At 70.3% G+C, this 55,398-nt stretch carries 57 protein-coding genes (2 of these 57 cut by a window edge); 29 read left to right on the top strand and 28 right to left on the bottom strand.

What is annotated here, in order from left to right; genetic code table 11:
• On the top strand, nt 1–146 hold the final stretch of the coding sequence (locus DFJ67_RS21670) for a glycoside hydrolase family 44 protein (RefSeq protein WP_116069657.1). The gene continues 2,248 nt to the left of window position 1, outside the view; only the last 146 of its 2,394 coding nucleotides appear in the window; its start codon lies off the left edge, out of view; the stop codon is at nt 144–146.
• A gap of 4 nt (nt 147–150) precedes the next feature.
• Here the strand turns inward: DFJ67_RS21670 and DFJ67_RS21665 are convergent, their stop codons facing one another.
• Nucleotides 151–804, bottom strand: a complete 654-nt coding sequence (locus DFJ67_RS21665; RefSeq protein ID WP_170215927.1) for a TetR/AcrR family transcriptional regulator — start codon at nt 802–804, stop codon at nt 151–153.
• Nucleotides 805–897: 93 nt separating this feature from the next.
• Between DFJ67_RS21665 and DFJ67_RS21660 the strand changes: the two genes are divergently transcribed.
• A complete protein-coding gene (locus DFJ67_RS21660; protein ID WP_116069655.1) occupies nt 898–2,004 on the top strand; it encodes an NAD(P)/FAD-dependent oxidoreductase in 1,107 nt (368 codons plus the stop codon).
• A gap of 43 nt (nt 2,005–2,047) precedes the next feature.
• Here the strand turns inward: DFJ67_RS21660 and DFJ67_RS21655 are convergent, their stop codons facing one another.
• Nucleotides 2,048–2,998, bottom strand: a complete 951-nt coding sequence (locus DFJ67_RS21655) for a YihY/virulence factor BrkB family protein (RefSeq protein WP_116076527.1) — start codon at nt 2,996–2,998, stop codon at nt 2,048–2,050.
• 101 nt (nt 2,999–3,099) lie between these two features.
• Entirely contained in the window at nt 3,100–4,080 is a 981-nt protein-coding gene (locus DFJ67_RS21650) for a helix-turn-helix transcriptional regulator (RefSeq protein WP_116069654.1), read from the bottom strand.
• A 42-nt stretch (nt 4,081–4,122) separates the two neighbouring features.
• Here DFJ67_RS21650 and DFJ67_RS21645 point away from each other — a divergent pair, with 42 nt between their 5' ends.
• Nucleotides 4,123–4,659 (top strand): DinB family protein, encoded by a 537-nt coding sequence (locus DFJ67_RS21645; RefSeq protein WP_116069653.1) that lies wholly within the window; start codon nt 4,123–4,125, stop codon nt 4,657–4,659.
• 1 nt (nt 4,660) lies between these two features.
• Here the strand turns inward: DFJ67_RS21645 and DFJ67_RS21640 are convergent, their stop codons facing one another.
• From DFJ67_RS21640 to DFJ67_RS21630, 3 genes are read right to left on the bottom strand one after another with little or no spacing between them, the layout of a single operon-like run.
• The gene (locus DFJ67_RS21640) at nt 4,661–5,674 is read right to left on the bottom strand and encodes an ABC-2 membrane transporter-related protein (RefSeq protein ID WP_116069652.1); all 1,014 of its coding nucleotides are present in this window, start codon (nt 5,672–5,674) and stop codon (nt 4,661–4,663) included.
• Nucleotides 5,671–6,549 carry an ABC transporter ATP-binding protein gene (locus DFJ67_RS21635; RefSeq protein ID WP_116069651.1) on the bottom strand — a complete coding sequence of 293 codons (879 nt, stop codon included), beginning with the start codon at nt 6,547–6,549 and terminating at the stop codon, nt 5,671–5,673. The genes DFJ67_RS21640 and DFJ67_RS21635 overlap by 4 nt, the downstream gene beginning before the upstream one ends.
• A 33-nt stretch (nt 6,550–6,582) precedes the next feature.
• Nucleotides 6,583–6,963: a GntR family transcriptional regulator gene (locus tag DFJ67_RS21630; protein ID WP_116076525.1), complete on the bottom strand. Its 381-nt coding sequence runs from the start codon at nt 6,961–6,963 to the stop codon at nt 6,583–6,585.
• A 112-nt stretch (nt 6,964–7,075) separates the two neighbouring features.
• Here DFJ67_RS21630 and DFJ67_RS21625 point away from each other — a divergent pair, with 112 nt between their 5' ends.
• The 6 genes from DFJ67_RS21625 to DFJ67_RS21600 are packed head-to-tail and all read left to right on the top strand — an operon-like array spanning nt 7,076 to nt 13,046.
• The gene (locus DFJ67_RS21625) at nt 7,076–7,831 is read left to right on the top strand and encodes an SDR family NAD(P)-dependent oxidoreductase (protein WP_203784354.1); all 756 of its coding nucleotides are present in this window, start codon (nt 7,076–7,078) and stop codon (nt 7,829–7,831) included.
• Nucleotides 7,828–8,427 carry a gamma carbonic anhydrase family protein gene (locus DFJ67_RS21620; RefSeq protein ID WP_116069650.1) on the top strand — a complete coding sequence of 200 codons (600 nt, stop codon included), beginning with the start codon at nt 7,828–7,830 and terminating at the stop codon, nt 8,425–8,427. The genes DFJ67_RS21625 and DFJ67_RS21620 overlap by 4 nt, the downstream gene beginning before the upstream one ends.
• A gap of 32 nt (nt 8,428–8,459) precedes the next feature.
• Nucleotides 8,460–10,100 carry a CocE/NonD family hydrolase gene (locus tag DFJ67_RS21615; protein WP_116069649.1) on the top strand — a complete coding sequence of 547 codons (1,641 nt, stop codon included), beginning with the start codon at nt 8,460–8,462 and terminating at the stop codon, nt 10,098–10,100.
• On the top strand, nt 10,097–11,053 hold the full coding sequence (locus tag DFJ67_RS21610; RefSeq protein WP_170215926.1) for a 3,4-dihydroxy-2-butanone-4-phosphate synthase: 957 nt from the start codon (nt 10,097–10,099) through the stop codon (nt 11,051–11,053). Before DFJ67_RS21615 ends, DFJ67_RS21610 begins: the two co-directional genes overlap by 4 nt.
• A complete protein-coding gene (locus tag DFJ67_RS21605) occupies nt 11,050–11,832 on the top strand; it encodes an NAD(P)-binding domain-containing protein (protein WP_147315563.1) in 783 nt (260 codons plus the stop codon). Before DFJ67_RS21610 ends, DFJ67_RS21605 begins: the two co-directional genes overlap by 4 nt.
• A complete protein-coding gene (locus DFJ67_RS21600; RefSeq protein ID WP_116069646.1) occupies nt 11,829–13,046 on the top strand; it encodes a bifunctional 3,4-dihydroxy-2-butanone-4-phosphate synthase/GTP cyclohydrolase II in 1,218 nt (405 codons plus the stop codon). Before DFJ67_RS21605 ends, DFJ67_RS21600 begins: the two co-directional genes overlap by 4 nt.
• Here the strand turns inward: DFJ67_RS21600 and DFJ67_RS21595 are convergent.
• The 3 genes from DFJ67_RS21595 to DFJ67_RS21585 are packed head-to-tail and all read right to left on the bottom strand — an operon-like array spanning nt 13,043 to nt 15,311.
• Nucleotides 13,043–13,819, bottom strand: a complete 777-nt coding sequence (locus DFJ67_RS21595) for a hypothetical protein (RefSeq protein ID WP_116069645.1) — start codon at nt 13,817–13,819, stop codon at nt 13,043–13,045. The two genes, DFJ67_RS21600 and DFJ67_RS21595, sit on opposite strands and share 4 nt — an antisense overlap.
• A complete protein-coding gene (locus DFJ67_RS21590) occupies nt 13,816–14,805 on the bottom strand; it encodes an LLM class flavin-dependent oxidoreductase (protein WP_116069644.1) in 990 nt (329 codons plus the stop codon). The genes DFJ67_RS21595 and DFJ67_RS21590 overlap by 4 nt, the downstream gene beginning before the upstream one ends.
• Complete coding sequence (locus tag DFJ67_RS21585) at nt 14,802–15,311, bottom strand: flavin reductase family protein (RefSeq protein WP_239097579.1); 510 nt, start codon at nt 15,309–15,311, stop codon at nt 14,802–14,804. Before DFJ67_RS21585 ends, DFJ67_RS21590 begins: the two co-directional genes overlap by 4 nt.
• Nucleotides 15,312–15,410: 99 nt before the next feature.
• Between DFJ67_RS21585 and DFJ67_RS21580 the strand changes: the two genes are divergently transcribed.
• Entirely contained in the window at nt 15,411–17,111 is a 1,701-nt protein-coding gene (locus DFJ67_RS21580; RefSeq protein WP_116069643.1) for a class I adenylate-forming enzyme family protein, read from the top strand.
• Nucleotides 17,112–17,217: 106 nt separating this feature from the next.
• The gene (locus DFJ67_RS21575; protein WP_116069642.1) at nt 17,218–18,024 is read left to right on the top strand and encodes a FadR/GntR family transcriptional regulator; all 807 of its coding nucleotides are present in this window, start codon (nt 17,218–17,220) and stop codon (nt 18,022–18,024) included.
• On the opposite strand, the gene DFJ67_RS21570 is transcribed toward DFJ67_RS21575, so the two are convergent.
• From DFJ67_RS21570 to DFJ67_RS21555, 4 genes are read right to left on the bottom strand one after another with little or no spacing between them, the layout of a single operon-like run.
• The gene (locus tag DFJ67_RS21570; RefSeq protein WP_147315562.1) at nt 18,025–18,309 is read right to left on the bottom strand and encodes a hypothetical protein; all 285 of its coding nucleotides are present in this window, start codon (nt 18,307–18,309) and stop codon (nt 18,025–18,027) included. It lies immediately after the preceding gene.
• On the bottom strand, nt 18,306–18,722 hold the full coding sequence (locus DFJ67_RS21565) for an acyl-CoA thioesterase (RefSeq protein WP_116069640.1): 417 nt from the start codon (nt 18,720–18,722) through the stop codon (nt 18,306–18,308). The genes DFJ67_RS21570 and DFJ67_RS21565 overlap by 4 nt, the downstream gene beginning before the upstream one ends.
• Nucleotides 18,719–19,912, bottom strand: coding sequence for an LLM class flavin-dependent oxidoreductase (locus DFJ67_RS21560; RefSeq protein WP_116069639.1), 1,194 nt, complete (start codon nt 19,910–19,912; stop codon nt 18,719–18,721). The genes DFJ67_RS21565 and DFJ67_RS21560 overlap by 4 nt, the downstream gene beginning before the upstream one ends.
• Nucleotides 19,912–20,682, bottom strand: coding sequence for an alpha/beta fold hydrolase (locus DFJ67_RS21555; protein ID WP_116069638.1), 771 nt, complete (start codon nt 20,680–20,682; stop codon nt 19,912–19,914). Before DFJ67_RS21555 ends, DFJ67_RS21560 begins: the two co-directional genes overlap by 1 nt.
• Before the next feature lie 1,719 nt (nt 20,683–22,401).
• On the opposite strand from DFJ67_RS21555, the gene DFJ67_RS21550 reads away from it, so the two are divergent.
• Genes DFJ67_RS21550 through DFJ67_RS21525 form a run of 6 tightly spaced genes read left to right on the top strand, consistent with a single transcriptional unit; the run spans nt 22,402 to nt 28,089 of the window.
• Nucleotides 22,402–23,610, top strand: a complete 1,209-nt coding sequence (locus tag DFJ67_RS21550) for an ABC transporter substrate-binding protein (protein ID WP_116069637.1) — start codon at nt 22,402–22,404, stop codon at nt 23,608–23,610.
• A 5-nt stretch (nt 23,611–23,615) separates the two neighbouring features.
• Nucleotides 23,616–24,350: an ABC transporter ATP-binding protein gene (locus DFJ67_RS21545; protein ID WP_116069636.1), complete on the top strand. Its 735-nt coding sequence runs from the start codon at nt 23,616–23,618 to the stop codon at nt 24,348–24,350.
• Entirely contained in the window at nt 24,337–25,119 is a 783-nt protein-coding gene (locus tag DFJ67_RS21540) for an ABC transporter ATP-binding protein (RefSeq protein WP_116069635.1), read from the top strand. The genes DFJ67_RS21545 and DFJ67_RS21540 overlap by 14 nt, the downstream gene beginning before the upstream one ends.
• Nucleotides 25,116–25,991, top strand: coding sequence for a branched-chain amino acid ABC transporter permease (locus tag DFJ67_RS21535; protein ID WP_116069634.1), 876 nt, complete (start codon nt 25,116–25,118; stop codon nt 25,989–25,991). The genes DFJ67_RS21540 and DFJ67_RS21535 overlap by 4 nt, the downstream gene beginning before the upstream one ends.
• The gene (locus tag DFJ67_RS21530; protein ID WP_116069633.1) at nt 25,988–27,037 is read left to right on the top strand and encodes a branched-chain amino acid ABC transporter permease; all 1,050 of its coding nucleotides are present in this window, start codon (nt 25,988–25,990) and stop codon (nt 27,035–27,037) included. Before DFJ67_RS21535 ends, DFJ67_RS21530 begins: the two co-directional genes overlap by 4 nt.
• Entirely contained in the window at nt 27,034–28,089 is a 1,056-nt protein-coding gene (locus tag DFJ67_RS21525) for an NAD-dependent epimerase/dehydratase family protein (protein WP_116069632.1), read from the top strand. The genes DFJ67_RS21530 and DFJ67_RS21525 overlap by 4 nt, the downstream gene beginning before the upstream one ends.
• 113 nt (nt 28,090–28,202) lie before the next feature.
• Here the strand turns inward: DFJ67_RS21525 and DFJ67_RS21520 are convergent, their stop codons facing one another.
• The 6 genes from DFJ67_RS21520 to DFJ67_RS21495 are packed head-to-tail and all read right to left on the bottom strand — an operon-like array spanning nt 28,203 to nt 33,829.
• Nucleotides 28,203–29,186, bottom strand: a complete 984-nt coding sequence (locus DFJ67_RS21520) for a phosphotriesterase family protein (protein ID WP_116069631.1) — start codon at nt 29,184–29,186, stop codon at nt 28,203–28,205.
• Nucleotides 29,187–29,195: 9 nt separating this feature from the next.
• Entirely contained in the window at nt 29,196–30,182 is a 987-nt protein-coding gene (locus DFJ67_RS21515) for an NHL repeat-containing protein (RefSeq protein WP_116069630.1), read from the bottom strand.
• A 5-nt stretch (nt 30,183–30,187) separates the two neighbouring features.
• Nucleotides 30,188–31,444 carry a cytochrome P450 gene (locus DFJ67_RS21510; RefSeq protein ID WP_116069629.1) on the bottom strand — a complete coding sequence of 419 codons (1,257 nt, stop codon included), beginning with the start codon at nt 31,442–31,444 and terminating at the stop codon, nt 30,188–30,190.
• The gene (locus DFJ67_RS21505; protein ID WP_116069628.1) at nt 31,441–32,646 is read right to left on the bottom strand and encodes an NAD(P)/FAD-dependent oxidoreductase; all 1,206 of its coding nucleotides are present in this window, start codon (nt 32,644–32,646) and stop codon (nt 31,441–31,443) included. Before DFJ67_RS21505 ends, DFJ67_RS21510 begins: the two co-directional genes overlap by 4 nt.
• The gene (locus DFJ67_RS21500) at nt 32,646–32,852 is read right to left on the bottom strand and encodes a ferredoxin (protein ID WP_239097578.1); all 207 of its coding nucleotides are present in this window, start codon (nt 32,850–32,852) and stop codon (nt 32,646–32,648) included. The genes DFJ67_RS21505 and DFJ67_RS21500 overlap by 1 nt, the downstream gene beginning before the upstream one ends.
• A 35-nt stretch (nt 32,853–32,887) precedes the next feature.
• Nucleotides 32,888–33,829 (bottom strand): zinc-binding dehydrogenase, encoded by a 942-nt coding sequence (locus DFJ67_RS21495; protein ID WP_116069627.1) that lies wholly within the window; start codon nt 33,827–33,829, stop codon nt 32,888–32,890.
• Nucleotides 33,830–33,979: 150 nt separating this feature from the next.
• On the opposite strand from DFJ67_RS21495, the gene DFJ67_RS21490 reads away from it, so the two are divergent.
• Together DFJ67_RS21490 and DFJ67_RS21485 are read left to right on the top strand one after the other, a co-directional pair.
• Nucleotides 33,980–34,426 (top strand): nuclear transport factor 2 family protein, encoded by a 447-nt coding sequence (locus DFJ67_RS21490; protein WP_116069626.1) that lies wholly within the window; start codon nt 33,980–33,982, stop codon nt 34,424–34,426.
• A complete protein-coding gene (locus DFJ67_RS21485) occupies nt 34,423–35,367 on the top strand; it encodes a TIGR03619 family F420-dependent LLM class oxidoreductase (protein ID WP_116069625.1) in 945 nt (314 codons plus the stop codon). The genes DFJ67_RS21490 and DFJ67_RS21485 overlap by 4 nt, the downstream gene beginning before the upstream one ends.
• Nucleotides 35,368–36,121: 754 nt before the next feature.
• Here the strand turns inward: DFJ67_RS21485 and DFJ67_RS21475 are convergent.
• The 9 genes from DFJ67_RS21475 to DFJ67_RS21440 are packed head-to-tail and all read right to left on the bottom strand — an operon-like array spanning nt 36,122 to nt 44,777.
• Nucleotides 36,122–37,084: a cyclase family protein gene (locus DFJ67_RS21475; RefSeq protein WP_116069623.1), complete on the bottom strand. Its 963-nt coding sequence runs from the start codon at nt 37,082–37,084 to the stop codon at nt 36,122–36,124.
• On the bottom strand, nt 37,081–37,497 hold the full coding sequence (locus tag DFJ67_RS21470; RefSeq protein WP_116069622.1) for a Zn-ribbon domain-containing OB-fold protein: 417 nt from the start codon (nt 37,495–37,497) through the stop codon (nt 37,081–37,083). Before DFJ67_RS21470 ends, DFJ67_RS21475 begins: the two co-directional genes overlap by 4 nt.
• Nucleotides 37,494–38,657, bottom strand: coding sequence for a thiolase C-terminal domain-containing protein (locus DFJ67_RS21465; RefSeq protein WP_116069621.1), 1,164 nt, complete (start codon nt 38,655–38,657; stop codon nt 37,494–37,496). The genes DFJ67_RS21470 and DFJ67_RS21465 overlap by 4 nt, the downstream gene beginning before the upstream one ends.
• Nucleotides 38,657–39,880, bottom strand: a complete 1,224-nt coding sequence (locus tag DFJ67_RS21460) for an Nramp family divalent metal transporter (protein WP_239097512.1) — start codon at nt 39,878–39,880, stop codon at nt 38,657–38,659. The genes DFJ67_RS21465 and DFJ67_RS21460 overlap by 1 nt, the downstream gene beginning before the upstream one ends.
• Nucleotides 39,865–40,938, bottom strand: coding sequence for an amidohydrolase family protein (locus tag DFJ67_RS43890; protein ID WP_239097511.1), 1,074 nt, complete (start codon nt 40,936–40,938; stop codon nt 39,865–39,867). Before DFJ67_RS43890 ends, DFJ67_RS21460 begins: the two co-directional genes overlap by 16 nt.
• Before the next feature lie 2 nt (nt 40,939–40,940).
• Nucleotides 40,941–41,441, bottom strand: coding sequence for a Rieske (2Fe-2S) protein (locus DFJ67_RS21455; protein ID WP_275407687.1), 501 nt, complete (start codon nt 41,439–41,441; stop codon nt 40,941–40,943).
• A 35-nt stretch (nt 41,442–41,476) separates the two neighbouring features.
• Nucleotides 41,477–42,592, bottom strand: a complete 1,116-nt coding sequence (locus DFJ67_RS21450; RefSeq protein WP_116069619.1) for an amidohydrolase family protein — start codon at nt 42,590–42,592, stop codon at nt 41,477–41,479.
• A gap of 31 nt (nt 42,593–42,623) precedes the next feature.
• Nucleotides 42,624–43,841, bottom strand: a complete 1,218-nt coding sequence (locus DFJ67_RS21445) for an alpha-hydroxy acid oxidase (RefSeq protein WP_116069618.1) — start codon at nt 43,839–43,841, stop codon at nt 42,624–42,626.
• Nucleotides 43,842–43,853: 12 nt separating this feature from the next.
• On the bottom strand, nt 43,854–44,777 hold the full coding sequence (locus DFJ67_RS21440) for a PDR/VanB family oxidoreductase (RefSeq protein ID WP_116069617.1): 924 nt from the start codon (nt 44,775–44,777) through the stop codon (nt 43,854–43,856).
• Nucleotides 44,778–44,941: 164 nt separating this feature from the next.
• Here DFJ67_RS21440 and DFJ67_RS21435 point away from each other — a divergent pair, with 164 nt between their 5' ends.
• The 10 genes from DFJ67_RS21435 to DFJ67_RS21390 all read left to right on the top strand — a co-directional run.
• Nucleotides 44,942–45,745, top strand: a complete 804-nt coding sequence (locus DFJ67_RS21435; protein WP_116069616.1) for an amidohydrolase family protein — start codon at nt 44,942–44,944, stop codon at nt 45,743–45,745.
• 17 nt (nt 45,746–45,762) lie between these two features.
• Entirely contained in the window at nt 45,763–46,947 is a 1,185-nt protein-coding gene (locus DFJ67_RS21430) for an ABC transporter substrate-binding protein (RefSeq protein WP_116069615.1), read from the top strand.
• Nucleotides 46,948–47,024: 77 nt separating this feature from the next.
• Nucleotides 47,025–47,900, top strand: coding sequence for a branched-chain amino acid ABC transporter permease (locus DFJ67_RS21425; RefSeq protein ID WP_170215925.1), 876 nt, complete (start codon nt 47,025–47,027; stop codon nt 47,898–47,900).
• A complete protein-coding gene (locus tag DFJ67_RS21420) occupies nt 47,893–48,933 on the top strand; it encodes a branched-chain amino acid ABC transporter permease (RefSeq protein ID WP_147315561.1) in 1,041 nt (346 codons plus the stop codon). The genes DFJ67_RS21425 and DFJ67_RS21420 overlap by 8 nt, the downstream gene beginning before the upstream one ends.
• Nucleotides 48,930–49,673 carry an ABC transporter ATP-binding protein gene (locus tag DFJ67_RS21415; RefSeq protein WP_116069612.1) on the top strand — a complete coding sequence of 248 codons (744 nt, stop codon included), beginning with the start codon at nt 48,930–48,932 and terminating at the stop codon, nt 49,671–49,673. Before DFJ67_RS21420 ends, DFJ67_RS21415 begins: the two co-directional genes overlap by 4 nt.
• Complete coding sequence (locus DFJ67_RS21410) at nt 49,666–50,376, top strand: ABC transporter ATP-binding protein (protein ID WP_116069611.1); 711 nt, start codon at nt 49,666–49,668, stop codon at nt 50,374–50,376. The genes DFJ67_RS21415 and DFJ67_RS21410 overlap by 8 nt, the downstream gene beginning before the upstream one ends.
• Entirely contained in the window at nt 50,373–51,509 is a 1,137-nt protein-coding gene (locus DFJ67_RS21405) for a thiolase C-terminal domain-containing protein (protein ID WP_116069610.1), read from the top strand. Before DFJ67_RS21410 ends, DFJ67_RS21405 begins: the two co-directional genes overlap by 4 nt.
• On the top strand, nt 51,506–51,910 hold the full coding sequence (locus DFJ67_RS21400) for a Zn-ribbon domain-containing OB-fold protein (protein ID WP_116069609.1): 405 nt from the start codon (nt 51,506–51,508) through the stop codon (nt 51,908–51,910). Before DFJ67_RS21405 ends, DFJ67_RS21400 begins: the two co-directional genes overlap by 4 nt.
• 18 nt (nt 51,911–51,928) lie before the next feature.
• Nucleotides 51,929–54,004, top strand: a complete 2,076-nt coding sequence (locus DFJ67_RS21395) for an acetate--CoA ligase family protein (protein ID WP_116069608.1) — start codon at nt 51,929–51,931, stop codon at nt 54,002–54,004.
• Between the two features lie 109 nt (nt 54,005–54,113).
• Nucleotides 54,114–55,398, top strand: partial view of an ABC transporter substrate-binding protein gene (locus DFJ67_RS21390; RefSeq protein ID WP_116069607.1) — the 5' portion only. 347 nt of this gene lie beyond the right edge of the window; 1,285 of the gene's 1,632 nt are visible here — the first part of the coding sequence; it begins with the start codon at nt 54,114–54,116; its stop codon lies off the right edge, out of view.

The following is a 55,398-nucleotide window of genomic DNA, read 5'->3' as shown; positions in this document are numbered from 1 at the left end:
TCCAGCTCCGGATGGCCAAGCCCGACTGGTCGGCCTTCACCGAGACCAACGATCACAGCTTCCGCCCGAACGCGCCCGGTTACGCGACCAACGCCCGCATCACGGTCTACGTCGACGGGGTACGCGTGAGCGGCACCGAGCCGTGATGACTCAGCGCATCGCGACCCGCGCCACCTCGCCCGGTGTCATCGGCGGCTGGTTCAAGGGGTGTGCCCGCTCCGGGCGGAGGCTGTCGAGGAACAACTCGACGTTGCGGCGCCACGCGTCGGGGGCCACTTCGCGGGTCACCTCGGCCACGCGGCTGTTGGACAGGTTGATGAAGATGAGGTCTTCGACGCTGAAGTCGGGGCGGATCGCGCCTTCCCGGCGGGCTCGGCTGAAGAGCTCGACGATGCGGCGCTGGATCGAGCCGCGGATCGCCAGCAGGCGCGGCGCGCCGTCGAAGCGGGTGGTCATCAGGTTGAGATAACCGCCGCGCTCCGCCTCGTGTGCGGAGGTTTCCAGGATGTATTGCGCGACGCCCGACCACCGGTCGGGGTTGGCCAGCGCCCGCTCGACCAGGTCGAGCTGGACGCGCAACGGTTCCTCGAGCACCGCTTCCCAGAGCGCGAGCCGGGTCGGGAAGTGGCGGTAGAGGGTGCCGGGGCCGACCCCGGCCGCCGTCGCGATCCGGTCGAGCGGCGCGTGCAGACCGTCGGTCGCGAACAGGTCGCGGGCCGCCGCCAGCAGCCGCTCCCGGTTGCGCACGCTGTCGCTGCGCTCGGCCCGAGCGCGTTTCGGTGCCCCACCGGCCTCTTGTGCCACGGACCCAGCATAGCGGGAATACCGGAGAGCTGCCTCCGTTATACCCGGATACCGGAGGGTCATCTCCGGAACAGGTATCAAGGGAGAGCAACTGTGAGCAGCACCAACGCCCGCCCGACCGTCGTCGTCCTCGGCGGTGGCTACAGCGGGATCAAGATCGCGAAGGCCCTCGACGACGTCGCCGACGTGACGCTCGTCGCACCGTCCGACGCGTTCACCCATAACAGCGCCGCCTGGCGGGCCCTGGTCGAGCCGGAGTGGCTGGACCGGATCTTCCTACCCTACGACCGCCTGCTGCACCGCGGCCAGTTCGTGCGCGACCAGGCCACGGCGGTCGACGGCCGGCGGGTCACCCTGGCCTCGGGTCGTGAGCTGGAGCCTGACCACCTGATCCTGGCCACCGGCACGAGCTACCCGTTCCCGGCCAAGGTGGCCGAGCCCGACACGGCGACGGCCAAGGCCCGGTTCCGCGACGCACACCGCGAACTGCTCGGCGCCGACCGGGTGCTGGTGCTCGGCGCGGGCCCGGCCGGCCTGGAACTGGCCGGCGAGATCAAGGCGTTCTATCCCGAGAAGACGGTGACCGTCGTGGGCGCGGACGACGACGTCATGCCCGGCCCGTTCGACCAGGCCCTGCGGGATGAGTTGCGCCGCCAACTCGACAAGCTCGGAGTCTCGTTGCGGCTCGGCAGCGCGGTGCGGTCGCTGCCCTCGGCACCACCCACCGCGCGTGGCGAGGTCACGGTGACCACCGAGGCGGGCGAGGAGCTGACGGCCGACATCTGGTACCAAGCGTTCGGCGTCCGACCGGCGACCGACTACCTGCGCGGGGCACTCGCCGCGGCCCGCCGGCCCGACGGGTATGTGCGGGTCGACGAGCACCTGCGGGTGGCCGGTGTCGACGGAGTCTGGGCGGTCGGCGACCTGACCGACGCGGACCGCGACGGGATCGGCACGGCCGGGGCACAGGCGGAACTCGTCGCGGCCAACCTGCGGGCGGCGATCACCGGCTCGGGCGAGCTGACCGGCTACCGGCCGGGCCCGATGGCGATCGCGGTGCCGCTCGGCCCGGACGGCGGCGCGGGGCAGCTACCCGGCATCGACGGCATCGCCGGGGCGGAGATGATCGCGGGCCTCAAGGGCCGCACGATGCTGGTCGGGCCGTGGGCGGCCCTGTTCGACGCGCCCGGTCGCGCCTGACGGTTTTGAGGAGGGCTCCATCCGGCCAGGATGGGGCCCTCGCTCAGGTGTCCCGTCCGGGGCGAATAGGGCCACGCCCAGGCGCGCCGGCCCCGTCCGCGCGGATGGCGTCTCGCTGAGGTGCCCCTTCCGGGGTGGAGGGGCTTTGCTCGGTGGCGCCGCGCGGGGCCGCGAGGTCGGTGACCTGGCCGGTGGTGCTGGTCGCGGACAGGGTTGCCGCGAAGAGGATGAGCTGGTTGACGACGTTGAGGAAGACCAGGAGCCCGACGGCGCCGGCCACGACCAGGTAGGTCGGGTTGCTCTCGGTGCGCTGCACGTAGATCCGGCCGATGGTCTTGAGCAGTTCCAGCCCCACGGCGACGAACAGCGCCGGGCCGACGACGCGGCGCAGCGGCATGCGCAGGCGGGGCAGGGCGGTGAGCACGGCCATCGTCAGCACCGTGTTGACGCCGGCGCCCAGCACGATCCCGAGCGGGCCAACCAGCCAGCGGTCGCCGGCCGCCGTGACCAGCCAGCCCACGCTCGCGGCCGTGACGAAAAGCGTCGCCAGCGACGCGGCAAGGAGCAGGCCGAGCCCGACCAGCACGGCCAGGTCGATCAGCACGCGGACGAGGAACGAGCCCGGATACTCCGGCAGTCCCCAGATGGCCCTGATCGACGAGCGCAGCGCGTCGACCCAGAACCAGCCGGAGATCGGCAGGCCGATGAACGCGATCACGCCGACGGTGCCGCGGGCGTCGCGTACCGCCTGCACGTCGATGCGGGGCAGGTTGGCCTCGAGGTATTGCTGGACCGGATGCAGCACCACCGGGTCGTCGAGGACGAACGCGAACACCGCGAAGCCGAACAGTGCCATGGCGAACATGGCGAAGAACGAGTAGTAGGTCACCGCCGCCGCGAGGCGACCGCCGTCGGCCTGGTCGTAACGCACGACCGCGCGGGCCAGGTGATCAAGCCAGCCGTGCTGGCGGCGGGCTGCCTGCCAGCTCGCCACCACACGATTGCGGAACTCAGCCACCGACACCCGGGGGCATTACCCGCCCAAGGGCCTGGCCACGCGTGGTCAACCGGAACCAAGATCGGCCGGCGCGGCCCTCAGCGGGCGGCCGACCGGGCAAGCCGCTCGCCCAGTTCCATTACCGCCGCCCGGATCTCGGGCCCGCCCACGACCTGGAACGGCATCGGGAGGGCGGCGAGCTGGCGGGCGTACCACTGTGGATTGTCGGTCGTCGCCCGCAACCGGCTGCGATCCGGGCCGTCGGCGTCGAGCTTGCCGAGACTGCGCGGGATCCAGCGGGACACTTCGGCGGGCGGTGCGTCGACCACGACGTCGACGAGGTGGGTCCAGGTCCCGGACAGATGATCTTCGAGGGTACGCAGGGCGTCGAGGTCCGCCGGCGGCGTGAAGGTGTGTGCGGTCTGTGCGACCGCGGTGATCCGGTCGACGCGGAACACCCGGAAGGCGTCGCGGGTGTGCGACCAGGCCAGCAGATACCAGCGGCTGTGCCGGAGGACGACCGACCAGGGGTCGACCTCCATCTCCCGCTCCGTGCCGCTGATCTGGTAGCCCATCCTGATTCGCCGAGCGCCGGAACAGGCGGCGAGCAGGTCGGAGACGAGTTCCCGCCGGACCGGACCCGGCGCTCGGCCCGCCGCGGTGTCTCGGCCCGCCGCCGCGTCTCGGCGGGGGGCTGACGTGTCGCGCAGCGTGCGGACCGGCTCGGCCACGCGGCGCGGCAGCACCCGCATGATCTTCGCCAACGCGGCGCCGACGAGGTCGGCGGGATCGGCGGCGCCCGGATGGCCCTCGACGACGGCCATGGCCAGCCCCATCGCCTCGGCGGCGGTCAGCATGAGCGGCGGCAGGCGCAGCCCTCGGCCGACCTGGTAGCCGCCGTGCGGGCCGCTCACCGAGTCGATCGGCACGTCGGCCTCGCGGAGGATCGCGACATACCGGCGGGCGGCGCGCTCGGTGACGCCCAGCCGGTCGCCGAGCCGCTGTGCGGTGATGCCGGGGTTGTTCTGGATCGCCTCCAGCGTCAGCAACGCCCGCGCGGTCGGACTGAGGTCTGGCATCCCGGAAGTATCTCGTCCGGGATCGCCGCTAGCCTCCCCCGCATGTTCGATCTCACTGGACCCCCGGCGGCCGGCAACGAACTCGACACCCTGCTCGGCGCCCTGGAACGGCAGCGCCGCTACATCGCCTGGAAATGTGGTGGCCTCGACGCCGCCGGCCTGCGCGCGACCCTCGGCCCGTCCACCGTCACCCTCGGTGGCCTGCTCAAACACCTGGCCGCGGTGGAGGAGCACACGTTCGCGGTCAAGCTCTTCGGCCGCACCATGACCCCGCCGTTCGACACCGCCGACTGGGACGGCGACCCGGACTGGGAGTGGCATTCGGCCGCGTCCGACTCCCCCGCGGAGTTGATGGCGCTCTGGGAGGCATCGGTGGCCCGGTCCCGCGCCCTGGTGGCGGAGGGGTTGGCCGCGGGCGGCCTGGACTATCTCGGCGTCGCGGCCTGGCCCGACGGCCGCCGGGCCAGCCTCCGCCGGCACCTCATCGACATGATCGAGGAGTACGCCCGCCACGTCGGCCACGCCGACCTTATCCGCGAGTCGGTCGACGGCCTGGTCGGCGAGGACCCGACCGACTAGCTCAGTGTGGTCTGATCCGCCGGAGGCAGAATCCGGCCAGCAGCAGGCTGAGCAGGCCGAAGATGGCCGTTTCGAGGCCTTGGAACGGCCAGAACCGGTGCGCCGGGTGGTAGGTCACGACCTGCCGGTAGCCGGCGGCGGCGAACTGGTCGACGCATCGCTGCTGGGTCACCTCCTGGGCGGGTGACTCTGGCGGCGCGCAGTCGGCGGCCCAGGCCGGCAACGTGTCGACGGCGCGCCCGGTGGAGTCGACGGTCTCGTTGGTCAGCAGCCACGCGTCGGGTGGGCCGGCGTTGACGATGAGCCCACGGATGGTGCCGCCGGAACTGTCGACGCCGGTGACGTCGCGGGGCGTGACGACGACTTCGAGGCTCACCGGGTTGGCGAAATGCGGCCGGATCAGCGTCGGCACGATGATCTGCACGGCCGCGAAGATCGCCAGCGTTGCGGCCATTGCCGGCACTGTGCGGCGGAGCAGCAGGCCGGCGGCGACGCCGAGGACGAACGCGAACATGCTGTGGCCGATCACGACGACGCCCCGGGCGTCGTACACGATGGGGGTCATGCGGTTCAGCCCGGTGATCGCGGTGGCGTCGAGCGGTGCCGACCACAGGCTCACCGGCACCACGGCCAGCGCCGCCGCGGCCGCTGCCGCCAGCCCGACCAGGCCGACCTTGACCGCCAGCCAGCGCCGGCGCGACACGCTCTGCTGCCAGACGAGTTCCCGTGTGCCGGTCTCGAACTCGCGGCTGACCAGCGGCGCGCCCCAGAACACTCCGGCGATCACCGGCACAGCCAGGACGAGCAACGCCAGGCCCGTGTAGGCACCGACGCGGGGGAAGAAGAAATTGTCGTAGACGTCGCCGATGCAGCCGTGCTCGCACCGGGCGACCAGGTCGGCGTAGTCGCGGTGGAGCCCGGGTCCCGTGGCGGCGAGCACGACACCTACCGCGCCCAGCACGCCGAAGACGGCCAGCGCCGAGACCCGGAACTGCCGCCAGGTAAGCCAGATCATCGCGCCACCTCCAGTGGGGTCACGCCGGCCGCGTCGTTCTTCAGGTAGGCCAGGATCAGGTCTTCGAGGCTGATGCCGGCGACGGTCCAGGTCGGGTCGTCGACGGGTCGCGGCGCGCGGACCACGAGCGTGGTCTGCCGCTCGGTGTGGCGCGCGCTGATCACCTCCGCGCCGGCCGGCCAACCGGTGTCGCGGCGGGCGCCGGTCAGCAGGTGGTGCGACGCGATCAGGTCGTCGATGTCGCCCGCGAGCCGGATCCGTGAAGCGGTCAGCACCAGCAGGTAGTCGCAGATCCGCTCGAGATCGCCGATCAGGTGGGAGGAGAAGACGACGCTGACGTCGCTGCCGGCGGTCGACGCCATCAGGCCCTGCAGGAACTCGCGGCGCGCGAGCGGGTCGAGGGCGGTGAGAGGCTCGTCCAGCACGAGCAACTCGGGGCGCTTGGCGAGCGCCATCGTGAGCGCGAGTTGCGCGCGATGACCACCGGAGAGCCGCCCGGCACGTTGCCGTGGATCCAGGCCCGCGCTCTCGACGCGATCCCGCGCCACGCGCATGTCCCAGCGCGGGTTGAGCCGGTCGCCCAGGGTCAGATGCTCGTCGACCGTGAATCCCGGGTAGACCGGGGTCGACTGCGCGACATAGCCCACCCGGCTCAGCGTGGCGTCGGCGCCGGCCGGTGCACCGAGCACCTCGATGTCACCGGCGGTCGGCGCGAGTTGCCCGACGACCAGGCGCAACAGCGTGGTCTTGCCGGCGCCGTTGGGACCCACCAGCCCGACGACGCGGCCGGCCGGGATGTCGACCGTGCAGTCGGACAGCGCCCAGCGGCGCCCGAATCGCTTGCCCAGCCCGTGCGCGCGCACCACGGCGGTCATGGCAGTTCCTCGCTCACGCCATTTCCTCCCTGCCTATCGGTGGGCTGACCGGAAGGTCGTCCAGAACAGTGCCTCGATGCTGTCGTCGTCGATGCCGGCCCGCCGCGCCCGGTCGAGCCAGGCACGCAACTCCGCGCGGAGGGGCTCGTGTGCGGTGAGCGAGTCGTCGGCGAGGGTGCGCAGCACGAAGGTGCCGGCGCCCGGGCGCGGCTCGACCAGGCCCTCGTGCTCGAGCTCCCGGTAGGCCTTGAGCACCGTGTTCGGGTTGATCGCGAGCTGTGCCACCACCGCTTTGATGGTGGGCAGGCGATCACCTTCGCGCAGCAGGCCGAGCCGCAGCGACTGCCGCACCTGCTGGACGATCTGCAGGTAGGGCGCGACGCCCGAGCCGGGGTGCAGCGAGAACTCGATCACCAAGCGCTCCATTGTCTTAACGTGTTAGGACTTTAGAGCGGTCCATAGATCGACATCAAGGCCCCAGGCGTACTCTTGAGTAATATCTCTAACATATAATAGATTTGCCTTCATGACCCATGACCTGGAGGGCCGGACCGCGCTGGTGACCGGCGGTGGATCCGGCATCGGGGCGGAGGTGGCGCGGCAGTTCGCCGCGCGGGGAGCCGCCGTGGCGGTGCTCGACCTCGACCGGCTGGCGGCGGAATCGGTGGCCCGCGGGATCAACAGCGGCGGTGGGACCGCGCTCGCGCTCGCCGCCGACGTCAGTGACGCGGCCGCCGTCGAGCAGGCGGTCGCCGCGCTGGTCGAGCGGTTCGGCCGGAGCGCCGACATCCTGGTCAACAACGCCGGGCATGCCCGCTACACGCCGTTTCTGGAGCTGTCCCGGGAGACCTGGGACAAGATGATCGCCGTCCACCTCACCGGGACCTTCACCTGCACCAAGGCCGTCGTCGACGCGATGGTGACCAACGGGTACGGGCGGATCATCAACATGAGCTCGGTCGCGGCGCTGACCGGGTCGCCGCTGCACAGTCACTACAGCGCGGCCAAGGCCGGGATCGTCGGGCTCACCAAGGCGGTGGCCAAGGAGCTCGGGCCTTACGGGGTGACCGTCAACTCGGTCGCGCCGGGCTTCGTGCGCTCGCGGCTGACCGAGGCCGACGACTTTCCGTCGGAGTTCCTGCCCCGGGCGCTGGCGGCGACACCCCTCGGGCGGGTGGGCGATCCGGGCGACATAGCGCCGCTCGTCGCGTTCCTGGCCTCCGAGGCGGCCGGGTTCATCACGGGCCAGGTCATCAGCCCCAACGGTGGGTACGTGATATGACATTTTATGAGATCGACGATGTCGTTCCGATCGTCGCTCCGGACGCCTACGTGCACCCGTCGGCCACCGTCATCGGCGACGTCAGCATCGGCGCCGGCTGCTACATCGGCCCGTCGGCCAGCCTGCGCGGCGACTTCGGGCGGATCGTCGTCGGCGCCTACTCCAACGTCCAGGACACCTGTGTCGTGCACGCGTTTCCCGGCGCCGACGCGGTGCTCGAGGAGTTCAGCCACATCGGGCACGGTGTCGTGCTGCACGGCTGCACGATCGGGACGCGGTCGCTGATCGGGATGAACGCGGTGGTGATGGACGGCGCCGTCATCGGGGCCGGCTCCCTCGTCGGCGCGTGCAGTTTCGTGCGCACGGGCACCCAGGTGCCGCCCAACTCGCTGGCCGTCGGCAACCCGGCCGTGGTGAAGCCGTTGGACCCCAGCATGGGCGACTGGATGCGCACCGGCCAGGACGTCTACGCCGAACTCGCCCGACGCAGCCTGGCCGGCCTGCGCGAGGTGACGCCGCTGCGGGAGGAGCCGTCGCCGCGCCCGCGGGTCGGTGCCTACGCCGAGCGGTCCAAGCCGTGGCACGAGACCCGTTGAGTCCTTTCATTTAAATGATATAGAGTTCGCGCATGCAGGTCTCCTTCGACGTCCCGGTCCCGATGTCCGACGGCACGGTGCTGCGGGCCGACGTGCAGCTACCTGCCGGTGCCGGGCCCTTCCCGACGCTGCTCCAGCGCGTTCCCTACGACAAGAACGCGCCCGCGATCCGCGACGGAGCCCTCGACACGACCCGCGCCGTGCGCCGCGGCTACGCGGTCGTCACGCAGGACTGCCGCGGCCGGTTCTCGTCGGACGGCGAGTTCACGCCCTTTGTCAACGAGGCCGCCGACGGCGTCGACACGCTGCGCTGGATCACCGCGCAGCCGTGGTCCGACGGGAATCTCGGCATGTTCGGCCGCTCCTACTCGGCGTTCCTGCAATGGCAGACGGCCGCGTTGCGCCCCGACGGCCTGCGCGCCATCGCACCGATGTTCTCGGGCGCCAACCCGGCCCGCGACTGGTTCGGCGGCGATTCGGCCCTGGAGTGGGGCTTTCTCGCCTTCTGGTCACTGCGCCACCTCGTCGGCGACCCCGAACTCGCCGATGCCGTCCTCTACGAACGCGATCGAGCCGACCTGCCACCGCCCGACGGCGCCCGCCTCGGTCAGCGCGCCGTCCACCGCACCGAGCGGCTCGCCGACGCCAACCGCGACGACGGCGATCGGGTGGGGCGGGGCAGTCTGCCGTCGTGGCTGGCCGCCTGGCTCGACGACGAACGCCGGGCGGCGGCGATGGCCGAGCTCGCCGCGGTCTGTCGGCCTGCCGCCGACGTCGCCGTGCCCGCGCTCGTGATCGCCGGCTGGTTCGACCTCTTCCTGCGAGGCACGATCCTGGCCGCCGGACCGGGCGCCGGGCCGCGTGAGCTGATCGTCGGTCCGTGGCCGCACGGCGGCGCCAACCCGGGCGTCTTCCCCGAGTTCGACTTCGGGCCAGCCGCCTCGGGAGCGGCGATCGGTCTCACCGACCGGCAACTCGACTGGTTCGACCGCTGGCTCCGCAGCACGGATGACAGCCCACGATCGGCGGCCACCTGGTTCCACCACGGCCGGGGCTGGATGTCGGGTAGCTGGCCGCCGCCCCAGGACCCGCTTCGGCTCTTCCTCGGCGCCGACGGGACGCTCTCGGACGCCGCGGGTGAGCCGGGTGTCACCCCGCTCGACTACGACGAAGCGGACCCCACACCCACGCTCGGTGGCACGACGTTCCTTCCCGGTCTCGAAGTCGCCGCCAACGCGGGGCCGCGCGACCAACGGTCATTGCTGGGCCGACCCGACGTGTTGAGCTGGTTCGGCGATCCGCTCGCCGATGCACTCGACATCGCCGGCAATGTGCGATGCACAATCGCCACCGAGGCCGGCCCCGGCGTCCGCTGGGTGGCCCGCCTGGTCGAGCGCGGCCCGGACGGCCGGGTCATGCTGGTCGCCGACGGCGCCACCAGCACACCAGCGCGGGCCGCCGACCAGGCCGGCAACGCGGCAGCGCAGATCGCCCTCGGTCCCATCGCGTGGCGGTTCGCCAAGGGCTCCCAACTCGGACTGATGCTGAGCCACACCTCATGGCCGAAGCACCGCCGGTGGATAACCGACTCCGCATCCGACACGATGCGCAAAGGAACATCGACGGTGCGGACCGGGCCGGCCTCCTGGCTCACCCTCGGCGGCGACGCGTGAACCGCGCCATCGCCGAGGCGGTCGACCGGCTCCGGGCCGGCTGCCACGTCGTGCTCACCGACCGGGTCAGCGATCTCGGGATCGCCGGCTACGCGGGCCGCGCGATCACCCCCGAGTCGGTCAACTTCCTGGTCACCCGCTGCCGCGGCATCGTCTACGCCGGCGCGCCGCGGCCGCAGCTCGAGCACCTCGGCATCGGCCGCCAACACGGCGCGGGCGTGCTGCAGAAGGGCATCCTGGTCGCCGTCGACGCCCGCGGCTCGGTGACCACCGGTGTCTCCGCCGCCGACCGCGCGCAGACCATCCGGACCATCCTCGATCCGCGCACCACCCGGGAGCACCTGCGCACACCGGGACACGTGCTGCCCAACGCGATCGACGACACCGGCGACATCGGCCGCTACTGGCTCAGCGAGGCGCTCCAGCACCTCGTCGAGATCGCCGGGCTCGGCCAAGGCGTCGCGCTCGCCGGTGTCCTCGCCGAGGACGGCGCGATGGCCACGGCCACGCAGCTCGAAGAGTTCGCGCGGGAGACCGGCACGATCTGCCTCGACATCGCCGATGTGCTGCGGGCGCAACGCCGCGCGCGAGGCTGGGCCGCCGAGCCCTGGACGGGGCACCGGATCGTCCGGCTGGCCCACCACCGCCTGGATCTGGTGGTCACCGCGCGGGACGCGCACCGCGTACACGACGAGTTCGAGGTTTCGGTGTTGCCCTATTGCCCGGCCGGCCACACCTTGCGGATCGCCGGGCCCTGCCGGGACGCGCTCGACGCCGCGATCGACGAGTTCGACGGTCGCGGGCGCGGCGCGGTCGTGCTCGTCTCCGCGGCCGGCGCTCCTCCGGCCGCCTGCGGTGAACACCCGACGACGGTGTCGCCGCACCTGGCTTGTCTCGTCGCCGCCGATCTGGCTGCCGCGCAGCCGATCCATCCCCGAAAGGTCGTAGCGTGAAGGTAGTTGTGGGTCTCGGAAACATCGGCATCGCGATGGCACAGCGGCTCGTCGCCCAGGGCCGCGAGGTGATCGGCGTCGACCTGTCGCCGGAGCGGCGCGCCGAGTGGCAGGAGCTGACCGGCCTCGAGGCGGTGACGTCGCTGCACGAGGTGCCGTGGGCGGAGGTCGCGCACGTGCTCGTCGTCGTCCGCCTCACCGACCAGGCCGAGTCGGTGCTCAAGACGCTCGACAGCGTGCCGCTGCCCGAGGGGGCCGGCGTGTTGGTGTCGACCACGCTCGACCTCGACTACGCGCGGGGGCTCGGCCGGTATGACGACCGGCCGTGGCGGCTCATCGAGATGCCGGTCTCCGGCGGTGCCGGTGGCGCCCGGGCCGGCACGCTGACGCTGATGCTGGCCGGCAACCACGACGACCGCGAGGCCGACATGTTCGCCGATCTCGGCGCGGTCAGCGTGAAGCTCGACGAGTTCGGCCAGCCCACGCTGGCCAAGCTGCTCAACAACGTGTCGGCCGCTTACACCGCCGTGTCGTACGCCGAGATGATGGTGTTGGCCGAACAGGCCGGCATGCGGCCCCAACTGCTCCGCGAGGTGCTGCGGACCAGCTCGGGCGGAAGCTGGATGGGCGAGGCGTTCCTCAACCCGTCGATCGACCTGCTCTCCAAAGACGTCGACCTGTTCCGGTCGCAGATCGGCACCCTCCCGGTGGTCGACCTCAACGGCGCGGTCGACATCCTCGACCGGCTGCGCGCGGGCCGCACCGCGCTCGGGCAGTGACCCGACCCGCGGGGGGCTTCGCGCCCGTCAGTGACGTGATCGACGCCATCGGCCGCGGCGAGATCGTGGTCGTGGTCGACGACGAGGACCGCGAGAACGAAGGCGATCTGGTCGTCGCGGCCGACCTGGTGACTCCCGAGATCATCAACTTCATGGTGACGCACGGCCGCGGGCTGGTCTGCCTGTCGCTCGACGGCGGGCAGCTCGACCACCTCGCCATCGGCGCGATGGACCCGCAGGCCGGCATCCACGCCGAGACCCACTTCGGCGTGTCGATCGACCTCGATGTGCCCGGCGTGTCGGGGATCAGCGCGTTCGAACGCGCGGCGACCATCCGGCACGCCGTCGATCCGCTGGCGCAGGCCGAGGATTTCCGCCGGCCCGGTCACGTGTTCACGCTCCGGGCCACCCCCGGCGGTGTGTTGGTCCGCGCCGGACACACCGAGGCGTCGGCCGACCTCGCCCGGCTGGCCGGCCGGACCGCCGCCGGTGTCATCTGCGAAGTGATGAACGACGACGGCACGATGATGCGCCTCGACGACCTGCGCCGCTTCGGCGACCGCTTCGGGCTGCTCATCACCAGCATCGCGGACCTGATCGCCTACCGGCGCAAGAGCGAGTCGCTCATCCGCCGGGTCGCGGTGACCCGACTGCCCAGTGACCACGGCGATTGGGAGATCTACGGTTACGAGTCCGTTGTGGATGGTGTGCAGAGTGTCGCGCTGGTCAAGGGCGACCCGGCGAGCCAGCCGGCCGCGCTGGTGCGGATGCATTCCGAGTGCCTCACCGGAGACGTCTTCGCGTCGCGGCGCTGTGACTGCGGCGCCCAGTTGCACACCGCGATGGACATGATCGACGCTGCCGGCCACGGCGCGGTGATCTATCTTCGCGGGCACGAGGGGCGCGGCATTGGCCTGAGTCACAAGCTACAGGCCTATCAACTCCAGGATGCCGGGTACGACACAGTGGACGCCAACCTGGCCCTCGGACTGCCGGCGGACGCGCGCGACTACGGTGTCGGCGCGGCGATCCTGCGCGATCTGGGCCTGCGCCGGCTGCGGCTGCTCACCAACAACCCGGCGAAGCGGGCCGGACTCGACGGTTTCGGCCTCGAGGTCGTCGAGCGGGTGCCGCTGGTCGCCGAGTCCCGGCCCGAGCGGGCGACCTACATGGCGACGAAGGTCGCGCGGATGGGCCACGACCTGACGGCTTAGAACCAGTCCCAGTGCCAGGGCACGATCGGGAGCAAAAGACTGGTGAACAGATCCTCGGCGTACGCCGGATCGGGCGCGACCCGGTCCGGCGCCAGGGCCGGGATGCGGCCGGTGACCGGCAGCGGGTCGCCGTCGAGGAAGGTCAGCTCCGCGCGCAGATAGCCGGCGTCGGTGGGTGTCGGGTCGAACGTCATGCTCCCCGACCGGGCCTGGAAAGAGGGATCCACCGACGTGCTCACGCTGGACAGGCTCCACACCCCGGCGACGCCGTCGACCCGCAGGCGCTCGCCCATCTCGGCTTCGCGGTCCGCGAGCCAGGCCTCGGTCTCCGGCGCCCGCGGGCGGGTCAGCTTCAGCACCGAGAGCACCACTCCGCGATTGGGCCGATGCAGGAGCGCGAGCGGTGAGACGCCGGACGCCAGGCCGGTGACCGGGCTGAACATCCCCATCATCGGGCGGGTCGCGATCCGCACGTCTGGCCGCCGCCCCTGCTGGAACGAGACCTCGGCCAGCTCCTGCCATTCCCGCACCGACGCCGCGACGGGAGCCCGGAACCAGTAGGAGTTGACGTAGTGGGTCCGCGCGAGAGTCGGGTCGGCCACCGGATAGGCGGCCGCGCACGCCGGGGTGCGCACCCAACGCTCCCCGGCCAGCACTCCGTCGAGCGCCAGGTTCTCGGGGCGGTGGTCGAGCTGATGCCACGCATTGTATTGCTGATGCAATCCATCATGGATAGTGGCGAACGAGAGGAACGCGCCGGCCGGGCGGTTCATCGAGCGTCACCCAGAAGCTTGCGCACCCGCGGCGCCACCTCCGTCAGCCACAGCTCGACGTGCTCGTCGACCATGTCCAACGGCATGCCGGCGATGCGGGCCCAGGTGTAGACGTGCCGCACCGGCAGGCCGGCGATGCGGTGGGCGACGATGGCAACCGCCTCGTCGACGTCGACCACGGAGAGCCGCACCGACACGGTGGGGCTCCGCTCGCTGGCGAGCCGGCTGCCGACAACGACATCGGCCCCGGCCGCACCGCCGTGCGCGCGGGCGTACGTGTCGAGTTGGTGTTGGTAATGGGGCTTGATCCGGTCCCAGGCGCGCTCGGGGTCCCGAGCCACCACCAGATCGACGGTGCCACCCATCCGCGCGTCGGTGGCGGGGAAGCCGCCCTCGGCCAACCCGCCGAGATAGGGCTCGAGGCTGCCCCGGTTGAGGGTCAGCAGACCGGCGCCCAGACGCCCGGCCCGGCGGGCGTTGCGCGGCCCCTGGTAGCCCAGCCACAGCGGCGGGTCGACCTGCACCGGCTCCGGGCCGATCCGGCCCGAGCGCCAGAGCTCGCGGATCGCCCGCAGCGCCGCCTCGGTCTCGGCGAACCGCGTCTCGACATCCGCACCGAAAGCCGCGAACTCCGGCGCCGCGTAGCCCGGTCCGAGGCCGAGTTCCAGCCGTCCGCCGCTGAGCGCGTCGACCAGGGCGGCCTGCTCGGCCACGTGGCGCGGGTGGCGCAGCGGCGCGACGAGGATGCCGGTGCCCAGCCGGATCGTGCTGGTCCGCGCGGCCAACGCCGACAGCCAGGCCAGCGGCTGGCTCAGGTGCCCGTCGGGGAAGAGATGGTGCTCGGTCACCCACACCGCGCCCGCGCCGAGCCGCTCGGCGCGTTCGATCAGCTCGACCGACTCGCGCAGGAAGGCCGGCCAGGGCTGCTTCCACGGCTCGGGGTTGCGCAGGTCGGTGAAGAGCCCGAAGGACGGCGTGGTCGTCACGCGTCGACCGCCAGGTCGTCGCGGAGCGCCACGTGGGTGCCGAACCGCCGCCGGTGGTAGGTCAGCGGTTGACCCGGGAGCGTGATCACCTGGTCGACCCGGGCGAGCGCGATCACATGGTCGCCGCCGTCGATGACGGGCAGCACCGTGCAGCGCAGCCACGCGATGGCACCGGGCAGCCGGGGCAGCCCGTCGTCGGCCGTCCACGCCACGCCGTCGAACTTGTCGGCACCCTTGCGGGCGAACCGGCGGGCCAGCAGCTCCTGGTCGGCGCTGAGCACGTTGACCGCGAGCCGGCCGGTGCGCTGCACCATCGCCAGCAGGTCGGACCGGCGGTCAAGCGCCACGCTCACCATCGGCGGGTCGAGCGACAGCGAGGTGAACGCGCTGACCGTCGTGCCGTGCGGGCGGCCGTCCTCCATCGTCGTGACGATCGTGACGGGACCGCAGACCTCGGCCATCGCCTCGCGGAACGCGTCGTACAACGGCGGGTCGCTCGTCGCCACCACCACTCCCGGCCTCCTCGCGTACGACTCGACTCTGTACTCTAATCGTTTATATGATAGGCCAGCAGCGCCGAACCTGACAACCGAGAGGGGTCGAACATGACGCACTATGCCGCCAGGGTCACGGTCGACGACTTCCGCGACGCCGTGCCGAGCCACCTGGCGAAGCGGTTCCGCGCCGAGGGCTGGTGGGGTGAACAGACCCTCGCCCAGGTGATCGCCGGCCACGCCGCGACCCGGCCCGACGCGCCGGCGTTCCACGCCGACCACGGCACCACGACCTGGTCGCAGTACGACGCGCTCTCCTCCGAGCTGGCCGCCGTGCTGGTCGCCGCGGGACTGCCCGAGGGCTCCCGGCTCGCGGTCTGGCTGCCGGACGGCGCCACCGTGCACGTCACGTTCGTCGCCGCCGAGAAGGCCGGGCTGACCGTGGTCGGCATCGGCGCCCGCGCCGGCGACCGCGAGCTGGCCTATCTCCTCGGGAAGACGTCGGCCACGACCCTGGTCACGATGGCGACGCATCGCGGCCGCGACATGGCCGACCTCTTCGAGACGCTGCGGGTCGAGGTGCCCACGTTGGCGCACCACGTCGTCGTGCCGGTGCTCGACGGGGCGCCGGCCGGCCGGCCGTACGTTGTGGACGGTCAGCTTGTCGACCCCGCGGGGCTCGCACCGGCGCCGGCCGAGCGGGCCATGGGGCCGGACGACCTCTTCATGCTCAACTCGACGTCGGGCACCACCGGGATGCCCAAGTGCGTGATGCACAACCAGAACCGCTGGTTCTACTTCCACCAGAAGGCCGCCGAGAACGGGCACCTCACGTCGAGCGACGTCTTCCTCAGCGGCGTGCCCGCCCCGTTCGGCTTCGGCCTCTGGACCGCACACTTCACCCCGACGATCCTCGGCGCGCCGACGGTGCTGCGCGAGCGGTTCGACGCCGACGAGGCGCTCGAGCTCATCGAGACCTACCGGGCGACGGTGGTGACTTGCGTCAGCACGCAGTTCATCATGATGCTCAACAGCCCCGACGCCGAGCGGCGCGACCTGAGCAGCCTGCGCGCGATGTTCACCGGTGGCGAGGCGGTGCCGCCGACGCGGGCGCGCCGCTTCGAAGAGGTGACCGGCGCATCGGTGCTCCAGTTCTTCGGCTCCAACGAAACCGGCCTGCTGACCGGAACCACGCTGTCGGACTCGTTCGAGCAGCGGATGACGACGGCCGGGCGCGTCGTACCCGAGATGAATGTTCGGCTCTTCGACGGTGACGCCGACGTCACCGCGTCGGGCGCGGGTCAGCCCGCGGGGCACGGGCCCGCGCTGTGCCTGGGTTATCTCGACGACGACACCGCCAACGCCGAGCTCTACACCGAAGACGGCTGGATGCTGATGGGCGACATCGTCACGATCGACGACGCGGGATATCTGACCGTGACCGGGCGCACGTCAGACTTCATCATCCGCGGTGGCAAGAACATCAGTGCCGCTCGCGTCGAGGAGGAGGTCGCCACGCATCCGGCCGTGGTGCTGGCCGCGGCCGTCGCCGTGCCCGACGAGGTGTTCGGCGAACGGGTCTGCGTCTACGTCGAGCTGAACCCGGGCCGCCAGCTCGATCTGCACAGCCTGCAAGATCACTTGTTGCGCCGCGGCGCCTCCAAGTCGGATTTCCCGGAATACCTGATCGTGTTGGACTCGTTGCCGCGCGCGTCGGGCGGCAAGGTGGCCAAGGGCCAGCTCAAATCAAGATCAGCAAAGGATCTGCTCGATCAGCGTCGATCGGCGCAGATGAGTACGCAAGAGTCGTAACTCTTCGTGTAGGCTAACTGATGGTGATGATTAACCCTTCACCGAAGGCGTCGACCCGGTTCTGACCGGAGAGCCTTCCACTCCTGAAGTAGAGCGATCGGAATCGATGGTAGCGGACGTTCGTGCGCAACTGCGGCAACCCAAGCTCGGCGAGATGGTCGCCGGCGTGATCCGGCAACGCATCCTCGACGGCGAATGGCGCGACGGTCAACTGCTACCCAACCAGGACGCCCTGGTTGCCGAGTTCCGGGTCAGCCGCCCGTCGATCCGCGAAGCCATGCGGATCCTCGAGGCCGAAGGCCTCATCACGGTGCGGCGTGGCAACGTCGGCGGCGCGGTGGTCCACCGGCCGGAAGCACGCCACGTGGCGTACGCGATGGCCATGGTTCTCGAATCCCGCGGCGTCACTCTCGACGACGTCGGCGTCGCCATGGGTCAGCTCGAGGCCACCTCGGCCGGGCTCTGCGCCAGCCGCAAGGACCGGGCCCGCAAGGTGGTCCCGCAACTCCGCAAGCACAACACCGCGGCCGAGAAGGCTATGGACGACCCGATGGGCTTCGTCCGCGCGACCTCCGACTTCCATTCGAGCCTCGTCGAGCTGTGCGGCAACGACACGCTCCGGCTGCTGGCCGGTTCGCTCGAGTCGCTGTGGCTGGTCGACGTCAACTCGTGGGCCGAAAACGCCACCCGCAACGGCAGCTTCCCGTCGCGCGCCCACCGGCTGAAAAACCACGAGCAGCACCTGCGGATCACCGAGGCGATCGCTGACGGTGACTCGGCCCTCGCCATGCGGTTGACCGAGACCCACTTCGATCCGGCCCGGTTCCTGCGGCCGGAAGACGCCGGTCGCCGGGTCGACGCGGCCGCGATGCACGCGATCATGGGCAACCCCAACGCGGGCGGGTCTGAATAGTCAGCGTGTCGCGATGTGCGCGCGGACCAGCCCCGTCTGACTGTCATACCAGCCATAGGGCTCGCTGGCGCGGAGCATGTCGCGGAACGCGCTGACCCAGTCGGCGCCCGCGTCGCTCGCCAGGCTCTCGACCCAGCCGGCCGGCACCAGCACCTCACCGTTGTCGGCCGGCAACACACCGAACGCGTCGAGGTCGACCGTGCCGCGCACCTCGACGGCGAACGCCGTGAACTGCTCGCGTTCGACCAGGGTCGCGCCCGCGTCTTCGCTGAGCACGAGTCTCATGCCATGCCTCCCAGCAAGGCGTCGCGCAGCGCCAGCGGGAGGGGCGCTGCCCGCCCGCCGGCCACGAAGACACCCACCAGCCCCGATCGCGCGACAACCACCGCGTCACCGAGCCGGACCATCTCAAAACCCAGCGTGTACGAGGTGGTGCCGACCTTCACCACGGTCAGCTCGACCGCGATCTCGTCGTACACCGCTGCGGGTGCCAGGTATTCACACCACGTCGAACGGGTGACGACCGCGCCGCCCAGCTCGTCGGCCATGCGATCGAAGCGGAACCCGACACCGAGGAACCACTCGGTCAGGACACGCTCCATGGCGACGAACCAGGCGGCGTAGTAGACGATGCCGGCCGGATCGCAGTCGGCGTAGGTCAGGCGGGTCACCCGGACGGCCGCCACGCGGTCACTCACGCGGCCGCCGCGGCCACCGGCGTGTCGACGTCGTAGACGTTTTCCCGGAAGCGGGGCAGCACCTCGCGGGCGAACAGCTCCATGCTGTGCTCGACGAGGTCGTAGCCCATCGTTCCACTCTGGACCATCATGATGAAGTTGCCGAACCCGCCGACCCGCCGGTAGAACCGTTCGAGCTGGGCGTAGACGGTGTCGGGGTTGCCGGCGAAAACATAGCCCTCGTCGAGCATCTGCTCCAGCGGCGCGGTCACCAGGTGCTCGATCGGGCTCACCAACGGCTTGCCGCTCGCCTCGTTCTGGAGGATCCGCGCGCGCACCCGGGCGTCGATATAGCCGGGCACGTTCATGAACTGCGGCGCGATCTTGTTGTGCTCCAGATACCAGCGCAGCTTCCGCGCGCCCTCGAAGCCCGCCTCGTCAGTGTCACCGACGAAGACCAGCGCCACGTAGCCGAGCCGCTCGCGCGGCGTGACGGCCAGGCCGTCTTCGGCCGCGCGGTCACGGTAGGCCTTGAACAACTCGAGGGCGCCGTCGGCGCCGGCCAGGATCGTGCCGAGGTTGAAGCCGCGCTCGGCCGTCTCGCGGGAGGTGCCGGTGCTCTGGGTGGCGACCCAGACCGGCGGGTGCGGGTCCTGGTAGACGCGCGGCCAGACGTTGACCTGGCGGTGGTGGTAGTAGCGGCCTTCCCAGTTGAACGGGCCGTCGTGGGTCTGCCAGGCCTTGAGGATCAGGTCGGCACCCTCCCAGAACCGCTCCTTCATCTCGACGGGCTGCACATTCCCAGGCGAGATCTCGTACGGGACTCCACGCACGAACCCGACGTCGAGCCGCCCGTGCGACATAACATCGATCATCGCCATCTCTTCGGCGACGCGTACGGGCGTGTTGCGGTTGGCGATCGGGTTGCCCAGGGCCAGCAGCCGGGCATTCCTGGTGTCGCGCGCGAGTGCGGCCAGCGTCAACGGCACCGCCGGGGCGACACAGGTCGCGGTCGCGTGGTGCTCGTTGAGCATGATGTCGAGACCCAGCTCGTCGGCCGCCTTGTAGAGGTCGAAGTAGGTCTTGTAGAGCTGGTAGCCGACCTCGGGATCGTAGATTGAGCTGGGAAAGTCGACCCGCAGCGACTCGTAGGTGTTCTCCGGCGGGAGATGCGGGTAGGGCATTTCGGTGAACGTCCAAGCGCGAAACATCAGCTGTCCTTCGTCGTGAGCTGGTCGGTGAACTCGGCGACGAGCTCAGCCAAACGGTCGGCGGCCTGTTCTTCGACCCGGTGGCCGACATCGGGGATCACTTCGGTGCGACACGACGCGAGGCGTTCCCGGATGAGGTCGAAATGGTCCGGCTGGAGGATGAACCCGTCTTCCGCGCCGCGAACCAGCAACGTCGGCACCGAGATGCGGTGCAGGCGGTCGAGCAGCGAGGGATTGTGCAGGTATGGTTCCCACGCGTAGAAGGCGACCGCTTCATTGGCCTGGGCGAGCTCAAGGAACTGGGCCGGCGCGAAGCCGCTGAGGTCGGGCGCCTTGGCAGCGTCGCCATACATCCCGGCGGCGACGGTCTGCGGCGCGGCGGCGAACAGGTCCAGATAGGACCGCTGCGTCGGCTCCGCGCGCCGGATGCCAACCGGAGAAACCAATGTCACGGACGCGAGGTGTTGGCACGATTTGGTGGCGACCTCGGCGGCGAGCCACCCGCCGATCGAGCAACCGACCAGGTGCACCGGCCGACCGACCGCCTCGACCGCGTCGAGCAGGGCGTAGGCCAGGTCGTCGACGCTGCGGTAGCGCGGGTCACGGTTGCCGGTCCAGCCGGGAAGCGCGGGAACGTGCACGGTGAAGCGCTTGGCGAGCCCGTCCCGGAACGGTTGGCTGAAGAGCGTCCCGTCCAGTCCGTGCAGCAGCATCAGGTCGGGACCGCTGCCGGAGACATCGACATCCAGTCCGCTGCTCGAGTTAGTCATTCAGCCACATCCACTTCACGTGAGCGCGCGCTCGCGCGCGAGTCTTGACTGCCTTGGACCGCGGAGGCGGGCGCCGTAGCCCCTGTCCACCGGGAGATCGGCCACGGAGACAGCCAAACCGCGTTGCCACGACCCGCTTCCCACCACGACAGCAACCGATCGCGCTCCCCCGCCGGCCATGATGACGCGCCGCCCCATCACGCTCCTTCCAAGCCGATCGCTGGCGACGCTACGCTGCCCCCCAACGGTGAGTCAATGTAATCATTAGAAGAAAAGACCCTTGGCGCAGACCCCGGTCGCGGACCCCGACACATCGACGAAGCGGCCGCACGCCGGGCCAGGCGCCCCCGATTAGCGCAGGCTTCCGCGGAGTCGGTCAACGCTCTCGGCCGCAGGGCCGCAGGGCCGCAAGGCCACCGGGCCGCAAGGCCACCGGGCCGCAAGGCCACCGGGCCGCAAGGCCACCGGGCCGCAAGGCCACCGGGCCGCACCGACCGGGCTCGGTGGTGGCGTCGTGATCTGGTCGCGGCTGGCGGGTCGCGACGGGGTCGGGTGTCTTCGTTCAGCCGTACATGTTTCTTCATGTACCTACATGAAGAAACATGTACGGCTGGAGCGACACCCCCCGTCGGGCCCGGTCAGATCGGGCAAAGGTCGAGCGCGGGAGGTTTGCGCCGGCCTGGGACCTCCGCCCGGGGCGGTAGATCTGTAGAAGCAGAGATCAATCTTGCAGATGCGCCGCCCAGATCGCGTGTGTGGGGCGGTTGAAGCCGCCAGATGCGCCGCCCTAGATCGCCGCGTGCGTCGTGCGGCCGATACCCCCAGATGCGCAGCTCAGACCACCGCGTGCGCTGCACGGCTTAAGCCGCCAGCCCCAGATCACCGCGTGCGTCGCGCGGTCGATGCCGCCAGACGTGCCAGCCCAGATTCCCGCGAGCGTTAGGCGGTTGAAGCCGCCAGATGGGCCGCCCCCGATCGCCGCGTGTGTGGGGTGGTCTATGCCGTGGCCAGCGTGCTGCGATCTGCGCGCTGCCCGCCCCGGCGATCCGGCAAGAGATCCGCGAAACGGACATCGGTTGTTCGGGCTTCGCGTCCGAGCTCGTTCGCGCGGGGGTGCCCGACGCGGGCGCCAGTTCGTTGTGACACAGGGGGTTTGGTTCGTAGCGGCGGCACGCGCACAAGTCGGCGGCGTTCGGGATGCGGAGCAGGTCCGCCGCGTATGGCGGCCCGCCGGCGCCTCAGCCACCGGCCCCTCGGCAACGGCGGCTCTTTCCGGCCGAATGCTCGTTGTTTGCGTTGATCAGGCAGCCATACGCCAAACGATTGTCCGGACGCGACTCGCCGGCGGCGTTGCGCTGAGCGGTACTCGAGCGCAAAACCGGTCAAGCGCCGCCGAACGCCCCATCGCACCCCGGCGAAAGCCCCAGATCGCGCCACGTCGCCAGGCGTTGCGACCCACGCCGGCGGCTCGGGTCGTTGGCAGCAGCGGCGAACCCCTGCCGGAACCGCCACGAAGTCCAGGCAACGCCCCGCGATCGGGCCACACGACAGACAGGAACCGTGCGGCGGCACCGGGTTCGCGGCGACCTCAAGGCCACGCCCTAATCTTTAAATCATTGTGCTGAGAAAAATGATTGTTGTATCGCCACCCAACTTCGATTACGCTCTCGTGATCATGGTCACACGCGCTGCGCAGGCGCGGTGTTGCGGAGGTTCGACATGACGAGAAACCGTCGGGTGCTTGCGGTCGTTACCGCGGCCGTGTGCGCCACCGTGCTCGCCGGGTGCGGACGGGCCGCACCCGGTGCGGACAGTGGCCCGGGCGGCGGCTCCGAGCCGTACACCGTGAGTCTTTTCGCTGATATCTCTGGGCCGTTCGCCCCATTTGTCTCGCACGGCGTCGGTGGGTTCCAGACTGCCATCGCCGCGATCAATGATGCCGGTGGCGTTAACGGGCGGCAGATCAAGCTCAACAACCCGATCGACGCGCAGTCGACGCCGCAGGGTGCTCAGGTTGCCGCCCGGCAAGCGGTTGGGCAGGCGCCGGTCGCCATCCTGGTCAGCACCGCCTCGACCGAGCTCGCCAGTGTCGCCAGCGTGCTCGCCGGTGCCGGCACCACCACCCTCGCCGTGCCCAACGACGACGGGCAGGCGGTGCCGCCGAAGCCCTACTACTTCAGCGCGACCGTGAGCAGCCCGGTCGCGGCCAAGGCCTACGCCAACGCGATCGAGCAGGAGCTCGGCACTCTCTCCGGCAAGAACATCGCCATCGTGGTCAACAACGCGGCCACCTCGGTTGCCTACGCCGACGGGCTGAAGAAGCTGGTCGAGGCCGCCGGTGGGCGGGTCAGCAACTACCTGAAGAACGAGCCGACGATCTCGTCGTTCACCAGCCAGGCCGGCCAGATCATGCAGAACAAGCCGGACGCGATGATGATCAATGACAGCACCACCAACACCGCGATCGAGGTGGCTGCCCTGCACGACGCGGGCTACACCGGGGCGATCTTCGGTGGCACCGCCGCCAACGACGACGCGACGCTGAAGAAGACCTCCGACGAGGGTGGCGACTATCGCGGCCCGCGCGAGTGGAAGACACCGGTCGAGGGTGACCAGGTCTGGGCGGCGGCCGAGAAGTACGGCCACCTCGACTCGGCCAAGGCCGGCGTCTACTTCTCCAAGGGCTACATGCTCGCCTACGCGCTCAAGGCCGGCCTCGAAGCCTGCGGCACCAACTGCGACGCCAAAGCGCTGCCCGCGGCGATGGCCAAGGCGAGCAAGGTGACCGCACCCGGCGATCTCGGCTTCGGCGCCTCCGGGTTCACCGCCGACAACCACGTGCTGCTCCAGGCTCTCCAGTTCTTCGGCTGGGACAAGGCCTCCGGCAAGCCCGCCGCGCTCGGCCAACCGATCTCGATGGTCGACTGACCCGCATGGCGGACACACTGCTCGCGGTAGCGGATCTCACCGTCCGCTACCGCAACGGCGCGCTCGGTGTGCAGGGCGTGAGCTTCGAGGTGCGGAAAGGCCAGATCGTCGCCATCCTGGGCGCGGCCGGTGCCGGCAAGACGACGACCGTACGCGGGATCAGCGGTTTCCTCCGTTCCGAAGGCGCCCGGGTCATCCAGGGCGACGTCACCTTCCGCGGCAAGAACATCACCAACCAGGAGCCGCACAACGTCTCCCGCCTGGGCTTGTTCGCGGTGCCGGAGCGGCGCAAGATCTTTGCGAACCTGTCGGTCCAGGAGAACCTGGAGGCCCTCGGCAAAGGGATGGTGACGGGCGACCGGCGGGCGGAGGTGGAGGCGTTGATCTTCGACCTCTTCCCGGTCCTCGGCGAGGTGAAGAAAAAATTGGCCGGCCGGCTCAGCGGCGGTCAGCAGCAGATGCTGGCGATCGGCCGGGCCCTGATGGTCGACCCGAAGCTGCTGATCATCGACGAGATGACCCTCGGTCTGCACCCCAGCCTGCACGAGCCGCTCTTCGAGGCCGTGCAGCGGATCGCGTCGACCGGCAGCGCCGTGCTGCTCGTCGACGAGAGCACCGGCAACACGCTCGAGGTGGCGCAACACTGCGTGCTGCTCAAGGCCGGCCAGGTCTGGGCCGCCGGCCCGAGCTCCGACTTCATCGGCAACGAACTACTGGTGGCGGGCTATGTCGGCGAGTGAAGCCCCGATCCTCGAGATCGCCGACCTCACCGTTACGTTCGGCGGGGTCAAGGCCGTCACAGGCGTAAGCAGCAAGATCAAACCCCAAGAGCTGGTCGCCGTCGTCGGCCCCAACGGAGCCGGCAAGAGCACCCTGCTCAACGCGATCTCCGGCCTGGTCCGGAGGCAGACCGTCGGCGACATCCGCTTCGCCGGCCAGCCGCTGCAGGAGCTGTCACCGCACCGCCGCGCCGTCGCGGGCATCGGCCGCAGCTTCCAGAACCCGCCGCTGGTCGACCGCATGTCGGTGGTCGAGAACGTGATGGCCGGAGCGTTCGGCATCCGCGACTACCGCGTGGTCGACCAGCTCGTCCGGTGGCGCAAGGTGGCCCGCAGCGAACGCGCGCGCGAGCTACAGGCCCGCACCTCGCTCGACTTCTTCGGCCTCGGCGGCATCGCCGACACACCGACCAGCGAGATCGCGTACGCCCAGCGCAAGCTCGTCGACATCGCCCGCGCCCTGATGGCCGAACCGAAACTGCTGCTGCTCGACGAACCCACCTCGGGCCTGGGCCGCAGCGAGCACGCGGCGATGGCCGACGTGCTGCGCCGCCTGATGGAGCCCGGCACGATGACCATCCTGATGGTCGAGCACCACATGGACCTGGTCCGCGACGCCGCCACCCGGGTGATCGGCCTCCAGGCCGGCGAGGTGATCGCCGACGGGGCCACACATGATGTCCTCGACTCGGCCGAGTTCCAGGCCAGCCTGGTGGGAACAAAACGATGAACAACGTCCTTCTCGCCATCTTCGGCGGACTCCCGCTCGGCGCCACGTACTCCCTGATCGCTCTGGGCATGGTCTTGATCTATCGGACCACCGGCACGTTCAACCTGGCGCACGGGCAGTTCATGCTGCTCGCCGCGTTCGTGCTGGCCGACTGGCAGCTCAAGCGCCCCGGCTCGTTCGTGCTCGGCCTGGCTCTCGCGCTGATCGCGTCAGGCGTGCTGTCGGCCGTGGTCTACAAGCTGATCCTGTCGCGCACCGTCGGCCAGCCGCACTGGGTGGCGTTCGTGGCCACGCTGGTGCTCGGGGTCGGCCTCGACGCGGCGATGTCGTTGATCTTCGACCAGCCGTCCTACAACATCTCGATCCCGGCCATGCCGCACGGTGTCGTCGACCTGTTCGGCGTCAAGGTCGGGTGGAGCTCGCTGGTCGTCGGCGCCATCGGCATCCTGCTGTCGGTCGTGTTCATCATCGTCCTGCGGTTCTCCCGGCTCGGCGTGCAGGTCCGCGCGGCCGGCCAGGATCCGGTTCTGGCGGCACAGGGCGGAATTCAAGTGCGCCGGGTGTACGTCGGCGCGTGGGTCATCGGTGGCGTGCTCGCGGCGATCGCCGGCGTGCTCTACGGCTCGTCCACGATCGTCGACGGCTCGATGAGCGGGATGGCTCTGGTAGCAGTGCCGGCGCTGGTGCTCGGCGGCCTCGACAGCTTCGAGGGCGCGATCATCGGCGGCCTGGCGATCGGCGTCGTGCAGGGCTTCATCACCGTCTACCTCGGCGGCGAATACGTGAACGTGGTGACCTACTCGATCCTTCTCGTTCTGCTGCTCGCGTTGCCGCAGGGCCTGTTCGGCACCCGGGAGGTGTTGAAGGTATGACCGCGTCCACCGTCGAGACGGCATCGAAGGCAGCGACCGGACCTCGGGTCAAGCCGTGGCATCTGCGGATGCGCAGCAGCCTGTTCCTCGCTGTCACGCTGCTCGCGGTCACCGCCGTCGTGACCTCGACCCAGTTCGACTACAACATCTTCCTCTACAACACGTTCCTGCTGACCTGCGTCGGCGCGTTGGCGATGAACCTGTTGATGGGCACCACCGGCCTGGTCTCGGTCGGCAGCGCCGGCTTCCTCGCCGCGGGCGCGTTCGGCGGCGTGTGGTTCGACCGGATGGGCCTGCCGTTCGTCGCGTGCGTGCTCGGCGGCGGCCTGCTGGCGGCGGTGCTCGGCCTGATCGTCTCCCTGCCCGCGATCCGGCTGCGCGGCCTGGCGCTTGGGCTCGGCACCATCAGCGTCCACTTTGTAGTCATCTTCGTGGTCGACCAATACCAGCAACGCACCCCCGGCGTCGGCGTCATCGGCTTCAACCTGCCGCCGCTGTTCGGCACGACGGTCCAGGTCCAACACCAGTGGGCGTGGCTGCTGCTCGGCGTCGTGCTGCTCGCGCTCGCGTTGGTGAGCCTGCTCGGCGCCGGACGCACCGGCCGGGCGCTGCGGTTGATCCGCGACCAGGAGCAGATCGCGAGCACGCAGGCGATCCCGGTGACCGGCTACAAGATGATGATCTTCGCGATCACCTCGTTCCTGTTCGGTGCCCAGGGCGCGCTCACCGGTTTCCTGGTGGGTCAGGTGTCCAGCGAGCAGTTCACGCTGACGCTGGCGATGCAATACCTGGCGATGGTGATGGTCGGCGGCCTCGACAGCGTCTGGGGCGCCGCCCTCGGTGCCGCCATCTTCACGGCACTGCCGTTCGCGATGCAGCACCTCGTCTCCGCGGTCCTCGGCGCCCAGCAGGCGTCGCTCAACGGCGCCAAATACGGCGTCATCGCGTACGCCGTCCTAGTCATCGCCTTCATCGTCGGCGCACCGGGCGGCCTGGTCAGGCTGGTGAGCGAGGGAGCCCGCAAGATCCAGGCTCGTCGGAAGTGACCATCGCGCTAGCCGGCGCGACCGGCATCGTGGGGCGCGGGTACCTGGAGCGGATGGCGGGCCGAGACGTGCGGATCCTCGCGCTGGGCCGGCGCGCCCCGGCCGCACAGGCCAACGTCACGCATCTCCCGGTCGACCTGACCCGACCGGACCAGGTGGCAGCGCTCGCACCGCGACTGGCCGATGTGGAGCAACTGGTCTACGCGGCGGTCTCCGACGACCCCGGCAACGTGGTGGCGGGCTGGAACACCGACGCACATGTCGACCGCAACCGCTCGATGCTGGCGGCGTTGCTCGACGTGCTGGAAGCGGCGGCGCCCCGGCTCCGCGACGTGCTGGTGCTCCAGGGCACGAAGGCCTACGGCACGACGCTCGGCCGGTTCCCGTTGCCGGCCCGCGAGTCGGACCCGCGGCCGCCGGTGGTCAACTTCTACTGGGCCCAGGAGGACCTGCTCCGGACTCGCGACGCCGCCTGGAGATGGACGATCCTGCGGCCTACGGCCGTGGTCGGCGTGGCGGAGAAGTGTGCCATCAACATCCTCGGCTCGGTCGCGGTCTATGCGACGGTGCTCAAGGAGACCGGGTCGGCGCTGCACTTCCCGGGCACCCACGACCACCCCGTGTGGCAGCTCGTCGACAACCACCTGCTGGGCGAGGCGATCGACTGGTGCCTGAACCGGCCGGGGTCCGGCAACGAGATCTTCAACGTCTCCAACGGCGACGCTACCGACTGGGGGTCGCTCTGGCCGGTCATCGCCGAGCACTTCAAGATGCCGGTCGGTCCGCCGCGGCCAGTGCGGCTGGCCGAGGTCATGCCGGCGCGGCAGGCGCTCTGGGCGGAGATCGCGCGGAAGCACGGGCTGGCCAACCCGGTGATGGCCGACCTGGTCTCGTGGGAGGTCCTCGACGGCCACACCCGCCGGGACCACAACGCCTACGTGAGCACGCTGAAGATCCGCGGTGCGGGCTTCGACGGCTTCCGGGACAGCATCGAGACCGTCACCGAGAAGTTGAGTCTGCTGGCAGCCGAGGGCCTCATTCCCCGCTATTGAGGGGGTCGAGGGCGGCCGGCCATTACCCGCCCCCGACCCCGGCTCTTAGTAGGCCGGCCAGCCCACCCCCGACTGCGGCCGAGGGCGGCTGGCCATGCCCGCCCCGACCCGGCCTAGTAGGCCGGCCCGGCCTCCAGGATGCGGCGCGGCACGTTGACGGTCAGGTTCGCCAGGTCGGCCTCCGACACACCCCGCTCGCGCAGCAGCGGCACCACGTCGGCCGGCACGTGGGTCATCCGCCAGTCCGGCAGGGGCTCCATCCGCGGGCTCGCGTAGTCATTGCGGTCGTTGTGCAGGATCGAGTCGTGTGACAGCACGATGCGGTCGGAGTAGCCGCGTTCGCACAGCGTCGCGATGGTCTCGACCCGCTCCGGCAGGCTGGCCCAGCCCGGCAGGTAGAGGCCGAAGCGGTCGTGACCGGTCGTCGAGCCGCCGTCCATCAATGCCATCAGATAGTCGAGGTCGGTGGTGTCGCCGCTGTGGCCGATGACCACCCGGGACAGGTCGACGCCTTCGGAGGCGAAGAGGCGCTGCTGGTCCAGGCCGTTGCGCTTCAGCGGCTGGGTGTGGGTGGTGATCGGGGCGCCGGTCTCCCGGTGGGCCCGGGCGGCCGCCCGCAGGATGCGCCCGTTGTTGGGCGTGATGCCCTCGAGGTCGGTCGCCACCTTGATGATCTGCGCCCGGATGCCGGAGTCGCCGATCCCCCCGGTGATGTCGCGGACGAACATCTCGGTCAGGATGTCGCGGTCGTCCGGGCCGCGCAGCGTGCGCCGCGCGATCATGTTTGGTAGATAGTCGAACGTATAGATTCCCGTGGCGACCACGATGTTGACGTCGACCCGCTCGTTGACCTCGCGCACGAAGTCGAGGTCACGCCCGTGGAAGAACGCGGTGCAGTCGACGATGGTCCGCACGCCCGCGTCGACCGCCGCCCGCAGCCCGGTGACCGCCCGGTTCAGCGCGGCCGCCCGGTCGGGCTGCCAGCTCAGGTCGGGATAGTCCTTCGAAAACTCCGTATCCCGGAAGATGACGTGCTCGTGCATCAGCGTGAAGCCGAGGTCGGCACCGTCGACCGGCCCGCGCACTGTGTAAACCATGGAGACCCCTCAGACCCGGGCGAACTTCTGGAACGTGAGCGCGTCGGGCCCGACCAGGCCGAGGCCGACGGCGACCGTGTTGGTGGCGTGGGCGATGTAGATCGACCCCGCGTCGTCGACCCAGACGCCGTGCGGCGCGAGGATCGCGTCGGGCTGTTCCAGGTCAGGCTCTTGCCACCGCACCAGCACGTTCCCGTCACCGTCCAGGATGGACAACCGGCCGGGGATGTAGGCGTCGATCGTTCCGCGCCGCGGTGCCACCTCGCCTCGGTGCCAGGACAACTCGACCACGTACACCAGGCCGTCGTCGCCCATGAAGATGTCCTGCGGGCGCTGCACGTCTGACCACTCGGCCAGATAATTGCCCGCCGGGTCGAAGATCTGGATGCGCTCGTTCTGCCGGTCGCAGACGAAAACCCGGCCGTCGTCGTGCACCCAGACGCTGTGCGGCGTGCGGAACTCCGACGCGCCGCCGCCCGGCGAACCCCACGAGCCGAGCAGGTCGCCGTCGCCGGTGAAGTGGTGCACCCGGCAGTTGCCGTAGCCGTCGGAGACGTAGACGTCGCCCGACGGCGCCAGCGCAACGTTGGTGGGCCGGTTATAGGGCGCACCGGCCCGCTCCACCACGCGGTGGTCGTCGGAATAGCCCGTGTCGGTCGTGATGCCGGCCGGGCCGAACGCCTGGAGCAGCGTGCCGTCGAGGCCGTGGCGGCCGACCGACCCGCCGAGGTCGTCGACCAGATACATCAGCCCGTCGCGGCCCATGTGCATGCCGTGGGTGCGGTAGCTGAACCGGCCCTCGCCCCACGAGCCGAGGAACTTTCCGTCGCGGTCGTAGACGATCACCGGGTGGTCGCCGCGGGCGTAGAGGTAGACGTTGCCGTCCACGTCGGTGCACACCCCCGCGACATCGGGGTGGCTCCAGCCCGCCGGGAGTCGTTCCCAGCCCTCGACCAGTTCGTAGCGCAACTGACCGGCGCCGAACCTCGTCACCATCGCGCTCAGTCCTCGACCGGAACGGTGACCGGGAGCTCGTTCCAGCCCCACTGGAAGAACGACGGAAGACGCACGGCGTCAGCCTCCTGCACTTCAAACTCGGGAACCCGCCGGAGGAACTCCTCGACGAGGATGCCGCCCTCCAGTAGGGCAAGGTGGTAGCCCGTACAGAACTGGTTGCCCCAGGCGAAGTTGACCCACCGCTTGATCTCGCGGTTCCACCGGAACTCCTCCGAGTCCGGGCCGTATTCGCGTTCGTCGCGGGCCGCCGACGGGATCAGGAAGATCACCCGCTGCCCGGTGTTCATCGCCTGGCCGCCGATCGAGGTCGGGCGCTGCACGGTGCGGGCGAACCACTGTGCGGGCCCGCAGAGCCGGACCATCTCCTTGAACGCGATCGGCACGTTGGTCTTCAGGTCCGCGCGTACCGCTGCCATCTGGTCCGGGTGTCGTTGCAGTTCCCACAGCCCATGTGCGACCACCTTCGGGACCGTTTCCGACCCGCCGATGATGACCACGATCAACGTCTGGGCGATCTCGGTGTTGTTCAGCTTGCGCCCGTCGAGTTCGAGCGTCAGCAGGCCGTCGACGAGCGGGAAGGTCCCGTCGGCACCCTGCTTGCGACGCTGCCGGACGATGCCCTCGACCAACTCGACGAGCGGCCGATAGCGGTTGAGGCTGCGCTCCGACTGCGGGTCCTCGTCGGTGAGCGAGCCGGCGTTGACCGTGTCGAGCAGATACTTCGCCTCGGACAGCGGGATCCGGAACAGGTGGCACTGCACGGCCGCGGCGACGATCCCGCCGTAGTGCTGGGTGAGGTCGAACCGCCCGCGCGGCAGCAACAGGTCGAGCCGTTCGTTGGCCTGCTCGCGGATGAAGTCGGCGAGCCGCCGCACCGCACCGGCGCGCAGCGGCCCGACATGCGCCTGGCGGAGGATCTCATGAACAGGCGGACCGAACATGGAGTACGGCGGCAGCGGCTCCGCGGTCGTCGGCGCGATGACCGTGCCGTTGTTGTGGCGGCGCAACGCACCGGGGTCGGGCAGCGTCCCGTCGGTGGGCACGAAGGTGCCGTCGGTGACCGACAGCATCTCCATGACGTCGTCGAAGCGGGACAGCGCGAACATGTCGTATTCCGGCATGTAGTAGATCGGCTGGTGCTCGCGCAGGTGCCGGTAGAACGGCAACGGGTCGGCCATGACCTCCGGTGAGAACGGGTCGTAGCCGAACTCGGCCCGCGCCGGCTCGGTGGTGAGGCTCATCTTGGTCCTAACTGGATAGTCGCTTCGTGCCACGGGGTGCGGCCCTGGATCAGGCGGCGGCCCGTGACGATGCTGCGCGGAGAGTTGAGGGCGACGACGGCGACCAGCGTGTCGCCGCGCCGGTAGACGCCGGTGAACCTGCGCTCGCCCACGCCGCCGGCGACCAACCGGAACTCGTCGTGGGGCGCGGGCGACCCGACCACCTGAAGCTTGCAGTCGAACTGGTCGGACCACACCCACGGCACCGGCTCGTAGGGCAGTTGGCCGGCCGGGTCGTCGCCGGCGAGCAGCCGCCGCGCCGCGTGCTTGCCCTGGCGGATCGCGTTGTCCCAGTGCTCGACCCGCCGGGCCGCGCCGAAGAGCCGGTTCGGCCAGACCGCGACGTCACCGGCGGCGACGATCCCGGGAACGGCCAGGCAGGTCTCGTCGCAGACCACTCCCCCGTCTCCGTCGAGCGTCAGGCCGGAGTCGTCGAGCCAGTCGGTCGCCGGCCGGACGCCGACGGCCAGCACGACCACGTCGACGTCGAGCGTGCTGCCGTCGCTGAGCACCGCCCGCTCCACCCGGGCACCGCCCTCCAGGCGGAACACCGTCGTGCCGAGCCGCAGGTCGACGCCGTGGTCGCGGTGCACCTTGGCGAGCAGGCCGCCGACCTCCGGCCCCAACGCCCGTACCATCGGCGCGGCCAGACCCTCGACCACCGTCACCGGGAGCCCGAGGGCCCGGCAGGTGGAGGCCACCTCGGCCCCGATGAAGCCGCCGCCGACGACCAGCACCCGCCCGGGCGCGGCACGCAGGTCTGCTGCCAGGGCGAGGCAATCTTCGACGGTACGCAGGGTGTGCACCCCGGTCAGCCCGGCGCCCAGCGAGCCGGGCCGCAGTGCGGTGGCGCCGGTGGCGATCACGATGCCGTCGAACTTCTCTGCGACGCCGCCGGCCTCGAGGATTCGCCGGCCGGCGTCCAGCCGGGTCACCGGCACGCCGCAGCGCCAGTCGGCGTCGACCGCGGTGTCGAGCGCGAGCGTCACGTTCTCGGTCGGCCACTTTCCGGCCAGCAGTTCCTTCGACAGCGGCGGCCGGTCGTAGGGGCGGTGCGGCTCCTTGCCGAACACGACGAGTTCGCCGGTGAACCCGGCGCGGCGCAGTTCCTTGGCCGCCTCCAGGCCGGCCAGGGAGGCGCCGACGACGGCCACCCGCTCCATCAGCCCTCGATCGTGATGGCCCGCTTGGGGCACGCGGCCGCGGCCATCTCGACGCCGGCCCGCAGTTCCTCGCCCGGCTCGGTGAGCAGCACGTCGAGTTCGTCGTCGTCGTTGAGCGCGAACACCTCGGGCGCCTCGGCGGTGCAGTTGCCGTTGCCGTCGCAGAGGTTCCAGTCGACCGTCACGTTCATGGTGCCGTCCTTCATCGTGCGTTCCTTGGTCTGCTCTGCTCCCCGGCCGGTCATTCCGTGACCAGGACGATCTTGAGTTGGCTCTTCGCCGGCCGGTTCGCGAGCTCGAACGCGCCTTGCAGGTCGTCCATCGGCCGGACGTGGGTGACATAGCGGCCGGCGAGATCCGGGTGCGCGTCGAGGTAGGCCGCGGCCGCCGCCAGCGCCGTGCGCTTGTCGCGGGTGTAGCCCGCCGACAGCGTGGCGTTCTTGCGGAGGAAGACCTCCATCGGCAGCGGGTAGACCGCGTCGTCCGGGATGCCGTAGTAGAGCACCCGACCCCGGTCGGCGACCGCACGGATGGCGTCGTCGAACGTGCCGACCTGATGGCCGACCGCCTCGACCACGATCTCGGGCCGCGTCTCACCCAGACCGGCGACCCAGCGGGCACCCGACATCGTGACGACCTCGTCGAGGCCGAACGCGGCGGCGAGGTCGGACCGGTCGACCCGGTCGACGCCGGTGACCGAGCGGGCGCCGCTGTTTTTGAGCACGTGTGCGAAGAGCATTCCGATCGGACCGAGCCCGAGTACGGCGACCGTGGCGCCTGCGACCGCTGAAAGTTGCTCCCGCACCGCGGCGATGACACAGGCCAGCGGTTGCAGCACGATCGCCTCGACGGGCTTGAGTGTCTCGTCGTAGGCCAGCAGCCCGGAACCGTCGACCACGGCATATTCGGCGGCCGCGTTGTGCGCGGTGGCCCAGCCGACCACCTTGGCGCCGACGGGCAGCGTCGGGTCGCGGCTGATCACCACCTCGCCGGCCACCTCGTGCAGCGGGTAGCCCGCGATCGGCGTGTCGGAGCCGCTGCGAAACATCGGCAGGTCGCTGCCACAGATGCCGGCGGCGAGCACGCGCAGGAGCACCTGGCCGTCGGCGACATCCGCGTCGCCCGGCGTCTCGACCTCTATCCGCGCACAGGTGAAGGGACCGAGGATCGTCTGTGCCCACATTCCGTGCCTCCGTAGGCTTGCCTCGAGCTGAACCCTAAGTCGATCCTGCTAATCCTGTAAAGACTTGACAGGAAACGACTCGCGCCGGAAACGACCAAGCACTTGCTTGGTGTACGAGAACCCTGCTAAGACAAGGGTGTGGCTACGCAGATGCATGAATACCTGGCGTTGCGCGAACTCTCGGTCCGCTACGCGTTCGCGGTAGACGACGGCGACGGCGCGTCCTTCGCGTCCGCTTTCCTCCCGGATGCGCGGCTACGGATGTTCCGGCCGGGCGACGGCCTCGACCCGTCGGTGCGCCTCGACGGCACCGAGGCATTGCGCGCGGTGCCGGCCAACGTGCGGTCGCGCTACGCGACCACGCTGCACCTGCTAGGCCAGAGCGGTTACGACGTGGACGGCGACACGGCCACCGGCACGACCTACTGCATCGCGCATCATGTCGAATCCACTCCACACGGCGGCGTCGACCACGTCATGCACATCAGATATACCGACACCTACCGCCGCGCCCCAGGCGGCGATTGGCTGATTGCCGAACGGGTGGGAATCTGCCACTGGACCGAAACCCGCGCGATCGACCAGGTGCGCTCATGATCGAGCTGTCGATCGGCCTACCGTCCTTCGCGGCCACCGACCCGGGCGGCTGGCAACACCTCTTCGACCTGGCCAAGGCAGCGGACGAGGCCGGCGCCGACCGGGTCACGGTGTCGGACCATGTCGCTTTCGGCGAGCGGCTGGACGACTACGCCAAGCCCGCTCTAGGCGGGGTCGAGGGCGGCCGGCAGCCGACGGGCCCTGACGGCCACTGGCTAGAACCGATGACAACCCTGTCGGTCCTGGCCGGCATGACGTCGCGGATCCGGCTCCGCACGAACATCCTGATGGCCGCCCTACGCCGCCCAGTGGTCCTGGCCAAGTCAGCGGCAACGCTCGACGCCCTCTCCGGCGGCCGCTTCGACCTGGGTGTCGGCGTCGGTTGGCAGCAGGCCGAATACGAGGCCGCCGGGTTGCCGTTCGGCCGCCGGGGCCGCCTGCTCGACCACACCCTGGAGGTATGCCAGACCCTGTGGCGCGAACCGATCGCGGCCTACGAGGCGCCCGAGCTGTCGTTCGCCGGCATCCACCAGATGCCCAAACCGGCCGGAATCCCGGTGTGGGTAAGCGGCACGATCAACCCCGCCGTGGTGCGCCGGCTAGGCCGCTTCGGCACAGGCTGGATCCGCTGGGGCCGCGACGCCGACGACCCAACCGCACCGGCCCGGATGCGCGACGCGCTCGCAGCAGCCGGTTTCGACCGACCCGACCTGCGAGTGACCGGCCGCCTAGGGGTGGTCTTCGGCCCCGACGACCGCCCCGACCCGGCAGCAACCGTGGCACCGGTGCCCGGTCTGATCGCCACCGGCGTCACCGACCTCATGCTCTCGGCACTCGACCCACGCCTCGCCGACCGACCAAGGACCTGGCTCGTTCCCCTCGTGACCGCATTCCGCGAGGCAACGCCGTCGGCCAACCGCGCCCCAGCCCGACACACCTGAGCGACCGCGGCCGGCATCCCCGCGACCGAGCCACACGGCCCGGCGCCGCGCAGCCCGGCCCTGCCCGGCTCAGCCCAGCCCGGCGCAGCGCAGCCCGGCCCGGCGCAGCCCGGCGTAGCCCGGCGTAGCCCGGCCCGGCGCGGCGTAGCCCGGCGCAGCCCGGCCCGGCGCGGCGTAGCCGGGCGCAGCCCGGCCCGGCGCGGCGCAGCGCAGCCCGGCGCGGCGCAGCGCAGCCCGGCGCAGCGCAGCCCGGCGCGGCGCAGCCCGGCGCGGCGCAGCCCGGCGCGGCGCAGCCGAGCCCGGCGCAGCCAAGCCCGGCGGCGGCGCGGGCCCACGTCGGGCGACGCAGGCCGACGCCGGCCGACGCAGGCCGACGCCGGCCGACGCAGGCCGACGCAGGCCGACGCAGGCCGAACCGATGCCCCCCGTGGCCGCGTTCCGGTCGGCTACCGTCCAGGCCCCCTTCGGTGGCTCGGCCGCCGGTCCGATTCCGGCCTAAGCCCGTCACCGCCGGTCCGGGGCGTCGCGACCGGGCACGGTCCCTGCCCGCGCTTACATGTTCTTTTATGTACTCACATGAAAGAACATGTAGAACGCGAAGGGCACCCCCTCACCCGCACGACACGCCGCCACGACGACATGCCGTCGTGGCCTACAAGCGGCTGTGCCCGACCACCCGCCCGGCGCGGGCTCGCCCGTCTGCAGACGGCGTGGGTTCGCCGGCGGCGCGGGCGCCGGAACAGTGCGCAGGAGACTAGAACACCGCCAGGGGGTTGACTGGGCTGCCGGTCGCGCCGAGGAATGGGATTGTTGAGACGACCAGTTCGAAGGTGTGGCGGCCCGCTGACGCGCATTTGGCGCTCAGCTCTTCGAGGTTCATGTTGTCAATCATGTAGAGGCCCATCGCCACCAGGCCGAGGGTGTGCACCGGGATGACCACGCTGTCGTAGCCCGAGGGCACCACGTCCTGGGCCGTGTCGGCACCGATCAGCGAGACGCCCAACTCGTGGAACAGCGGCGCGCATGACGCGTGCCAACCAGCCCGCCCCAGCGCCCGGACGTCGTCGGGGCCCTGCATGGCGCGCCGTTTCCCGTAGCCCGTGCGCAGCAGCAACGCGTCGCCCGAGTGCACCTCGGTGCCCTGTGCGGCCAGGATCGCTCGGACCTCGGTTGCCGTGACCGGGTCGCCTGGCTCCAGCCAGTCGACGCCGCGGAACGCGGGGACGTCTACCAGGATGCCTCGGGTGATAACCCCGCCCTTCACCGCCGTGACGTCGTGAGCCGTGGCGCCGTGGGACGACGAGACCAACTCGGCCGGCACGCCGTTGTACATCTTGCGGTCCCAGAAGACGTGGGACAGCGCGTCCAGGTGGGTTACCGAATAGCCGTGGAAGACGTACCCGAGGTATTCGAGGGCACCGTTCATCCGGTTGTCGGGGTTGCCGTGCGGGTCGATCCGGTGCTCGTCGGCCAGGCCCTGGCCGGTGGTCACGAAGAAACGGCGCGGTGGGCCGTAAGTTTGGTCGCGCTGTGGCGTCGTGTCGACGTCCCAGGCCAGCGAGACCACGTGACCCTCCGAGACCAGGCGGGACGCCGCCACTCGGGTCGACGCGGTAATCAGGTTGAGTGTGCCGAGCCGGTCGTCCGGGCCCCACCGGCCCCAGTTCGACAGCTTCTCGAACCAGGACAGGACCTCGGCCTCGGTGGGCAGAGTCATGCGCGACCTCCTCGGGGCAACCAGTTGACAAGGGTGACGTCGCCGTTCGGGACGAAAGAAGCGAGCATCGGGGCGCCTATCACCGGCACCTCATAGCCGTCGGCTAGCCGGCCAACGAAGCGGACCCGGGGGTCGGCGGCCGCCGAGACGATCACCACCGTGTAGGGGACTTCGGCCTCGAAACCCGCGAGCATCGCCCGGCCGATGGTGGTCCAGCTATACAGGTGGCCCTCGTTGCCGATCGGCTGCCAGTCGAAGCGAAGGCCGGCGCACGACGGGCAGGCCATCCTGGGCGGCCACACCCGCCGGGCGCACCGGGTGCAGGTCGGCACCAGCAGCTCGCCCCGCCGCGTGCCCGCCCAGAACGGCGCGAAGTCGGCGTAGTCGGGATCCGGAAGCGGACGTTCGGTCATGCCTGTGGCCCCCTCAATACGGCCAGTGCGCCGTCGCCGAGATCGCCCCAGCCGGTGACGGCGATCTGGCCGGCCCGGGCCAGCTGCCGCTCCCCCGCCTCGCCGCGCAGTTGCCGCACGGCCTCGACGATGTGGTTCATGCCGGCGAGATGTCCTTCGGACAGCAGGCCGCCGTGGGTGTTGACCGGCAAGCTGCCGTCGCGGCCGATGGCGCCGCTCTCGACGAACGGGCCGCCCTCGCCGCGGGCGCAGAAGCCGGCTTCTTCTAGCTGCTGGATCACCTCGAAGGTGAAGCAGTCGTAGATCATGGCGGCGTCCATCTCGGACGGTCGGGTGCCGGCCGTCTCGAACGCCTGCGGTGCCGCGTGGGACAGGCCGATGTCGAACCAGTCGGGACGGTTGGAGATGTCGTCTCCCGAGACCGGGTGGCCCTCGCCGACGCCGGCGACCAGAACAGGCGGCGCCTTGAGATCGGCGGCTCGGTCCGGGGAGGTCAGGATCACCGCGGAGCCGCCGTCGGTCTCCAGGCAGCAGTCGAACTTCTGGTAGGGGTCGGCGATCATCGGCGCCGCGAGGTAGTCGTCGAGGGTCAGCTCGCGGCCATACATGTAGGCCGTCGGGTTGAGCTGGGCGTGCCGCCGCATGGTCAGCGCGACCTCGGCCAACTGGCGCTTGGTCGTGCCGAACTCGTGCATGTGGCGGCGGGCCAGCATGGCATACCACTGCGCGGGTCGCGACCAGCCGTAGGGATGTTCGAGCTGGGTCCGGAACTGCTGCCCGGGGATGCCGGGGTGGGCCCGGAACACCGCCCGGCCGGCCCGCTGCGACGAGGCCACGAAGATCAGCACGTGGCTGGCCGCCCCGGTGGCCAGCGCGATGGCCGCCTCCTTGAGCGAGGCGACCGGGAACGCTCCGCCCATGGGTTTCGCCGAGACGTGCCGCAGCGAGCGGAAGCCGAAGGCCGTGGCCACCTCCTCCGCGGTCACCCCCGGCACGTAGGTGTGCACGCCGTCGAGGTCGCCAGCGTCGAGCCCGGCGTCGTCAAGGGCAGCCGAGATGGCCTCCGCGGCGAGCGACTGGGGCGTGCGTCCGCTCCCCCGCCAGGCCGCCGTCTGCCCGACACCGACGATCGCGGCCGCACCGGCCCAACCGAACGTCATCACATTCCTCCAGTCACCGTCGAACCGATCAGCACGACGTTGAGCGCGCTGACCAGACCCGCGACGACCGTGGCCGTCGCGGTGGTAGAACGCTTGTTGGTCAGCGCACCCATCACGCGGCGGTCCCGGGTCAGCAGGATCAGCGGTACGAGCGCGAACGGGATGCCCACGCTGAGCACCACCTGCGACAGCACCAGGGCCCGGGTCGGTTCCAACCCGAGCGCGAGCACGACGAGGGCCGGTGCCAGCGTCGCGAGCCGGCGGAAGAGCGGGTGGACCCGCAGACCCACGAAACCCTCCAGGATCACCGCTCCGGCGTACGTGCCGACGGACGACGACGCGATCCCCGAGGCGAGCAACGCCAGCGCGAACAACAGCGCCGTGCCCGAACCCAACACGGAACCCAGGCCGGCATGCACCGCGTCGAGGGAGTCCGCGCCCGAACCCGCCAGCGCGGCCGCGGCGACCAGCAGCATCGCCAGGTTGACCCCGCCTGCGACGGTCATCGCCGTGAGCACGTCGACCCGGGAGGCGCGGAGCAGCCGGTGCCGGCTGGCCGGGTCGCCCAACCGGTCGCCGAACCGGTCGACGACGAGCGCCGAGTGCAGGTAGATCGCGTGCGGCATCACCGTCGCCCCGAGCATCCCGGCCGCCAGCACCATGCTCGCCTGGCCGTCGAACGCCGGAACCAGCCCGTGCACGGCCAACGGCAGCGACGGCCGGGCGGTGATCAGCGAGCACAGGAACCCGACGACGATCACGGCCAGCAGCGCGAGCACGGCGCGCTCGTAGTGCCGCAGGTTCCGCAGACTCAGCAGCAGCAACGAGACGACGGCGGTGACCACGCCACCGACCAGGACCGGCAGGTCGAACAGGAGGCGCAACGCCAAGGCGCCACCGAGGATCTCGGCGAGGTCGGTGGCGATCGCGACCAATTCGGCCTGGACCCACAGCCCCAGCGTGACCGGGCGGCTGAACCGTTCCCGGCACAGCCGGGGCAGCGACTTGCCGGTGGCGATGCCCAGCTTGGCCGACAGCAACTGGATCAGGATGGCCGCGAGGTTGGCCGCCACCACCACCCAGAGCAGGAGATAGCCGTAGTCGACCCCGGCCGCCGTGTTGGTGGCGAAGTTCCCGGGGTCGACGTAGGCGATTCCGGCCACGAAAGCCGGGCCCAGCAACGTGATCCGGCCAAGCCGCGCCGCCGTTACAGCCGGTACCATGACCTCGCGTTGTCGGCCATGGTCTTGCCGCGCATCGACTCGGGCAGCGCGGCGAAGAGGTCGCCCGCGTTCTCGTCGTAGCCGTGCGGATAGTCGGTCGCCCACATCAACACGTCGTCGGAGCCCAGCCACTCGAGGCACTTCGCGAGCATCCGCGGCGGCCCACCGTCGAACGGCGCGGTCGAGAAGCGGAAGTGCCGGCGGATGATGTCGAGCGGCGGCTCGGTCAGCCACGGCACCTCGCGGCGCAGGCCCTTCCATTCCTTGTTCATCCGCCAGCCCCACAGCGGCAGCCACAGGAAGCCGCCCTCCAGCACCGACACCCGCAGCTCGGGGATCTTCTGGAAGACGCCCTCGCTGACCAGGCTGGTGAGCTGCGCGGCGAACGACTGCCACTCGGCGGCGTATTCCTCGACGTGCCACGAGGTCGGCCCGGTCGTCGACGGGTGCGACTCGGTCGTGCCTCCATAGTGGAGGCCGGCGACCAGGCCACGGTCGGCGATCTCGCGCAACACGTCGTGGTAGACCCGCTGACCCCACAGGGCGTCATTGCGTACGGGCAGCAGCACCTGCACGAACCCGGGGTGGTCGCCGACCCGGCGGATCTCCGCGATCATCGCCTCGGGGTCGCGGGCCGGGATGACCAGTGAGGCCCGCAGCCGCGGCTCCGGCTCCAGCCACTCGGCGACGATCCAGTCGTTGAGGGCCCGCACCAGCGCGGCGGCCCAGTCGGGGTGGCGCAGCGCGTCGAGCCCGTAGTAGCAGTTGAGGATCGCCTGGTCGACGTCCCAGGGGTCGAGCACGTGCTCGCGGAGCAACCCGACGTTCGACGCCGGCGCCCCGCTCGCCGGGCGCCACCGCGGGTCGCAGGCCCGGGTCGAGTTGGGCGGGTAGTGGCCGGCGGCCGCGCCCGGACCGCGATAGCCGCGCTCCTTGCACCAGTCGATCCACAGGTCCGGCAGATACGGGTAGAGCGCGGTCAGCGACGGGACATTGGCGTGGACGTCGACGTCGACGACCGGGCCCTCCCACGGCACCGCACGCACGGCGGTCGGCATGGCTACTGCTCTCCTTCGCGTCGACGCCGGACCGGCGCGAGATCGACGATGAGATACCCGTCTTCGACGGAGACGTCGAACGTCTCCACCTCGTAGGGGCCGGGCACCCGGCCCTGGTCGCCCCGCAACTCGAAGCCGACCTGGACCAGGCGGACGTACTCGCCGGGCTCGTTGGGGTCGGCGGGAGCATCCTGCACCGCGACCGGATAGGTGCGCACCCGGGTGTTCGCCGGGTCGAAATAGGACTGACCGGTCTCGACGTCGAACTCCCAACCGTGCCAGGGGCAGGTGAGGAACTTGCGATCGGCGTCGTAGACGAACTCACCGGGCGACGGCGAGGACAGCTCACCGACCAGCACGCCGCGGCACAGCTCGGCACCCTTGTGTGGGCACCGGTTGGGCAGCCCGTAGAACGTGCCGCCGACGTTGAACACGCCGATCGACCGGCCGTTGATGTTTACGATCATGCGCTCGCCCTCGGCCAGTTCCGAGGCACGGCCCACCACAAACTTGCGACTCGCCAACGACGTGCGCCCTTTCACATCCGCGTGTAGCCCGTGCCGGGCCGCAGGTCGATCCCGTAGAGGTCGCTGGCGTTCTGGCCGAGGATCCGCCGGTGCTGCTCGTCGGTGAGGGTCTTGGGCAGCGCACCCGGCTCGTCGAAGTCCCAGTGCGGATAGTCCGACGAATACATCAGGTTGCGGCTCATCCCCGAGTCTTCGAACTGGGCCAGGATGTCGTCGAACCAGGCGTCGTTCTCCGGCTCCTCCATCGGCTGCGTCGTGTAGTAGACGTGGTCGGCGAGGTATTCCGACGGCAGCCGGGGCAGCGACAACTCCCGCCGGTTCATCCGGTAGGCGTGGTCGAGCCGCCAGGCGAACGGAACCGCCCACGACCAGGCCAGCTCCACCAGCACGATCTTGAGCCGCGGGAAGCGTTCGAAGACGCCTTCGAAGATCAGGCTCGCGATCAGCGGGAAGTTGAACAGCGCGAAGTCGCAGTGCTCTTCGAAGTAGAAGTTGGGCGACCCGGACGGCGTGATCCGGTGCCCGGCCAGCACGTGGAAGGCCACCGGCAGCCCGTAGTGCTCGCAGGCCTCGTAGATCGGCCAGTAGCTCGGGTGGCCGGCCGGGCGCAGGTTGTCGGGCGCGAGGAAGACCTGCTTCCAGCGACTGTTGTAGTCGCCCATCTCCTCTTTGCAGAACCGGATCTCCTCGACCGCCGCCTCGGGCAGCTCGTAGGGGATCGTGATCGACCCATACCACCGGGGGTCACTGGCCAGCCAGAGGTCGCGCCGGTGCAGGTTCATCGCCCGGCAGTAGGCCGACGCCAACTCGACCGGCTGGCCGCCGGCGCCGGCCATCACGAACCCGGCGATGTCGTTGACCAGCGCCCCGCTGATGTCGTAGCGATCCAGCAGTTGCGTGGCGGCGAACTCAGGGTCGCTGCCCGGCGGCTGGCCGTCCGGCGTCGTGGCGTCCCAGCGGCTGGCGAACTCCCGGTGCCGCGGCCGTTCCGAGCGCGGCCGGTGCAGCGGGCCGTATTCGGCCACGTAGCGCTGCCAGCGCTCGGGAAGGTGGGCCACGATCCGCGGGTCGGCGGCGAAGGTGCGCGGGTGGACGTCGGTATCGATCACCGGGAACGGCTCCGTCATCGCGCCCTCCTCATCGAGTGTAAGACTCCAATCATAACAACGATTCACTTTCAGAGGCAACGGGCGTGTTCGCGGGTACGAGCCAGGACGGGTCCAGGTCGGCCAGGCGGTCGACGCCCATCAGCGTCATCACCCGCGCGATCTCCTCGCGGAAGATCCGCACGACGTGCTCGGCGCCGGCCGGTCCCGCCGCACCGAGCCCATAGACATAAGGCCGCCCGACGCAGACCGCCGTGGCACCCAGGCAGAGCGCCTTGACCACGTCGCTGCCCCGCCGCACGCCGCCCTCCAGCAGCACCTCCGCGCGCTGACCGACCCGGGCCGCGATCGCCGGCAGCGCGTCCAGCGCGGCGACGTCGCCGTCGAGTTGCCGGCCACCGTGGTTGGACACCACGACGCCGTCGGCACCGAGGTCGACCGCCCGCTCGGCGTCGCGGGCATCGACGACGCCCTTGATGAACAGCGGGCCCTTCCAGTGCTCGCGCAGCCAGGCGAAGTCGTCCCAGTTGAGCTCCGCGCGCATCATCCGGTATTGGGTCTCGACCGAGGCCACCGCGGCCCGCGCGCCACTCTCCTCGATCAGGTTGCGCAGCGACATCCGGCGGTGCCGCAGGAAGGCGGCCCACCACCGCGGTTTCAACGCCGCGTCGAACACGCGACCGGGCGTCAGCACCGGCGGATGACCCATGCCCAGCCGCCGCTCGGCCTCCCGGTTGCCCGGCATCGCCACGTCGACGGTCACGAACATGGCCCGATAGCCCGCACGAGCGGCCCGTTCCATCAGCGACAGGGTCAGGTCGTGCCGGCCCGTCTGAAGGTCGGCCCACGGGTAGAGCTGGAAGAAGTGGTCACGCTCGGTCCCCGCGGCGACCTCCTCGAACGAGTAAGTGGACGCGGTGCTGACGACCGAGACCGTGCCAGCGCGCTCAGCGGCCTGTGCGACGCCCCGCTCACCGGTCCAGTGGGACAGGCCGACCGAGCCGAGCGGCGAGAGCAGCAACGGCAACGACAGGTCCGTATCCGCCACCCGGGTGGACAGGTCCGTCGCCTCCTTCCCGGTCAGCACCCGGCGCCGGAAGGCATACCGCGCGAACGCCGACCGGTTGGCGTCCAGCGTCGCCAGGTCCTCGGCGCCGTAGTCGACGTAGGCCCAGACCATGTCCGGTATCCGCCGCCGGGCGAGCCGCCGGTAGTCCTCGACCGTGAAGGGGCCGAGCCGGTTGGACACCTGGAACTTGAACGCTGGCATGCCGCTCCTTCTTCACAGATCGAGCACGAGTCGCGGCGACAGCGCGCGCGAGCAGCAGATCATCATCGTTTCGTTGGACGCGTGGTCCTCGGCGCTGAGCACCGAGTCGCGGTGGTCCGGGATGCCTTCCAGCACGGTCGTCTCGCAGGTGCCGCAGGTGCCCTCGCGGCACGAGGTCTCCACCGGGACACCGGCTGCCTCGACCGCCTGGAGGATCGTTTGGTCGGCCGCGACGGTCACGTCGAGTTCGCTGTAGTCGAGCCGCACCACGAAGCTGGTGTTCGGTCCGTCGAGCACGTGCGCCTTGGGATGGAACCGTTCGGTGTGCAGCGACCACCCGGCGCTGCGCTCCTCGACCGCCGCGATCAGCGACTCCGGCCCGCAGCAGTAGACCCGGCAGCCGGCCCGCGGCGAACCGAGCAGCCCGTCAAGATCGATCAGGCCGCGCTCGTCCTGCGGCCACAGGTCGACCCGCCCGGCCGGCAACTCGTCGAGGAAGGCCATCGCCGCGCTGCGCCGCCCGCCGTAGACCAGCCGCCACGGGCTGCCGGCCCGGGCCACCTCACGGATCATGGGCAGCAGCGGGGTGATCCCGATGCCGCCGGCGATGAACAGATAGTCGTCGGCCGGCTCGAGCGGGAAGTGGTTCCGGGGCCCACCCACCGACACGCGGTCACCGACGGCCAGCCGGTCGTGGACGAACGCCGACCCACCCCGCCCGGGTTCCTCGCGCAGCACCGCGATCCGCCAGAACCGGGCGCCAGGTTGGCCACAGAGCGAGAACTGCCGCTCGAGACCGGGCCCGAGGATCAGGTCGATGTGGGCACCGGGTTCCCATCGCGGGAGCGCTCCCCCGTCCGCGGCCGCGAGGTCGAGCACGACCACGCCGTCGGCCGCACCGACCTTCGACGTCACGACCATCTCCCGTGCCGCCATGCGGGCTCCTTCGTGCAGACGAGGCTGGACCAGCCTTTCATATATATGTTAAGCATCTTTGTGTCAACGGCCACGCCGACCTTGACTGTGCTCGCAGTCACAACCTAGCGTGCAGGCAAATCTTCATAAAGATAGAGCTAAAACCTCGAAGACAGGGAGGGACGATGGGACGCGTCATCGACGGTGCGATCCACGTCTGGGACGCCAATGCGACGTCTCCCGGGCGCAGCGCCGAGCAGCTGTTGACCACGCTCGACAGCGCCGGTGTCTTCGGAGCGGTCTGCGTCCACTCCCGCCGGGACTCCGGCTACGACCACACCGCCACCGCCCGGGCCATCGCCGAGCATCCGGACCGGCTGGTCGGGGTGTGCGTCGTGGACCCGGTCAGCGCCGACGGGCCGGAACGGCTGCGGGAACTTGTCGGGCAGGGCTTCAAGGGCGTACGCGTCCTGCCCTTCTCCGAGCAGGACACCCCGTGGCTCGCCGGCGCGAGCGGCGACCCGTTGTGGCAGGAGGCCGCCCGGCTCGGCGTGCCGGTCGACGTCATCCTGCTGCCGCATCAACTCGAACAGGTCCGCGAACGCGCGCTGCGGTCGCCGGACGTCACGGTGGTCATCGACCACATGGCCCTGATCACCAGCGCGGATCCGCCCGACCGGCTGGCGTTGCTGCTGGCCTGCGCCGAGCTGCCCAACGTGGTCTGCAAGGTGTCGGCCCTGATGCACGCCTCGGCCGAGGAGTTCCCGCACCGCGACATCCACCCGATCATCCGGTCGGTCGTCGACGCGTACGGGCCGGACCGCGTCATCTACGGGTCGGATTGGCCCAACATGCTCGAAACCGGCGTCCCCTACGCCTACGCCATCAACACCATCGACGAGGCCCTTCGCCTCGGCGCACCCGAGCGCGATCAGGTCTTCGGCGAGACCGCGGCCCGGGTTTGGAACTTCGCACCAGCCGTCCTCTAAACCGAAGGAATTCCAATATGAAGCTCACCTGGGCTCGTGGCGCCGTCGCGGCGGGGCTCGCCCTGACGCTCGCCGCCTGCGGTTCCAACTCCGGCGACAAAGCCGCGGCCGGGACCGGCGACAGCTCGAAGCCGATCACGATCGGCCTGATGGTCGCGATCTCCAACGCGCTGTCGGACCCGAAGCTCTTCGTCAACCCGGCCGAGATGGCCGTCGGCGAGATCAACGCGGCCGGCGGCATCGGCGGCCGCCAGATCGTTCTGAAGCAGTACGACTCCGACTTCACCACCCAGGGCGCGATCACGGCCACCCAGAAGGCGATCGCCGACAAGGTGGAAGGGATCATCGGCCTGCCGGTGCCGGACCAGGTGCTCGCCGTGCGCCCGCTGCTCGACCGGGCCAAGATCCCACTGCTGTTCACCGGCGGTGGCTACGCGGCCGCCTACGACCCGAATTCGACGAAGGGCGCGAGCGTCTGGTCGTTCCGGGTCGGACCGCCCAGTGAGCTGACCGTGAACGCCGGCGTCCAGTATGCCGTCAAGACGCTCGGTGCCAAGAAGCTCGGCGCTGTGCTGCGCGACGACGCCGCCAAGGGCACCAACGAGCAGGCGGCCAAGGACGGCGCGACCGCCGCCGGCGGCGAGATCATCGCCTCCCGCACCAACCCGCTGAACTCGACCGACGTCACCACCCAGATCCTGGCGATGAAGGACGCGAACGCCGTCGTCACCACCGAATACCAGCCCGGCATCGTCGCCGTGCTCAAGGCGATCCAGCAGCAGAACCTGAAGATCCCCACCATCGTCGGCCAGACCGGCATGCAGGTCTACCTCCAGAAGCTCGCGCCCGACCTGATCAAGACGATGTACAGCGCCGCCCCGTGCAACATGGCCGACCCGGCCAACGACCGGGTGGCCAAGTGGGTGACCGACTTCCAGGCGAAGTACAACTTCATGCCGGACCCGAACGCCGCCACCGTGTACGACGGCTTCTACCTGCTGAAGACCGCCTACGAGAACGCGGCGTCGAGCAGCCCCGACGACCGCCTCAAGGCGCTCGAGTCGATCGACTACAAGGACGGCATCTGCGTCCCCTACAAGACCGACGCGCAGCACTTCATGTCGGGCACCGAAGTGATCATCAGCTTCGAGAGCGGCACGCCCAAGACCGTCCAGACCTTCGACTTCCAGAACCAGAAGTAGAAGTCGGATCGACCGGCCGGGATCGCGGGCGACCCCCGCGGTCCCGGCACCGGTCTGCAAGTCAAGGAGGGCTTGAGTTGGCCACATTCGTGACCGTCTTCGTTTCCGGGCTGGCGCTGGGTTCCATCTCGGCGCTGGTCGCGCTGGGCTTCATCGTCACCTACAAGGCGACCGGCATCATCAACTTCGCGCAGGGCGGTCTCGTCACGCTCGGCGGCTACCTCGGCTACCTGACCGCCGTGCAGTTCGGCCTGGACTGGTGGGTCGCGTACCCCGTCGTGGTGGTGCTGATGTTCTTCGTCGGGGTGGCCGTCGAGCGCATCGTGCACGCGCCGCTGCGCAGCCGCCCCGAACTCGTGGTGGTCATCGCGACCCTCGGCGTCGGGCTGGTCATCTCGGCCGTCCTGCTGGAGTTCTACGGCACCGAGACCCGCACGCTGCCGGCACTGCTGCCGGGCAAGGTGGTCGACATCGCCGGCGCCAACATCGCGGCGTACGACCTCGTGATCATCGGGGTGACCGCCGTCGGCGTGACGCTGCTGGCGCTGATGTTCAATCGCACCCAGCTCGGCCGGCAGTTCCGGGCCGCCTCGTTGGACCCGGAAGTCGCGCAGCTGCAAGGCATCCCGGTCAAGGCGTTCGGCATGTTCGCCTTCGGCCTCGGTGGCGCGCTCGCCGCGGTCGCCGGGCTGATGCTGGCACCGCGGGCCTCGCTGGAGACCAACTTCGGCTTCACCGCGATGATCGCGGCGTTCGCGGCGGCCGTCATCGGCGGCTTCGGCCGGTTCGCGGGTGTCATCGTCGGCGCCCTCGTGCTGGGGCTGGTCGAACAGCTCGGCACGCAGTACGTCGCCTACCAGTTCAAGGCGGTGTACCCGTTCGCCCTCATGATCCTCATCGTGGCGATCGCGCCGCGCGGAGTCCTAGGGAGCCAGTCCCGTGTCCGTGTCTGAGAAAGAAGCGACGGCCGCACCCCCGGACCGCTCGGCCCCGTCCGTCGACCAGGTCTGGCGCCGGCGCCGGACCGGCGACCATCTCCGGCTGGTGCAGATCGCCGTGGTCACCGCCATCCTCTGCGCCCTGCCGTTGTTCGCGGCCGACGACTACCAATACACGGTGCTCGGGCTGATGCTGATCTACGCGATCGCGGGCGTCGGCTTCTACCTGATCCTCGGCCTGTCCGGGCAGTTCGCGTTCTCGCACGCGGCGACGATGGGCATCGGTGCCTACAGCGCCGCGTATGCCGCCCGCACCCACGGTTTCTGGCTCAGCGTGCTGTTCGCCCTCGTCGTCTGCGCCATCCTCGCGACGGTCTTCAAGCTGTTGCTCTGGCGCGCGTCGGACTTCTACTTCGGCATCGCCACGCTGGGCCTGGCGTCGGTCACCATCATCGTGTTCCGCGCCTGGGAATGGTTCACCGGCCCGGCGAGCAACACCTCGATGCTGACCGCGCCGACCATCTTCGGGCACCAGGTCACCACGCCGGCCGGCTACTACTGGCTGTTCGTCGTGTTCTTCGTGGTGGCCATGCTGATCGTCTACCGGCTGCGCACCTCGGCCACGTACCGCGAGGCGATCGCCGTCCGCGACAAGCCGCTGACCGCGGCCGGCCTCGGCATCCGCAACACCCGCAACCAACTGGTCATCTTCGTCATCGGCTCGTGCTACGCGGCCGTCGCCGGCGCGCTCTACGCGCAGAGCCAGGGCTTCATCTCCTCGCCGAGCTTCGACCTCAACCTCGGCATCAACCTGTTCGTCGTCGTGATCGTCGGCGGCATGCACTCGATGTGGGGCTCGCTGCTGGGCGCCGCGTTCGTGGTCGTGCTCCCCGAGTTGATCCGGCCGGCGGCCGACCACCGGCAGCTCATCCTGGCCGCCGTGCTCGTCATCACCATCGTGCTGCTGCCCGAGGGCCTGATGGGCCTCGCGCGGCCGCTGACAAAACGACTGGGACAGGCGCGCTCCCGCAAGGAGGTTGGATCGTGACGCTCGAGCTCACCGACGTACACGTGTCGTTCGGCAATGTCCGTGCCGTGGCGGGCGTCAGCCTGACGCTCGCCAGCGGCTCGCGGATGGGCATCATCGGGCCCAACGGCTCGGGCAAGAGCACGCTGATCAACGCGATCAGCGGCATCGTCCGGGCCACCGGGTCGATCGTCATCGACGGGCAACGGCTGCGCAGCGGGTCACCGCAGGGAGCGGCCTGGCGCGGCATCAGCCGCACCTACCAGACACCGCAGACGTTCACGAAGCTCTCGGTGATCGAGAACGTGATGCTGGCCGTGCGGGCCGCCGAGACCCGCGGGCCGGCGACCTGGTTCCAGCGGGGCGAATACCGGCGGACGGTCGCGGCGCTCGAGTTTCTCACCACGGTCGGCCTGGCCGACCTGGCCGAGGAGTCGGCCGCGATCCTCACCTACGGCCAGCAGCAGGCGCTCGCGCTGGCCCGCGCCCTCGCCACCGGGCCGAAGGTGCTCCTGCTCGACGAGCCCGCCGCCGGCCTCAACAGCGCCGAGACCGAGGCGCTCAGCCATACCTTGCAGACGGTCAACGACGCCGGCGTCTCGATCCTGCTGGTCGAACACAAGATGGACTTCGTCTCGGCGCTCTGCCCCCGGGTGGCCGTGCTCGCCGCCGGCAAGCTCGTCGCCGACGGCCCGCCGGCCGAGGTCCTGTCCCGTCCCGACGTGATCGATGCCTACCTTGGGGTCCCGCACCATGCTTGACGTCAAGAACCTCTCCGTGAACTACGACGCGATCACCGCGGTGGTCGACCTCTCGCTGACGGTCGGCGACGGCGAATGCGTGGCGTTGCTGGGCCCCAACGGCGCCGGCAAGACCTCCACGCTCAAGGCCATCTCCAACCTGGTCGCGCACGACGGCACCGTCGAGTTCGCCGGCACGCCGGTCGGGCGGACGGCCGCCGACCGGCTCGCCCGGACCGGCCTGGTGCACGTGCCCGAGGGCCGACGGCTGTTCGCCGAGCTCACCGTGCACGAGAACCTCCAGGTGGGCTGCACCGCGCGCGGCAAGCGCACCCCGACCTACTCCGTCGACGACATCTACCAGCTCTTCCCCCAGCTGCAAGCGCTGCGCGGCACCCGTTGCTGGTCGCTCTCCGGCGGCGAGCAGCAGATGGTCGCCATCGGGCGGGCCCTGGTGGCGGCGCCGCGGCTGCTCATGCTCGACGAGCCGAGCCTGGGCCTGTCACCGCGCAACGTCGGCGTGGTGGCCGAGGCGCTGACCCGGATCAAGACCACCACCTCGGTGCTGCTCGTCGAGCAGAACACCCGGGTCGCGCTGGAGGTGGCCGACCGGCTCTACGTGATGGCCGAGGGGCGGGTCCGGATGCAGGGCACCAGCCAGGAGATCGAGGACCGCTCCGGGCTGCTGGACGCCTACCTCGGGCAGCGGGTGGCGGCCTCGTGAGCGGATTTCCGCGTACGGCCGCCGTTGTGGGAGTGGGCAGCACGGAGATCACCCGCAACTCCGGGGTGGCCGTCGACGTGCTGGCTGCCCGCGCGGTGCGGGCCGCCATCGCCGACGCCGGGATGACCGTCGCCGACGTCGACGCCATCATCGACTACCAGGTCGGCGACTCGATCTCGGCCGTCGCGCTCGCCCGGCTGCTCGGCATCGACGAGTTCGGCTGGGTGGAAGACGTCTGGGGCGGCGGCCAGCACACGGCCTCGATCCTCGGCCGGGCCGCGATGCTGGTCGACTCCGGCGCCGCCGAGGTGGTCGTGGTCTATCGCGCGCTCAACGGCCGCACCGGAAAGCGGATGGGCCAGACCACCGTCGGCCTGTCCGACGAGGCGCACTTCTACGCCCAGTACGGCCTCGCCGGCCCGCCGCAGCTCTTCGCCCTGTCGGCGCAGCGCTTCCTGCACGACCGCGGGATGGGTGCCGACGACCTCGCCGCGGTCGCCATCCGGATGCGCACGCACGCCCTCGCCAATCCCGGTGCGCTGATGCGTGAGCCGCTCGACCGGGCCGCCTACGACGCCAGCCCCTGGGTCGCCGAGCCGCTGCGCCGGCTGGACTGCTGCCAGGAGACCGACGGCGCCTGCGCGATCGTGGTGACCAGCGCCGAGCGGGCCCGGTCGGGTGCCCACCCGCCGGTCACCATCCGCGCGGTGGTCCGCGGCGGCGGTCCAGGGTCGTCCATACAGGACAGAGCGACCGACGTCTCGGCGCTGTTCTCCCGCTACATCGCCGACCGGCTGTGGAAATCCGCCGGGATGACCCATCGCGACATCGACCTCGCCCAGCTCTACGACGCCTACACCTGGGTGGTGCTCGGGCAGCTCGAAGACTTCGGCTTCGCCGGGCACGGCGGCAGCGGCGACCTGATCCGCGGCGGCGACGGGGTCCCGGTCAACACCAACGGCGGACTGCTCTCCGAGGGCTACGTGCACGGCTTCAACAACGTCGTGGAGGCGGTCCGCCAGCTCCGGCACGAGGCCGGCGACCGGCAGGTGCCCGACGCGGCGACGGCGCTCGTCACCGGTTTCAGCGGCAGCTTCGGCAGCGCCGCCGTCCTGGCGAGGGCCGACGCGTGACGCGCCCGGTGCCCGAGCCGACGGCGCTGAGCGCGCCCTACTGGGAGGCCGCCCGGGAGGGCCGGCTGGAGTTGCAGCGGTGCCGCCACTGCCGGCATTGGATCCACTTCCCCGACTTCCTGTGTCCCCGCTGCGGCTCAGACGACCTCGCGTTCGAGGAGGCGGGTGGCAACGGGACCGTCGACACGTTCACCGTCGTGCACCGCGTCTTCGTGCCCGGCTTCGCCGACCACGCGCCGTACGCCGTGGGCTGGGTGCTCCTCGACGAGCAGCCCGGGCTGCGGGTCTTCGCCGACTTCGTCGGCATCCCGGCCGACCGGCTCCGCATCGGCCTCCCGGTGGCGGCCTGCTTCACCGACCGGCCGGGCTGGGGCACGGTGCTGAGCTTCACCACCCCCTAGCTCGACAGGAGAGCGCAGATGACCATCGACCTCGACCGGCTTCTCCGGCCCCGTTCCATCGCCGTCGTCGGGGCCTCGCAGAACCCGACCGCCCTCGGCACCAACGCGCTGGCCACCCTGATGTCCTACGACTACACCGGCGATCTCTACCCGATCCACCCGACCCACGCCGAGGTGAAGGGGCTGCGGGCCTACCCGTCGGTGCGGGACGCGCCGGCCGGCATCGACCTCGTGGTCGTCGCCGTCGCCGCGCCGCGGGTCGCGGGCGTCATCGAAGACTGCGGCGCCGCCGGTGTCCCGTTCGCGGTCGTGCTCACCTCCGGCTTCGGCGAGGTGTCCGGTGGTGCCGCGCTACAGGCGGACCTGGTCGAGGTGGCCCGGCGCAGCGGGGTGCGGCTGGTCGGCCCCAACTCGCTCGGCTTCCTCAACCAGTCCGACGGGGTGGCCGCCGGCTTCGGCGTCGGTATGCCCGGACGGTCCCGGCCGCAGACCGGCGGGCTGGCCATCGTCAGCCAGAGCGGCGGGATGGGTCTGTCGATTCTCAACCGGGCGACGCTGTCGGGGCTGGGGGTCAGCTCGTTCGTCTCCACCGGCAACGAGGCCGACCTGACGCTGGTCGACTTCGTCGAAGACGCGATCGACGACCCGAACACCAAAGTGATCGTGGCGTACGCCGAGACGATCCGCGGCGCCGACCGCCTGGTCGAGGTCGGCCGGCGCGCGGCCCGGGCGGGCAAGCCGGTCATCATCGCGAAGATCGGTGCCACCGAGGCCGGCGGCCGCGCGGTCCAATCGCACACCGGCTCGATGGCCGGCGCCGACCTGGTGTTCGACGCCGCGTTCCGGGCGGCCGGCATGGTCCGGGTGCACGACATCGAAGACATGTTCGACCTGGCCACCTTCCTGCTCCGCGGCCGCGTGCCGGCGGGCAACCGGGTCGCCGTGGTCACCCAGTCCGGCGGCGGCGGTGCCTGGCTCGCCGACACCATCGAACGCGCGGGCATGGTGCTCGCGCCGGCCTCGGAAGAGCTGCGGGCCCAACTCAAGGCGTTTGTGCCCGACTTCGGCTCGGTGCTCAACCCGGTCGACCTGACCGCGTCCGGCATCTCGGTCGAGGCGTTCGCGTCTGTGGTCAAGACCCTGTCCGACTCCGGCGAGTACGACGCCATCGTGGTGCTGATGCCGCTGCTCGACGTCAGCGAGGAGTCGATCGCCTCGATCGCGGCGGCGACCACGCTGCCGATCCTCGGCTTCAGCCACTGGCTGCCCACCCCCGCCCTGCGGCCCCGGCTCGGTGCGCTGGAGGTCCCCTACGTGACCAGCCCGGCCCGCGCCGCGCGGGTGCTGGCCGCCGCGGCCCGGGTCGGCGAGGCCTGGCGGGCGCCCGAGCCGGGACCACGGCCCGAACCCGTGCCGGCGACCGCCACCCCGGCGGCGGCGGCCAGCGACGCGGCGACGTTCGAGTTGCTCGCGTCCGCCGGCCTGCCGCTGGCGCCGTGGCGGCAGGTGACCTCGTCCGCCGAAGCGGTCACGGCCGCACAGGACCTCGGTTTCCCGGTCGCGCTGAAGCTGAGCGCCGACGGGCTGATCCACAAGAGCGACGTCGGCGGCGTGCACCTCGGCCTGTCCGACACGGACGCCGTAGGCGCGGCCTGGGAAGCGGTGGCCGCCGTCGCCGACGGGATGGGCGTGCCGCACCGGGCGATCGTCCAGCCGATGGCGCCCAGCGGCGTCGAGGTGATCGTCGGCTGCACGCTCGACCTGATCTTCGGCCCGGTCGTCATGGTCGGTGCCGGCGGCATCTACGCCGAGGTGGTCCGGGACGTCGCGCTGCGGCTGGCGCCGATCAACGAGACGGAAGCGCTCGCGATGGTGCGCGAGCTCAACATCGCGCCGCTCTTCGCCGGCGCGCGCGGCAAGCCGGCCGCCGACGTCGAGGCGCTGGCGACCGTCGTGTCACGACTGTCGGCCGCCGCGGTGGCCTGGCAGGACTCGATCGCGGAGATCGATCTCAACCCGGTGATCGTGCTACCGCACGGTCAGGGCGTGCGGCTGGTCGACGCCGCACTTGTCGCCCGCGTCGACAACCGTTGACGTCGGTTACATGTAAATGATGAGATGTTTTCAAGCTTATTAAGAACAACACCGGCTCGGCCCTAGCAGAAGAGGGGTTCCACGAGTGAGGCTGCACGGACGAAGACGCTTGATTCCCATCCTTGTCGCCGCGACGGCGGTGATCGCGCTGGCCGCGTGCAGTTCCGGCGGCGCGACGAAGAACGCCGGCGCCGCGGTCGGCGCACCGGTCTCCGGCGGGACCATGACGATCGGCATCCAGGACCCGCCCGCCGACCTCGACCCGCAGACGATCGGCAGCTTCTCCGAAGACTTCATCAAGAACAACATCTCGGACAAGCTGATCTACCAGAACCCGAAGACGATGGCACTCGAGCCCTGGCTCGCCACGTCCTGGACCAAGAACGACGCCTACACCGAGTTCGTGCTGAAGCTGCGGACGGACGTGACGTTCAGCGACGGCTCGGCGCTGACGCCCGAGGTGGTCAAGGCCAACCTCGACATGCTGGCGTTCGGCGACGACGCGCTCGGCGTGCCACCGCAGAAGGGCCTGCTCAACGGCTACGTCTCGACCGAGGTGACCGGCACCGACCAGATCACCGTGAAGTTCAGCGCCACCAACACCGGTTTCCTGCCGGCGCTGAGCGGCCGACCGTTCGGCATCGTCGGCGCGGCCATGCTCAAGCTGAGCCGCCAGGAGCGGGCCAAGCCGCAGAACGTGGTCGCCAGCGGCCCGTTCACCATCGGCGAGCACGTCTACCAGCAGAGCACGACCCTCAAGAAGCGGGCCGGCTACGCCTGGGCGCCGGAGAGCCGCGCGCACAAGGGTGAGGCCTACCTCGACGCGGTGAAGATCGTCGTCGTCCCCGAGTCGGGGGTGCGGATGGGCGCGCTGCAATCCGGCGAGACCGACGCCATCACCGACGTCAGCCCGACCGACGAGAAGGCCGTCGCCGCCGGCGGCGCCACGATCCTGTCCCGGCCGATCCCGGGACGCGCCTTCTCGCTCGACTTCAACCTGCACAAGGCTCCGAGCAACGACCTCGCCGTGCGGCAGGCCATCCAATACGGCTGGGACCGTGACGGGCTGCGCAAGGCCGTGCTGACCGACAGCTACAAGATCGCCAGCTCGATCGTGCCGGAGGTCTTCCCCGGCTACGCCGACCTGAGCAGCGAACTGAAATACGACCCGGCCAAGTCGAAGCAGATCCTCGACGCCGCCGGCTGGGTGCCCGGCCCCGACGGCATCCGCGCGAAGGGCGGCCAGAAGCTGTCCCTCGAGGTGCAGGGCAACCAGTCCCTGGTCATCTTCAAGCCGGCGCTCGAGTTCGTGCAGGCCAACCTGCGCGACGTCGGCATCGAGCTGAAGATCAAGATGGTGTCGGCCGCCGACTGGCTGGCCGGCGACGCCGACC

Source organism: Asanoa ferruginea, from assembly GCF_003387075.1.
GTDB classification, from domain to species: domain Bacteria; phylum Actinomycetota; class Actinomycetes; order Mycobacteriales; family Micromonosporaceae; genus Asanoa; species Asanoa ferruginea.
Note: the sequence above shows the minus strand (reverse complement) of the source record. Positions and strands in the feature narration are given on the sequence as shown.

Excerpts from the sequence above, each read along its gene's own strand:
- DFJ67_RS21650 (WP_116069654.1), bottom strand. The coding sequence starts at position 4,080 with ATGCCAGACCTCAGTCCGACCGCGCGGGCGTTGCTGACGCTGGAGGCG.
- DFJ67_RS21645 (WP_116069653.1), top strand. The coding sequence starts at position 4,123 with ATGTTCGATCTCACTGGACCCCCGGCGGCCGGCAACGAACTCGACACC.
- DFJ67_RS21640 (WP_116069652.1), bottom strand. The coding sequence starts at position 5,674 with ATGATCTGGCTTACCTGGCGGCAGTTCCGGGTCTCGGCGCTGGCCGTC.
- DFJ67_RS21635 (WP_116069651.1), bottom strand. The coding sequence starts at position 6,549 with ATGACCGCCGTGGTGCGCGCGCACGGGCTGGGCAAGCGATTCGGGCGC.
- DFJ67_RS21625 (WP_203784354.1), top strand. The coding sequence starts at position 7,076 with ATGACCCATGACCTGGAGGGCCGGACCGCGCTGGTGACCGGCGGTGGA.
- DFJ67_RS21620 (WP_116069650.1), top strand. The coding sequence starts at position 7,828 with ATGACATTTTATGAGATCGACGATGTCGTTCCGATCGTCGCTCCGGAC.
- DFJ67_RS21615 (WP_116069649.1), top strand. The coding sequence starts at position 8,460 with ATGCAGGTCTCCTTCGACGTCCCGGTCCCGATGTCCGACGGCACGGTG.
- DFJ67_RS21595 (WP_116069645.1), bottom strand. The coding sequence starts at position 13,819 with ATGAACCGCCCGGCCGGCGCGTTCCTCTCGTTCGCCACTATCCATGAT.
- DFJ67_RS21580 (WP_116069643.1), top strand. The coding sequence starts at position 15,411 with ATGACGCACTATGCCGCCAGGGTCACGGTCGACGACTTCCGCGACGCC.
- DFJ67_RS21575 (WP_116069642.1), top strand. The coding sequence starts at position 17,218 with ATGGTAGCGGACGTTCGTGCGCAACTGCGGCAACCCAAGCTCGGCGAG.
- DFJ67_RS21570 (WP_147315562.1), bottom strand. The coding sequence starts at position 18,309 with ATGAGACTCGTGCTCAGCGAAGACGCGGGCGCGACCCTGGTCGAACGC.
- DFJ67_RS21560 (WP_116069639.1), bottom strand. The coding sequence starts at position 19,912 with ATGTTTCGCGCTTGGACGTTCACCGAAATGCCCTACCCGCATCTCCCG.
- DFJ67_RS21555 (WP_116069638.1), bottom strand. The coding sequence starts at position 20,682 with ATGACTAACTCGAGCAGCGGACTGGATGTCGATGTCTCCGGCAGCGGT.
- DFJ67_RS21550 (WP_116069637.1), top strand. The coding sequence starts at position 22,402 with ATGACGAGAAACCGTCGGGTGCTTGCGGTCGTTACCGCGGCCGTGTGC.
- DFJ67_RS21545 (WP_116069636.1), top strand. The coding sequence starts at position 23,616 with ATGGCGGACACACTGCTCGCGGTAGCGGATCTCACCGTCCGCTACCGC.
- DFJ67_RS21540 (WP_116069635.1), top strand. The coding sequence starts at position 24,337 with ATGTCGGCGAGTGAAGCCCCGATCCTCGAGATCGCCGACCTCACCGTT.
- DFJ67_RS21535 (WP_116069634.1), top strand. The coding sequence starts at position 25,116 with ATGAACAACGTCCTTCTCGCCATCTTCGGCGGACTCCCGCTCGGCGCC.
- DFJ67_RS21530 (WP_116069633.1), top strand. The coding sequence starts at position 25,988 with ATGACCGCGTCCACCGTCGAGACGGCATCGAAGGCAGCGACCGGACCT.
- DFJ67_RS21520 (WP_116069631.1), bottom strand. The coding sequence starts at position 29,186 with ATGGTTTACACAGTGCGCGGGCCGGTCGACGGTGCCGACCTCGGCTTC.
- DFJ67_RS21515 (WP_116069630.1), bottom strand. The coding sequence starts at position 30,182 with ATGGTGACGAGGTTCGGCGCCGGTCAGTTGCGCTACGAACTGGTCGAG.
- DFJ67_RS21510 (WP_116069629.1), bottom strand. The coding sequence starts at position 31,444 with ATGAGCCTCACCACCGAGCCGGCGCGGGCCGAGTTCGGCTACGACCCG.
- DFJ67_RS21505 (WP_116069628.1), bottom strand. The coding sequence starts at position 32,646 with ATGGAGCGGGTGGCCGTCGTCGGCGCCTCCCTGGCCGGCCTGGAGGCG.
- DFJ67_RS21500 (WP_239097578.1), bottom strand. The coding sequence starts at position 32,852 with ATGAAGGACGGCACCATGAACGTGACGGTCGACTGGAACCTCTGCGAC.
- DFJ67_RS21495 (WP_116069627.1), bottom strand. The coding sequence starts at position 33,829 with ATGTGGGCACAGACGATCCTCGGTCCCTTCACCTGTGCGCGGATAGAG.
- DFJ67_RS21490 (WP_116069626.1), top strand. The coding sequence starts at position 33,980 with ATGCATGAATACCTGGCGTTGCGCGAACTCTCGGTCCGCTACGCGTTC.
- DFJ67_RS21485 (WP_116069625.1), top strand. The coding sequence starts at position 34,423 with ATGATCGAGCTGTCGATCGGCCTACCGTCCTTCGCGGCCACCGACCCG.
- DFJ67_RS21475 (WP_116069623.1), bottom strand. The coding sequence starts at position 37,084 with ATGACTCTGCCCACCGAGGCCGAGGTCCTGTCCTGGTTCGAGAAGCTG.
- DFJ67_RS21470 (WP_116069622.1), bottom strand. The coding sequence starts at position 37,497 with ATGACCGAACGTCCGCTTCCGGATCCCGACTACGCCGACTTCGCGCCG.
- DFJ67_RS21465 (WP_116069621.1), bottom strand. The coding sequence starts at position 38,657 with ATGACGTTCGGTTGGGCCGGTGCGGCCGCGATCGTCGGTGTCGGGCAG.
- DFJ67_RS21460 (WP_239097512.1), bottom strand. The coding sequence starts at position 39,880 with ATGGTACCGGCTGTAACGGCGGCGCGGCTTGGCCGGATCACGTTGCTG.
- DFJ67_RS43890 (WP_239097511.1), bottom strand. The coding sequence starts at position 40,938 with ATGCCGACCGCCGTGCGTGCGGTGCCGTGGGAGGGCCCGGTCGTCGAC.
- DFJ67_RS21450 (WP_116069619.1), bottom strand. The coding sequence starts at position 42,592 with ATGACGGAGCCGTTCCCGGTGATCGATACCGACGTCCACCCGCGCACC.
- DFJ67_RS21445 (WP_116069618.1), bottom strand. The coding sequence starts at position 43,841 with ATGCCAGCGTTCAAGTTCCAGGTGTCCAACCGGCTCGGCCCCTTCACG.
- DFJ67_RS21440 (WP_116069617.1), bottom strand. The coding sequence starts at position 44,777 with ATGGCGGCACGGGAGATGGTCGTGACGTCGAAGGTCGGTGCGGCCGAC.
- DFJ67_RS21435 (WP_116069616.1), top strand. The coding sequence starts at position 44,942 with ATGGGACGCGTCATCGACGGTGCGATCCACGTCTGGGACGCCAATGCG.
- DFJ67_RS21430 (WP_116069615.1), top strand. The coding sequence starts at position 45,763 with ATGAAGCTCACCTGGGCTCGTGGCGCCGTCGCGGCGGGGCTCGCCCTG.
- DFJ67_RS21410 (WP_116069611.1), top strand. The coding sequence starts at position 49,666 with ATGCTTGACGTCAAGAACCTCTCCGTGAACTACGACGCGATCACCGCG.
- DFJ67_RS21395 (WP_116069608.1), top strand. The coding sequence starts at position 51,929 with ATGACCATCGACCTCGACCGGCTTCTCCGGCCCCGTTCCATCGCCGTC.